This is a genomic window from Enterococcus sp. AZ078 (assembly GCF_051714985.1).
GTDB classification, from domain to species: domain Bacteria; phylum Bacillota; class Bacilli; order Lactobacillales; family Enterococcaceae; genus Enterococcus_B; species Enterococcus_B hirae.
Genome location: NZ_JBIOSW010000003.1, coordinates 1 through 57671 on the forward strand (window position 1 = coordinate 1; position 57671 = coordinate 57671).

Consider the following 57671-nt stretch of genomic DNA (forward strand, 5'->3'; position numbering starts at 1 on the left):
CGGTAATCAAAGTAAGGAGAATAATGATAATAAAAATATAAATACTACTGATACAAAAGGAGTTATAACTGATAGTGATAAAAAAGATAGCGTTAATCTAAAAATTACTCCAAATAAAGATATGGAAATTTCTAAAGGTCTTATTGTTAAAATAGACAAAGCAACAAAAAACAAACAAGAAGATAATGAATATATTACTATTCATTATAAAATTAAAAATAATACAAATAAATCTGTTGGCATAGGTGCAGGTGATTTTGAAGTTGTAAATCAAGGTAAAAAACAAGAAATGTTTGGTTTACTAGAAAATTTTGGTGGAGAAGTTAAACCAGGTGAAAGTTTAGAAGGAGACGGAAGTTATACATGGAAGTTTTCTTCTGATGATGGATCTATAAAATATGCTCCTAAAATTGATAAAGTTGAACAAAATATCTCTTGGAAAATTGAAAAATAATACTTCAAACTAGTATTTTTATAATTATATATCTTATTAATGTATTTGAAAGGATTTATATAAGATAATAATGAAAAAAATGGAACAATATCTAATTGATCTCATGAAAAAAGATAATTCAAACAAAATATATAATTGGGACTATTGCATAAAAGCTATGAATTTAAATCAGAAAGAATACATGCAATTTTTAGGTGAGTTAAAACATTTTACTATTTTAGAAAGAAAATATAAAAGCTTAAATGGTAAAATATATTCATATTTTGAATTTAAAGAAAAGAGCTGATGACTATATGATTGATTTTCATTGTCACATATTACCTAATTTAGATGACGGACCAAAAACTATAAATGAATCAATTTCAATGTGTAAGCATGCTTATAGTCAAGGCATTAGGGATATAATAGCTACACCTCATTTTTTGTTAAAGGATAATAAAAATAATAAAGAACTAGTTTTAAAATCAGTAAAAGAATTACAGAACAATTTAGATAAACATAATATTAATATACGAATATATCCAGCACAAGAAATACGATTATTACCTAGTATACTTGAAGAAATCGAAAAAAATAATATTATTTTTCTAAAAAGTTTAGGTAGAAAAGAGATTTTAATTGAGTTACCTAATATTTCTATTTCTTATTATATTTTTGAATTATTAGGTACTCTTATTAAATTAAATATTCGTCCTATTATAGCTCATCCTGAAAGAAATAGGAGTATTCAGAAAAACTTAGATATTTTAGAAAAACTAATTAACTTAGGCTGTAAAACACAAATTACAGCAGGTAGTTTTTTAGGATATTATGGAAATTTACCACAACAAATTTCAATAGAGATTTTAAAAAGAAAAATGATAGATTATATTGGCTCAGATGCTCATAATTTATCAAAAAGAAAATTTTATATGCTGCAAACTAAAAAATTTATTTCTAGTCTTGATGAAAGCATATGGATTCATTCACAAAATAATGTAAGAAGATTACTAAAATAGTATATAATAAAACAACAAACTATATAGAAAATTTACGTTTTCTATATAGTTGGGAATCTATAAATTAAAAAGCATATAATAACCCATACCTATCAGATAGGGCTTATTATATGCTTTTATTTGTGATAAATTTTGTTTACCAAAAAGAGTCCTATTTTTTTCCAAGTAACCAGTCAACAATATATATAATATGAATTCCATCGATTTGAGTAATATCATAATAACGTCCTGTGATAACTATTTTTTTGTAATTATCTTTTATATGAAGTAAATTATCAGTTTCATGGTTATTTTGGGGTAATTCATAAGTAACTTGAATGTAGATTGTTTCATCTAATTTTTTTGCAATAAAATCAATTTCTTTATTATCAAGTCTACCGACATCTATAGTATACCCTCGTTTAAGTAATTCAATATAAACAATATTCTCTAGTCTATTGCTATAGTTACCATCTTTTCTACCTATGGCATTTCTGCGTAGTCCCGAATCAACTATGAAATATTTACCATTTGTCCTCAGGTAATCTCTTCCTCTAATATCATATTGTTGTGCACGATAAAACAAGTAACCATTTTCTAACATATCTAAATATCGATTGACGGTATGCACACTTGTTTTTATTCCTTCACTTTTAAGTGTGTTAGCTATTTTAGAAGAATTGACTAGCTGACCAACATTATCGGCTAAAAAACGAATAATAGCTTTTAAAACAGCAGGATCTTTTATACCCGAGCGTAATGCGACATCGTTTAAAACAATTGTATCAAATATGCCAGATAGGATTGTATCTTTTATGTTTTCCTCAGCGAGAACAACACTTGGAAACCCACCATATTTTTCATATTCTTCATATGCTTGATCAATTAATCTTGAGTTCTTATCAATGTTCTTGAACATTAAAAACTCACTAAAGGATAATGGATAAATAGGAATTTCGATATATCTACCACTTAATAGTGTAGCTATTTCTCCAGAAAGCATATTTGCATTAGAGCCAGTAACTACTAAATCGCTGTTAAAGCTAACACGTAATCCATTTATTACGCGTTGCCACCCTTCAACAAGTTGTATTTCATCAAACAAAAAATAAATTTTGTTATCATCGTGAGGTATTAATTCAGTCAGAGCCTCTCTCAACATATTTTCATTGTTAATTGTCTGATAAGTAAAACTTTCAAAGTTTATATATATTATATGATCTTTATCAATCCCATTTTTAATCAAATATTCTTTATAAAGCATTAAGAGAACTGATTTTCCTGAACGTCTTACTCCAGTAATGATTTTGATAAAATCTGTATCTTTAAATTCGATTAGTTTTGATAAATAATACGGTCTTTGAAACATCAGTTCCATCCTTCCTAATGAAGTATTCAAATATATCTCTTATTATACATTATTTGAAGATAACTTCAAATAATTATCATTTTATATTTTATTTGAAATTTACTTCGAAAAATTAGGCTTATAGCAAGCTTATTCGTTAACTAACATAGAAACATAAAAGAAAACCATTGTCCTGCCGCTAGTAGTTTACGGTTATAATCATAAAAAACCTTCTTTGCAATTATATAGAAAGATTGTTCTTTTTATATAATTAATTAAGAAAATTCAAAAAATTTAGATTGTTCCCTTCTATTTCCTTTCCTATTTATATGCTTTTTTTGAAACAAATTAATAAATTTTAGAGCATACCAATTGACAAAACACTCTATAATTGGTATAGTCCAATTGCAGGGATACTCCTCTCCCCTACTTATTGAAAGGATGAACAGCATGAAAAATACAGAAATATATCAAAAAATAGATACAATCATACTTCATATGCCCGATTATATAAAAGATTTTGTTCAAGATCGTGAAGATAAAGATCAATCCCCTCGAACCACTTTAGAATATCTAAAAAATTATAAACTCTTTTATGAGTGGCTTCTGAGTGAATCTATCATTCCTGATACTTCTATCACCTCGATAAGACAGTTAACCGCCTATGACCTAAACTTGTATAAATCTCATTTGAAACGTCGCGCAAAAGAAAACGTCAAAAAAGACACAACAAAAGCTAAGCTCGAAGATAATAATAACTTAGGTCTGTCCACTTCTACTATCAATAGAAATATCACAGCATTAAAGGTTCTATTTAAATATCTTTCGAAAAGTTCAAATAATCCTCTAGGAAAACCATACTTAGACGATAATCCTATGGACCAAGTAGCAACTATCACAGATAAAACTACGTTAGCTGCCCGTGCAAACGCAATCGAAAAAAAATTATTTCTAGACGAAGATACACAAAATTATCTAGATTACATTGCCAATGAATATAAAAAAACTTTAAGCAAACGAGCTTTGATCTATTACCAACGAGATGTAGAAAGAGACCTGGCAATCAATGCACTGATTTTAGGATCTGGATTGAGACTCTCCGAGGTTGTAAATATTAATTTAGATGATCTATCTTTAGATAAGAATAATGTGGTAGTAACTAGAAAAGGAAATAAGAGAGATGCGGTCAATATAGCAGCATTTGCAATGGAATATTTAGCTAATTATCTAGTTATTCGGAAAGAACGATACAAAGTGACAGAAAACGAAAAAGCATTATTTCTATCAATTTATCAAGGAGAAGCCAAACGTATATCCGGTATTGCAATCGAACGGATGGTAGCAAAATATTCAAAAGGATTCAGAGTACAAGTTAGTCCGCATAAATTGCGTCATACATTGGCTACTAGACTCTATCAACAGACAAATTCATTGGTATTAACTGCCCAACAATTGGGACATTCAAGTACAAATACAACAACTTTATATACTCATATAGATAATGCAGCTACCATTGATGCACTCAATTCTTTATGAAAATAATAATATCTTATAAGAACCAATGGAGTTTAACATGAAATTAGAAAACCAGTGCCTAAAGGCACTGGTTTTTGAAAAAGCCTGTATATTATTTTTTAAAGTTAATTATAAAACATCGCTATCTTTTTCTGTTCTATTATGAGTTGACAAACCCTAATTTTTTGATAACATTGTTATTATTGAATTCTTTCATTGCATTTTTTGTATCTAAAATATAATTTGAGTTCTTTATTATTAGCTTTTTATCAAAAATTTCATGTACTGATAATAAAACTACTATATCATAGTGATTAAACAGATCATAGTTTAAACTTATTGATCTTATAGTATTGTTGTGACTATCATTAAATTCAGAAATTAATGGATCACAATAATCTACATTAGCATTGTATTTCTTTAACAATTCGTAAATATCTATAGAAGGAGATTCTCTAAGATCACTTATATTTTCTTTATAAGACATTCCTACTAATAGTATTTTAGATCCATTAATACTTTTTTTATTTATATTTAAAAATTTTATAATATTATCAACAACATATTCTGGCATTTTGCAATTTATTTGATGTGATAATTCAATAAACTTAGAAAAATTGTTATTAATTTTTCCTTTCCAATATAAATACATTGGGTCTAAAGGAATGCAGTGTCCTCCAATTCCTGGTCCTGGAAGAAACTTCATAAAACCAAAAGGTTTTGTACCAGATGCATCAACTGTTTCCCAAATATCAATATTTAAGCTTTCTGATAATTTCATCATTTCATTGACAAAAGCAATATTTACACTTCTAAAAGTATTTTCTAGTAATTTACTCATCTCTGCTACTTCAGGAGTAGAGACTGGTATAACATCTTCAATAATTGTATTATAAATCATTTCTACTATATAAGTACTTTTTTGTGATATTCCCCCTACAATTTTAGGAGTATTGTTTATTTGAAATTTTAAATTACCTGGATCAACACGTTCAGGCGAATAAGCAACAAGTAAATTTTTATCTAAAATATAATTTTGATTTAAACAATTGTGTAATAGAATTTCACGTGTTGTGCCTGGGTAAGTAGTACTTTCTAAAACAATAATAAGATTTTCCAATTTTAAACTAAGCAATGTGTCCATAGCTTCAGTTATATAAGAAATGTCTGGCTCAAATGAATTGGTTAAGGGAGTAGGTACACATATAATTGCTATATCTATTTCTCTTAGTATTTGTTTCTTAGAAGAAATTTTGAAGTTTTTTAATAGAGCTGTAGAAAGTTTATCATTGTCTACATCTGTGTAGTCTATTCGACCATGCTTTATATTATTTATTTTTTCTTCACTGATATCATAACCAAAGACTTTATAGTTTTTATCTAAAAATTCCATAGCCAAAGGAAGTCCTACATATCCAAGTCCGATTATGCCGATGTTTAAAGTTCTATTTTCTATTTTATTTTTTATATTTTCTAAATTCATTGAATTGTCTCCTAATAATATTATTGATTGATAGCTTCTTATCTAAATAAATAGCTAAAATGTAAAAAGTATAACATATAGCTGATAGTACTACAGAATAAAGTACATAATTCAAATAACTATTTCTAAAAAAAACAGATGTGTTTTTGATAATGTAATAAATTAAATAATTAAATAAAAAATATTTAAAAAAATATTTAAAAAAATGTTTTAGGTTAATAATGTTTTTTATCTCAATAACCCCGCAAATATTAGTTATAAACATTCCTATAAAATAAGAAATTGGTATTGTTATTGAAGTACAACCACTAAAAAATAAAAAAATACTAAGTAAAAAAGAACTTATAGTACCGATAAATAGTGAGCTAGTATATTTTTTATATTCATTCATTACTAAAAGCCCTTGTGTACCTATTACGTTATTAATAGAAATAAGTAGTAAAGTAGGAGCAAGTAAATTAATAATAAATATAGAATTATAATAGTTTCTCCCTAAAAGGATATTCACGATATCTTTAGAAAAGATAAGTATTAACGTTATTATAGGTAAAGTTAATATAGTCATAACTTCAAGAGATGTATTTAAAAATTTTTTGAAACTATAAAAATTTCCATTTAGGTAAATACGTGAGCTTCTAGGAAGTAATAAAGAATTGAAAATACCTAATAGTGAGAAAAATATAGTATAAATTTTAAAGGCTTGCGAAAAATCTCCTACTAATAAAACGCTAGAATAGGTATTTAACATAATTTTTTGGATTTGGAGCATTATAGAGCTAAGTATAGGAATAGCAGATATAAGAACAATTTTTTTAAAATATATTTTTATATCTGATATATTTACATCTATTCCATGAAGATCCTTGATAGCTGTATATATAGTAATGAATTGTGCTATACATAAAGTAATTCCGTTAATCAAAATATATAATTTATAGTCTGAAGAATTTCTAACTAGAATAAATATCAATAGCATCGTACTTATTCGTACTATACTATTTCTAATCACTACCTTCTTTAGATTTTCTATCCCAATAAAATACCAAGCTATGTCTAAACTACTTCCTATTAGATAAAATAAATATAAATAATAGTATTCGCCGTATTTATTTTCCTGTAAGGAACCGTAGCACAAAAATATTAGAGTAATAACACTAGTTAAGAATAATTGAATAGTAAACAAAGTAGAAAAGACTTGTTTCCTATCCTCAATTTTAGCTAGTTCTTTTTTAGCAAAGGTTGGAATATCTAGAATAACAAATGGAACAAATATTTGAATTATTGTTAGTATATACGAATCTATACTAATATATTCTTTTCCTAAAGTTCTTGATATATATGGAGTAGTTAAAACAGGAATAAGAAAAATTAATAATTGATATATTATTAGATATGAAAAATTTTTGATAAAACTGTTTTTCACTCATTAATAACCTCATTATAGAAATTTATCACTTTATCAGCGATATTTGGCCATAAAAAACTATTAAAAATAGTAGTTTTAGCATTAGTACGTAAGTAATCATTATTGTCTAGATTATTTAAAATATCTAATAAATTATTGTATAGCATTGTCTCATTTTTAGTTTCAACTAATACCCCATTATTATGATCTTTTATAACATCTCTGTTCCCACCAACATCAGTCACAACTGGGATTACACCAAAGCTCATAGCTTCAAGTAGACTTATGCTCATTCCTTCAGTTAGTGATGTATTTACAAAAACATCGCTAATAGATAAATATTTTCCAACCTTTTCAACTGGCAATCTACCTAAAAATTTTATTCTGTTATATTGATCTTCATTTGTAGATTCTTTTAGTTGTAATTTTAAATATGGCAATTCGCTTCCATCTCCAATAAATATCACAATTAGATTATCGATTTCACTCATAAGCTTAGGTAAAATATTAATGAGCATTTTTAAATTTTTTACAGGTTCAAATCTATTTGTAGAAATTAAAATAGGTTGTTGAGAATTAATATTTAATGTTTGTTTTAAAATATCTTTTTCTTTAATAGATAAATTACTAGGCATTAATACTCCATTTGCAATTTGTTTACACTTTAAATTCGGAAAAATTTTTGTAGTTATTTCCTTAGTTTCTTTGCTGGGACAAATTATACCATCTGTATGGCTAATTAAATTTTTTATTTTTTTTTGTTTGCCTTGATAATACAAGCTTCTAAACCAGGATAAATGATTTGTATAAACAATTGGATATTCTTTATTTAAATATTTAATTACACGAGAATCTTTATTTAGAGTATGCCAATGAAGGATATCTATTTTTTCAGTACGAGCCATATTATTAATGTACGTGGAAGCTCTTAAAGAATACAGAACATCATCAATTTTTCTCAATTTACCTATTGGAATTCTTATAATAGTTAAATTATCATATACTTCAGTAACATATTTTTTATAACTCTTGTTGTTCTTTGTAATTATTGTTACAGTATGCCCTCTTTTGACTAAATTTTGTGATAGGTAATAAACATGTGTGGCTACACCACCAATGTTGGGTAGATAATCCTCACTTAACATTACAATATGCATAGTATCACCTCCTTATATTAAATTCTTTAATAAATTTGCTTGTACGTTGATTTTGTCCCTTTTTATTTACGTGATAAACTGAATTATAAATATAATCTAACTGTGTCATATAATCATAAGGTGTTCCTATTACAAAAAAATTATTTTGTAAATAGTTGTTTAATTCTTTTAGATAGTTATTTTGTCTATAATTTTTAAAATATAGTGTTGATGGATAAGTAATGTATAATTTGATATTTCGATCTTCACATCTTTGTTTAAAATCATTTATATATTTTAAAGCAGGTGTTTCTTTAAAGGTATTTGGGAAAATTAATGGTTTATTTTTTTTTTTCATGTAAATTCGTGCCCATAATATTTAAATAACAACCAGTTTTTCCAATATCAAATCTTTTTTGTACATAAGAAAAATTTAGTTGCATATTTCTAAAGAAGTAATAGATTTGGCTTAATATGTTTATCTTTATTAATTTTTTCTTCTCATACATTCTGAAGTATTCATAAGAAAATACGTGGTATACAGGATTAAAATAATAACTATAAGCTAAACAAAGAATTATTGTATCACCTGTCTTCATGTTCCTATCTAATAAATCAATAGTATAACCAATTCCTAAACCAACATTTATTCCTAGATTAACACAAGATATATTTAATTCATTTTCTATTCTGTCTGTATTAAAAGCATAAAGTACGTCACTCCCTCCAGCGATTAATAGCCTGTCTTTATTAGTATTATTTAAATGTTGAAGTTTTTTTAGCTCTAAATCTTTAATTCTTTTTATACCTGGAGATTGATAAAAGAAAAAGTAAAATATTAGTAGAATTAATAATGTAAATAATAAGAAATAGTATATTTTATTCATAAATAGGTTTCTAACCTCCATCACTAAAATAGCTAATTATACCTAACAGAATCCAATTAAATCGTTGATCAATAGAAGAACTCATTGTTAAACATCCAATAAAAAAACTTATAAAAGGTAACCAACATAACAACATTAACTTCTGTTTGTTTTTATACTTTTTTAAAGATTGTATACTTTTGGTTATAATATTAAAAATGAAAATAATAAAAGATGAAGACATTAGACCAAGTGATGCCATTTGTTCGAGAAAGAAATTATGTGGCTTACTTACTAGGTCCATATTGATTGATTTAGAAAAATATCCTGTTTCCATATAAGAAAGTGCTTTTTCTAAGTTTCCTATTCCTACTCCTCTTATGATATGAGATTTAAATATAGACAGTGTATTCATATATATATCAATTCTTTGGTTAGTAGATTCACTTTTTTCAGTAAAGCTTTTGATAACCTTGTTTATCAACATATTATTTTCTAGTTTATTAGATATACTGGCTAATAATAAACCTCCAAAAACTAAAACTAATAAAAAAGGAGTATATTTTTTTAGATAGATTATATATATATATATCAAAGTAAATAACAATGCTAACATGCTTCCTCTTGAATAAGTTTCAATAACAACAAATATTGTTATTGAAGTTATGAAAAAAGATACGAACTTATTAAAAAACAAATTCGATTGATTTATACAATAAAAAATAATTGGAAAATATGAAGTAATATAAACAGCATAGTTATTAGTATTAAATAGAAAACCAGTTGGCTGATTATTACTTGTACTTGTTTGATAATACAAACTACCAGAGTTAGGTAGATGCCAACCTGTGATACTTTCTATACATCCTATAATTAAAGATATAATGAATAGAATAATAATAATAATAAAAATATCTTTAGCTCCTATTTTTTTTAAGTAAAAGGATGAAAAAATAATAAAATTCAATCCTTCAAACGTAAAATACAAATATTTTAATGAATCAATTAGATTGATTTGTTCATAAAAAATTGATGTAAAAGAACAAAAAAACCATAAAAAAAGCCATAAATAATTTCGATTATTTAATAAGAAATTTTTAAATGAATAAACTCTATCAGAACTATAGAAAAATAAAAATAAATGGACAAATAAAATAATTTTATATAGTGGGATACTCCCTAATTTAATATATGCTCCTAAAATGCTAGTTACTATTAATATTAACCAGATATAATAAGGCAAGTTATATTTCGTTTTAATAGTAGTTATAATCATTGATATCCCTACTATCGAAACTTGCAAAGTTGTTTATAACTCCAGCTATAGTAATATTATCTTTAGATAATATATTAGTGACTTTTTTTAAGTCTTTATATAGAGTTTTGTTTTCCCGAGAAATTAGAATAACTTTATCACTATATTTTGCTATGATTCTGGAATCGTTGAAAATCAATACGGGGGGAGTATCTATAAAAATGTAATCGTAGTTATCTTTTAATTGTCCAATTTTAGTAAAAAATTGATCTAATTTATTTCCATATTCCGATATTTTTATATTAAGTCTTGTAATACCATTCCCTGAAGATATATAGTCTAAATTTGTAGTTAAATTTTGAATATTTATTTTACTACCTGTTAAATAGTTAACTAAGCCATCTGTCTGTGATAAATTTAAAATAGAAGTTAAACCTTTTTTTCTAGTATCTGCATCTATAAGTAAAATTCTTTTATTAGTTGAAGCCATATATTTTGCTAATTCATACGATACATATGTTTTACCTTCAGCTTGGATTGTAGACGTAAAGATAATAGTCTCAGTACTTGTGCTTAATACTTCTAAATTCAAACAAATATTTTGAAGTTGCTCATCGAAATATTCCCTTTTTAGTGTTAATTGATTTACTTTTTTCATTTGTGTAGAAATCCCCTTTCGGATTTTAACGTTTAATTAAGTCACCTAAAAAATTTAATTCTAAACTTTCTATATCTAATTGGTTATTCACAGTCTTATTTCGTTTAGATAGATAGTAAATAACTAATATACTGATGCTTTCTCCAAATAAAACTGACAAAATATAAACAGCATTGTTCTTAACTTTAATTCCTATCTCAGGAGCTTTAATAACAACAAAATTGGTATTATTAAAATATTGGTTATAATTGTTTTTTATTTTATGATTTATTTTTTCTAAAATCTGTTTCGAAATTTTTTTATCTTTGCTTTGAGCTATTATAGAAATAATTAAAGAGTTCTCATTATAGTCAACTTTTAAACTAGGATCTGTTTTATCTAATTTGTTAGTTAATTCTTCTTCTGACATCTCATTTTGAATAAGAGCCGACACAGTATTAACTAATTGCATATTTAATCGAACAGTATCGAATGTTTGAGTTTCATTTTTATTAGTTGCTATTAATATATCTGTACGGCTTTGATAAGTAGGATTAACTATAAAATTATAAAAAAAGATAGTTATAGTAGCGAAAATTGTTGGAAAAAGAATTATAATACCTAAGTATTTTAAATGTATTTTTTTATAAGATATTTTTTTTAACATACTACTTTTAAGTTCCTCCCATTAATAAAAATTTTTGTAAAACATTAATAATTTATTCCCTTCAATTTGCCAATTGAATTCATTTTTTATCAAATAAGTTCCGTTGTTACTTAGTGTTTCTAATTTCTCTTGATTTAGTAATAAATCACCAATTTTTATAGAAGCCTCTTTTATATTTAAAGGATTTATTACTATTCCTGCTTGTTTTTCACCACATAATAAGTTTCTCCACAAAGGGAAATCTGAGGCAATTACTGGTAACCCAATCGCCATATATTCGTAGATTTTTGTAGCCATCGACTGTGTATAGTTAGGAATTGGTAGTAACATACATAATCCTAAATCAGCTTCTCTTAAATGAGACCAAATTTCTTCGTATGGGAAGCGTCCTAAAAATTGTATTTTTTCATTTAATTTATGTTCATTCACAAAATCATTAACTTGAGTTTGTATTTCTCTATTTAAATTATTTGGACCTATTATCTTTAGATTTACTTGTACCCCAAGATCTTCCAATTGCTTAACTAAATGAACCATACCTAAAGTATTGCGGTCTTCTGTCACATCTCCAACATATATTAAATTTTTTCTTTGATTATACTTTCTCTTTTTTTGATTATCTAAATTAATAATGTTTGTATCTAAAATAGGATAGTTTAATATATCAACACTTGCTAGTTTTAATTTTTGATAATATTTCTTATAACTTTTTTCGGCGAAAATTACACCATCACATTTTTTCATAAAATATTTTTCTATTTTTTCAGTAATCCAAGATAAAATATTTCTGAAATATTTCGGAATCCATTCTTTTGTTTTTAAATAAGCTGGAAACAGTTCATGCATATCATAAATAATTACTGCATCCTTTTTTTTTCTTTTTATTTTTGCTGCTACATATAATAATTCTGGATCATGAAAGTGATAATATTTAGCATTAGATTCAATAGCGGCTCTATATACAGTTTTCCATCTTTTGATTCTAGATATTTTTTTTTCTTCTTGTTTAAATAATTTTATACAACTATTATTTTTGCAGTATAAAGAAATATCATTAAATTTTTTATCTTCAACAGCAAATAGAGAAACCTCAAACCCTGCATTGACTAATGTAATATATTCTTTTTTTAGTATTCTAGTATCAAGCCAATTATGTACGGTACTAAACATAAAAACTTTATTATTATCTAACATTTTACTCCTAACCTCCAAAATTATTTAATGTAACAAAATCAATCATATGTGATTTTAATAAACAATCTTATTCTTTTTTTCTTACATATATATTTTTTTAATAAAAAAAATATATATAGCAAAAGTATTATTTTTTAGGAGGTGTAAACGTTTGAAAGAAAGATTAACATATTTAGACAATTTTAGAGGGTTACTAGCAATAAATATAGTCTTTGTGCATATATGTACATCTATAAAGGAAGATTTTTTGTTAAAAAATATTTCTGAATATTTTTATATCAGTAGATTAAGTGTGATTCTTTTTTTTAATCAGTGGATATGTATTGAGTATGTCAATACATAAAGATAATAATTTCATGTATTTCAAATTTATCAAGAAAAATATTTGTAGTTTATATATTCCTTTATTAGTAATAATATTTATCGCTTCTATTTTATTTTATTGTACTGATATAAATAAGAATTCTCTTAGTTTTACTAGTCAATGGTTTAATAATATTGGAAATTCTCCTTATTTTACTAGTACTTTAATAAATAATTTGTTTCTAACTGGAAATGATGTAAATAAAATTGTTCCTGTTATATGGTATATAGTTGTTCAAGTAAGAATAATAATATTTTTTCCTTTAATATATCTGATGGTTAATAGGATTGATTTTAAATTTTTATTGATTATTATTTCTCTATTATATGTATTGGGAGGAATTATGCTCTATTTAAATATAAGATGGCAACTAGGTCAAACATTCTTCCAAGTGCCTAGTTTTATTTTAGGATCTATCCTTTATACAAAAAGTACTAAACTATATGATAAAAATTTATTATTTATAGTATGCTCAATTATATTCTATATGGTTTTAGTCATACTAAAAAGTATCTATAGTATCTCAATTCCACAAACAATATCAGACATATTTTTATCATTCATAGCATTTACCATTATATATAACATGAACTATTTTAATAGATTACAACTTTTTTTTGATAATAGTGTTTTATATTCTATTGGGAAAATGTCTTATAGTCTTTATTTGACACATACAGTAACAATTGTTGCTTCATATCATTTTTAAGTAACTATTTTAACATTCCAATTATTTTGTTATTAACTATTATCAATATTTTTCTTGTTTCATGGTTATATCATATTTTAATAACAAATACTATAAAAAAATATTTCAGGAAGTGGAGATAAGATGAATAAGTATCTAATAACTGGTGGCGCTGGATTTATTGGCTCACATTTAGCTAATTATTTAGCAAAAGAAAATAACGTAGTAGTTATTGATAACTTATCTATGGGAAAAAAAGAAAATCTCGAAAATTGTGAAAATATAACTTTTATAAAAGGTGATGTATCTAACAAAAATTTCATGGAAAATATAATCAAAAAAGACCAATTTGATTATATTTTTCATTTAGCAGCAGTAGCTAATGTAGCTGAGTCATTAATTAAACCCATATACACTCATAGAATTAACTTTGATAGTGTAATACTTCTTTTGGAATTAGTTAGAAAATATCAGTCAAACCTGAAGCGAATCATTTTTAGTTCTTCAGCGGCTGTATATGGAAATAATCCAGTTCTACCAAAATATGAAGATTCTTTTATATGTCCATTAACACCTTATGGAATTGATAAATTTGCTGCTGAACAATATGTAATAAACTATTTTTACTTGCACGATGTTCCCACTACAGCAGTACGTTTTTTTAACGTATATGGGCCAAAACAAAATCCAACCTCTCCTTATAGTGGTGTAATTTCAATATTGCTTGATAAATATAAGAAAGAATTACTAGGAGAAAAATCAATTTTCACAATATATGGAGATGGTAGTCAATCTAGAGATTTTGTATATGTAGAAGATGTAGTTCGTGCTTTAACTTTGGTATCTGAGGATTTATCTGCATTAGGTAACGTATTTAACATAGGTACTGGTATAGAAACGAGACTATTAGATTTAATTCATATAATTAATGAGCAATTAAATACAGAATTAAATATCATTTATGAGGAAAAAAGAGATGGAGATATATATAAATCTTTAGCAAATATTGATAAAATTAAGAAAATTGGTTATCATCCGCAATATAACATTTTTGACGGAATGAATGAATATTTAAAGGCAGAAATTAAGCATATATAAATTTACTTTAGACAAATATCAATATAGAATTTCTTTGCATATTTCCTTAATTTATATATTAAAAAATAGTCTATGTACAAACACAATATAAACTTAAGTCAGATTCATCTTAATACTTTTATTTAGATTTTTGTCAATAATTTTCAGGGTAAAATTATTGAAACAATTAGAATTTTTTGATATAAATATTGTTGATAGATGATCTATCGTTTTTTCCAAAATCATTCTAAACACCTTATATACTTCTGTTCTTAGAGAACAGAAGTATTTTTTATCATACAAGAAAAAATTATTTTGATTACTTTATCTTAAAATAAGAACACGACCAATATTCTTGTGGAAAATTTAATTTTAATTATATACAAATTGACAATGACTCCGTAATTTATATTGTATTATCTATAAGCTATAACAAGATGTTTTTTCATTTTACTGTTAGGTTACTTTGTATCTAGAATCATTAGTTTTTTTATTTTCAATGATAAATTTATTTTCTATAAAGTCAAACATTTTTTATTTATTATAAAAATTTCAAATAAACAAAAGAATTAAAATTGGATATATTATTTATCTATTTCTTATATTTTATACTAGCTGTAGTTTGGCACAAATAAATTATCAAAAAAGCAACAATAAACTTTATTGAAATAAAGTTTATTGTTGCTTCAGATTTCATCAAGAAAAATCAAAAACATGTGGACAGTTTATCTCATGTAGTATTTGTATATTCTTTTTTGTAGGTATTGTATTGATAACATAATTGAGCACATAAAAAGACTCCTTGCTTTACTAAATTAAACACTATAAATATTTTTTATAGTTTGATTTTTAAATTAAACTCCTCTTAAGAATAACGATAGCTTAAGAGGAAAGGTAATGTTATCAACTAGAAAAAAAGGAAGAATAATGTGAGTGTTTATTGGCTATTCACTTAAATTGGGAAGAGAACAAACATTACCTATAACTAACATTAACAAATTTAATATAAATTTCTTCTTATTTATTTATGTATAAGAAAAATAAATAAGAAGAAATTTTTTTTGATATGAGTTATTCTACTATCAAAATTTAAGGTGTGAATCAAAATGTTGTTTATTGTCTGTATATTGGCAGTGTGGCTTAAATTACTTGATTATATAGACATTAGTTGGTAGCTGTTAGGAGTATCTATATTTATTACTCTTATATTAGGAATGATAGAAATATTGTTGATTTTTAAAGAGATAAAATATTCAGTAAAAGAGCGGAAACTAAATAAAAGAAAGTAAAAAATTTGAAAGGATGCTAGCATGTATCAAGAATTAAAGATTAGTAAATTATATAAATCAAAAATAGTCAGTAATGACGAAGAAGATAAAGAATACACAATAAAAATATTGAAAATATTAGAGCATACTGCAATAGTGGAAATAGTAGGTAGAATAAATGAATTGGGAGTTGTAAAGTTAAATGATATTAAAGAATTGGATGATTATTAATGCATCAGATACCTCAGTAAGTGGTCTTTTTATTTTTCATAAGAGAGAAAATAGAAAAAAATTCATTACTAAATACAAACAATTAGTAGTAAACTATGCAATTGAAAATTTGATAAAATAGATTAGCTGCAGATTACAATGGACGATATTTTTGTGGTTTGGTTCTGCAAAACAATAAATATTTATTAAGTACTATTATTTCATAGAGAATGTATTATGATTTAACATATAATGATGGCAAAATCAAAAATCTATTTTGATACCTACAAAAGAAAATGATAAATACAAACTTGTTTATTGTGATCATTGCTTCTTTGATAAATCAAACATTCATAATAATATACGAAAGCCGAAGTCTATAAATCCAACGGTAAGTATTGCTGTTAAATAAAAAATTAGAAAATAAATTATTAAGTTAACTTAACACTATCCAAAATAAAAGAAGCCGAGTACGTTAACATTCGGCTTCTTCAATAAGGAAAGTAAATTTTTGAAGATGTATAAAAGTCTCACACTTATTTTTCAACATTCTCAAAGAACATCTCTCAGGTAGATGTTCTTTTTACATTTTGTTTATATGCTTTTTCTATAATAGGAAAAAACAACTCTTTTTCCGCTTGTTTTCTTGCTGTTTTTGCATCTTCTAGCTTTTTATACGTGCCTAAATGATATCTTTTTCCAGCTAGATTAATATATGAAATCCACTTATTATTTAATTGACAAACTCCTTTTACTCCACTTTTATTATTTTTGGAACGCTTTGCTATTAAAGATTCTACAAATGTTCCATCGATTTTTTCTCTAAAATCTTGTTTTTTTAAACAACTACAACTTTTTGTATGTCCAGAAATTAAATTTCCATATCGAACAAGACACCATTGTCCACAATCACATTTACAAATCCACTTACAACGAGAAATACTATTTTTCTGAATAGGTCTTAATACAATTAATTTCCCAAATCGTTTATTTGTTATATCAACTTTATTTTTACGTTGACAACCGCAATGTGTTTTACCCCTATGTATTAAATATTTTCCAGAACAATAAAAAATAGTGCCACAATCACATAAACATTTCCAAATAATATAACGACTTTTATCCCGCCTATTAGTGGCTTCTATAACTTCTATACATCCGTACCTTTTTCCAGAAATATCATTGAATCTTCTTCTGTTTTTTTCTTCTAAACACCCACAACTTTTAGTTCTATTTCCCTTTAAATTTGTTAGATAAATTTCTTTTATATTACCACAATCACACCTACAAATAGCTGTTTTATATGCACCTTTTTTACTATATGACAAAACTGTTAACTTTCCGTATCTCAATAAATATCCCGTCGCCAATATCTCTGATAAATTATAGAAGTTATCATATTTATATTTCGTGTTCAGCTTTCACAGTCCACTTTTTTCTAATTTATAGATATTGCAGATTTTGACAAAGCGGTTTTCCTCCCTTTATCCATAGCATATTTTCAAAAGAGTTACAACCTAAACTCTTTCATTTTTCTTGTTATTGTTTAGTTAATATGTTCATAAAAATTTCTATATAATCCATTTGTAAATTTGATCTCAAAATAGTGTAAATCTATAGATCAACCTTCTTAATTATTTTTTAAATATAAATCTTCCCTTCTATTTTTATTTGTAAAATCATAAAAATTCTACTAAATAAACATTATTCTTACATATATTTTTCAAATTAAAAACAAAATAGAAAAAAGCATCAGTTTCCTCTTTACTCAGAGTATAAACTGATACTTTTTCTATTTTTGTGTAATAAAATGTAGTAAGAAATACAATAGCACAGATAAATAACCTTTATTGCGCAAAAAACAAGCATCATATGCATCTGTTGTTTCAATTTAATATCGAATCGATAAAAGGATATTTTTACTCCTCAAAACAGACGATTCTATAATAAACAGAATCGACTTTCTTTTGCTTTTTGGCTATCTCAATTATATCAAAAAATATATTCAATGATTTGAGTGATTTTAGCCATATCTTTTAAGGGTAAATTCTCAATTTTTTTTAGTTTTCTTTCTTTGAAATCTAGTGATTTCAATTGAGAAATAAGTACTTGACCTTTGGTATCCAAGTCTTCAGGTAGAGTATATCGAGTGGGTAATTTTTTTATAGTGGAAGTAATTGGACAAATGACTGCAAACATTGTTTTACGATTAAATTCATAACGAGAGACAACTAATCCTGGTCTTCTCTTTTGAATTTCTTTTCCTGTAGAAGGATCAAAATCAATCCAAACGATATCCCCTTTTTTAGGAATATAGTTTCTTTCTTCTGACATTATAAAATTTCTCTCCCTTCAGGAGCTACATCTCCCCATTCATCTTTTTCATAATACTCTGCCTCTTCTCCACCACTAAATGGATCTTCAATTTTAGGAACTAACGTGATTGTTCCATCTTCAGAATAAACAACAATATATTCTTGATTCTCTGAAGGTTTTTTACCATTATCAGACGGTAGTGTAATTACTACAGAACTTCCTTGTAATCTAGATTTTGTGATAAGCATATGAACACCTCTTTTCATTTATATTACTATACAACACTAAGTAACGCAAAATTAACTTTTTATAATCTCAATAACTGTTTTATGTATGTTTAAAGTGTACCCTAAATAGACACTGATAGAACATTGAAAATTCTAGTTTCCCAGTGTATGATTAGGGTGTATTTTAAATAATTCAGAAAAGTAGGGAAAAATTTGAAAATTGCGTATATTCGAGTGTCATCGATTGATCAAAATGAACAACGTCAAATTGAAGAAATGAAAAAATTTGGTGCTGAAAAAATTTTTATCGAAAAACAATCTGGAGCTACTATTTCTCATCGACCGATTTTCCAGGAAGCTTTAGATTTTGTCCGTGAACAAGATATTTTTATTGTGGAAGCCATTGATCGACTCGGACGAAATTATGACGAAATCATTGAATCAGTTAATTATCTAAAAAAGAAAAATGTACAGCTGATCATCACCAGTTTGCCAATTATGGCTGAAGCGATTGGAAATCCGCTCCTGGATAAATTCATTAAAGATTTAATCATTCAGATCCTGGCCATGATTGCTGAACAAGAGCGCACCGAATCTAAACGACGCCAGGCACAAGGCATTAAGATTGCTAAAGCGAAGGGTGTTTACAAAGGGCGTCCTAAATTGTACAGTTCAGACACAAAAGATCCTCAACGTCGCTTAGTATATAAAAACGTCGTTCAAGATCTTAAGAATGAAATTGCTATTTCAAAAATTGCAAAAGATTACAACATTACGAGACAAACAGTATATCGAATAAAAAAAGAGTTGAAAACGCTTGCAGAATAAAAATAAACAAAAGAGGACTGGAAGCATCCAGCCCTCCAAGCGCAAACCGTAGTAATACGCCCCAATTTGATTAGTCTAATATTATCATAATATAGTGTATATTTCAAATAAAATTATTTCGAAATGTATTTGTATATTTGAGAAACAATTTTATTGGAATTTACCCCCAGTAATTCTCCATACGTTTTTAAGGGGACGCTTGCATTCAGTTGCTCTTTTATTCTCACGAATTCTCGTACATATCCTTTTAATTCTCGCTTAGAATGACCTTGTACTTTTAAGATATAAATCAATAAAATCAAATAGTCTATAATCTTATCAAATTTTATTTTGTCATCTAACTCAAACTCTGCTTTGATAAATGTTTTCAATTGTTTTGGTACCCCATCTTTATTAAAATTTGCATCAAAAACTGGGGAGTTATGCATGGTGGCATTTCTCAAATCTGTTAAAGTCAAAACCATGTGCTCCAATAATCTTCCATCTACATTTATTGGATTATCTTTTATACCGTTCGCACAACAAATTGTGAATCGCCATTCTTGGCTAAGTCGACTAATAAAATGTCCAAATTGTCCAAATGAAATAACTTCAAAAAAACCCACACCGGAATAGGTTCACTTTTATGAAGATAATGAGTAAGTGCTGCATTCTTTCCATAATTATATCCGATTATTTGATCAATAACTTCTCTAAGCTTTAATCGCATTTTCAATTTATCTTTTGAAGATTCTTTCTGATTGTCTTTGTAATCAATGAGCTTTTTCTTATATATTCAATGTCGGGATTATCATCGGTCACTAAACAATCTATAACTCTATTTTTCAATCCAGTTTCTACTTCAATCAACATCGGATAGAATAGCTTTTTTAATTCCAAGTCAAATTTGTGCATCTCTTGTATTTCTGAAAAATATTTCAGTGATTGCTGATTCTCTTTATTTTTTATAAACTTAAATCTCTTATACCCATGATAATAGCCCATGTTTAGCAAGCTTTTTTTTGAGTAGAACCTTTAATTTCGACTCCATGACAATTTCTAATATGCCGCATCAAACCATTGATATTCTTGCCTTTAGTTACCATTAGAATTCTCCATTTTTTTAATTTAAAGATATTGTATCATACTTATTTTTCCTTCACTAAATTAAATCTAATTTCAAACGCCTCAATCAGTTGCTCTACTTTAAAGGTATCGATTTTTCCCAAAGATTTATTTTCTTTAGTCCTTTTCAGTTTATCTAAAAAATCAGCGACATCATTTTCCTCCGTATGATCAAGTTTGCCGGCCTTAATAAGCTCCCATAAGTTATCCGATAGGTTGTTTGGGACAACAATATATTTCTCAATCGAATTTAAGTCTAACATTAGACGCAATAATTCCTTCAATTGAATCGAGGGGTCATTCAATAATATATATACTTCATTGTAAGTCTTAGTAAATAATGTCGTTACGAATTTCTCTAACTTTTTCTTTCTGAGTTCGGAATCAAGAGCTTTCAAATTTTCATAAATGTTTTTATGATTCTTTTTTATTTTCACCTGATGAATAACTGATATCAGCGTATCAAAATCCATTTGCTCTTTCTGTATAATTTTAGGATATTCTTCCACCATCTGAGTTTCAATCACAGCCTCATAATCCTCATCTAAAAAGATTAAGCCCATATCTTTATATTGATCAAATTGACCTAACGCATATAATAAATTATCGAAATCGTAAACACCACTTTTTATATCACTTAAAATTTCCTCTTGGACTTCTTTTAATTGATCATCTGTATATCTCCTAAATTCATAAAGTTTAGATAAGCTTGATCTATAATCATTTTCATCTAAATTAAATATATCCAGCCACTTTTGAATACAATTCCTATTTTCTAGATATCCTCGTAAAATAAACAAACTGATATCAGTTGAATAAAATATATATTCGTCAAACATCGGAATATGCTTCTCATGATATGTTGAATAGATATTTTTTACTGCTTGTTCAGAACCTTCCATCAAAATTGCACCGCCTACAGAACGTGTGCTGATATTTTGTAAACTAGATATGTCTCTCTCACTCAATCCGTTTTTTTTATATTCGTTTGTAACTACATAAATATTTAGAAATATACTTTTTTTTATTTTATTATGTAGTTCATTAGGAACATATTTTTTAATATCAGGTAAAAGAAGAGTTTCTACTATGGAATAATTCTCCAAAACAGACTTAAAAATTCTGATATTTAGCGCTGTTCCTTGTTCAGAATGAAATTCTTTCAAAATACTCGCAACCCAATCATGGTTATTCTTGATAAACTCAATCCTTGAATTTTTTAACAGCTTTGCTTCAATTTCGTCAATGTCATACTTAAACTGTACTGTTCTATAAATTGTTTTTTCCTTTATTTTTTGAAATTTTTTAGTATTTTTCATTTCTACACTATTTGAGAGAAAAATTACTTTACAGCCAATTTTTTCTAATAATTCAGTTCCAACAAAACCAATAAAATCCTCTGCTTTTATTTTTGAGCTGATTCTTTCAAGATCGTCGATAAATATAATAAGATAACGTTCCGGATACATCCTTAAATTGTTGACTGAATTAGTTATCTCGTTTAAGATATCTAAGATAACACTCGTTATAGAACTAATTGTTTTCAGCTTGCTATCCCCCATCGCATCAACTATTTTTCCGATATGCTTATTAGCTTTAGATATTCCTGTTAAGATCTTCTTATCAGGATATAACTCAAGTAAAATATTATATAAGAGTTCTTTCTTAATCTGATTTAGTGAATCATAACCGTAAACAGAAAAATAGACAACATAATTCAAATCACCCCGCAATTTTTTTCAATATTATTTTTCACATAATACGTTTTTCCTACTCCCCAATCCCCGTCTATTTGAAGAGCGTATGGTTCTTCAGTTCTAAGATAATTTCGTATTATTTCTTCCAAATGCTCCATTGTCATCCCTCCAATGTTTTTACACATAGCCAAATCTTTTGACACAATTTTGTAGTACTGGCTTTCTTTAAAATATAAAGTTAAGTTTTTATTCAGCTGAGTACCAGTCAGTTAAAATATCTCAATTTTAATTATAGCATTCATATATTTACTCAATATATTAAACATCTAAAACAATACCACATAGTGATCTTTCCTTACTCATATTTAATAATTTTGATATTAACTTTGTGTATAATGGTTATAGTTTTTATTTTACTTATACATATATTGATAACTACATATCATAATTAATTACAAATATAAATATCAGCTAAACTTAAAAAATGAAATGTAGTAAAAACTTTTTTATACTTGGCCTTATCACAGATTTATTCTAATACTCACATATCTAATTTTAATTGAACAATGATTTAGTTACGAGTTTATGAACACAAAAATAGAGTGATACATATAAATTATAGTATCTAAAAAGAGTGTTCATAAAATAAGAGTTTTGGCTACGGGATTCTTCTATTAACTAGTTTTGGCATATTTGCTTTAAAAAAGAGGAAGTCACCAACCCAAACGATTGATGACTAAGATGAATGTTTTTGAAAAAAGTAGACTGAAATTATGTGATTTAATTTTACAAAAAAATAAACGAATCGATTCTTATTTTTGATCAAAAAAATATAAAAAATAAGAATGACTGAAAAAGTGTTTTGATATAATGTAACTAAGGTTGACACAAGGAGAATTCATATAATTACTCTAAACCACTAACTTAGTGAGTTAGTGGTTTTCTTTTATGTTTTTTATTCTAAAAAAAGAAGAAGTCATCAATCTAAATAATTGATGACTAAACCAAAAATATTCTAAAGGAGTTACTATATAGGAGATCAAATGATACAAGTTAATTATATGAAAAAAGCAATAAGTGTTTTCTTCTTTTTTTATGAAAAAAAGATATAATGGATAAAAAGAAATTTTTGTTTATTAGTAGTTAGTAAGCTAAGTTTGATTATGGTTTCTTGTTTGTAGTATAACTGATATCGTGATAAATTTAAAGTGATTACATATATTTTCTGTAAAAATTTTCTAGTGCTTCTTAATATATAGTAGTTTATTTTTGTATATTGGTTTAAAAAGAGAAATCATCAGCTTAAATGGTTGATGACTAGATGAGAAGTACAATAGAAAAGAGATTAAACTCCATGGATATATTATATATGAAAAAAACAATAAATATATTTTTGATTCAGAAAATTCAAAAGATAAGAATGCTTGAAAAACAAGATTTTTTTGATAAAATAGTATAAACGTCCATATTATAGTCTTTATAGGTACTGCCCGTTAGTGAAGTTTCAGGCAGTACCTATCTTTTTAATGAAGCACCGAGTATTCTCCCTGTGCGAAAAGGAGAAGAAGTACCTAAAATACGATTCATAAAAGAAATACAATTTTTGAAGGGAATTAAAAGATAAGACTTTATACAAAACTAAACAAAAAGTTTATTTTAAAGCACCGCCAACTGTTTATAAGAAAATTGGCATAGGAGATATTGCGATCTTTTCTGTTAAAGGTAAAAAGTACCATGTATTAATTATCCAAGTTTACAAACCAACAGAATTTGATAAAAAAGTATCTATATTTGAACCAAAATTTAAACCATTTTTTTTGAAAAAAGTTGCGAAAGGCTTCAAAAAGACAGACTATATCCCTATACCAGAGGAAGAAAGTATTGTAACTTCTGAGAAAAATCAACAAATAAATCGTAAACGTCATTTTAGGATAAGAAAAACAAGTAAATAAGATTTTATACAATAGAAGTACAAAGATACGCCTATTGCGGATAGACTTGTTTTTTTCATTCGTTGCGACTCCAAGCGTATGGGTTAGGACAACTTGCATAGCTATCGTCTAATCATCTAACCAATGATCAACTAGAGTAATTACTAGTCCCACGAATAATGGTGCGATAACAAATGAGAATAAATCTTGCATGACAGCCCCCCCTTTAGGGGCAAGTTGCCAAAAAAATTATAATATTAAATGCGACTATTACAAAAATTTCAGAGAAATATTTTAAGACAGGTCTTTTTTAAGGACATTAGGGTATAGCCTATTGGACGCAAATTAAAACCATCGCCAAACGTTGGCATGTTTCAAGAACAACTATTTATAGATACCTGGACAATATAGAAAAAAATAAAGCTGATAAACTTAGCTGAGAACTTAAAAATGATCGTGATTTATAATCAAAAAAGTAAAAAGTGTGAAATGTGATTACTCTCTTATTTGTTATATTTGTGATTGTAAAGGAGAGTGACAATAATGTATTACTACTACTTCGAGAAATTTACCAATCAACATTTTAGACATGCCATTCACACGAATGAGTGCCCGTTTTTAGCCTGTTGTCAAGATAGAGTACTAATAGGCTTTGAACTTTCCTACTATTCCGCTATGGTTACTGCCCAAAAGAAATATCCGTTAAACAATTTTTATGGCTGTCCCTACTGTTGTCGTGCAAGCTATGTCAAATGACTTTTTTACATGCTCCTTCTATAAAAAAAGTTACACATATCAGAATATAGAAAAAATAAAGGGTCAGAAACTTTTAAGTTTCTGACCCTTTAACAAAATTATATCGACATGTCTATTACTTATATATTTCGCTTCTATGACCAATTGATAAGATAAGAATCGTCACTTCTTGCTCACTAATATCAGCTATTATACGATATGCACCTACTCTATATCTCCAATATCCTGATTTATTAGCTGTTAGTCCTTTCCCATGTCTTCCTGGATCGTCTGTGCCAACAAGATTTTTCTCAATCCAGTTCAGGATAACTTTTGCTTGAAATTTATCCATTTTTTTTAATGCTTTTTGCGCTTCTCGTTCATATCGTACTTGATAGGTCATCTTATAATCCTAACTCTTTTAGCATTTCTTCATGAGAAATGCTTTGATCATTTTTCTCATGATCTTTCATTAGTTTTTTATAGGTTTCAAAGTCTACTAATGACTCAGCTGATTGTAAAGAATTACTGCGCATAAATTCAGAAATATTGTCTCCATTAAAGTTAGCAACTTTTTCAAGAAAATCTTTTTCTTCGTTAGATACTCGAATACTGATTACTGGCATAGTTATCAACTTCCTTTCAAACCCATTGTAATACAATTGTATTACAATTTCAAATTGAAAGTACGATTGAACCTCTCGTAGTCATGAGAGGTTCACAATATCTTATTGACTTGTTTTTCTTATCGTAAACGGACGTTTACGATTTGTTTGTTGATTTTGATTAGAAGTTACAATATTCTCTTCCTTTGGTATAGTAATATAGTCTGTTTTTTTGAAGCCTTTCGCAGCTTTTTTTAAAAAGAATGGTTTGAATTTCGGTTTGATTAAAGATACTTCTTTATCCAATTCTGTTGGTTTGTAGACTTGGATAATTAATACATGGTACTTTTTACCTTTAATAGAAAAGATCACAATATCTCCTATGCCAATTTTCTTATAGATAGTTGGTGGTACTTTGAAATAAACCTTTTGCTTGGTTTTGTGTAAGGTCTTATCTTTCAATTCTAAAAATAGCCCTTCAAAAATTGTCTTTTTGTTTATGAATCGTATTTTAGGTAACTTTTCTCCTTTTTTTACAGGGAGAATACTCGGTTCTTTATTAAAAATTTTACTAATAATCGCAGTATACTTATTTTCTTCTTCTTCAGATCTACCAGTAATTATGTTTTTTACATAAACCAATTGACCATCTTTAGAATACACAAGCATTCCCTTTTGAATCTTTTTTTCTAATTTTTCAGCTACACGAAAAGTAAATTGCTTATTTTTTAAGTAGACGGAATCATTTATCCTTCTATGTGCTGGTTGAACATGAACAGCTTCTACTAGCAACTAATTCACTTCCCCTTCATCAAATATATTGGCAACTTACCAAAGAATATGCTATGAATGAAAAAAAAGCTATGCGCAAACATAGCTCCTAAAATTGTTTCAGAAACAGATAAAAAAATGCTACCTTACTGCATCTTGAGTATAGCCTCTATGAATTAATTAAAAAGATAGGTACTACCTGAAACTTTACTAACAAACAGTACCTAAAAAGTCTATAGTATGGATACTTACTAATACTAGTTTATCAAAAATGTTGTTCATTTCAAGTTATCTATTTTATTAAAAGAGTTATTCACTTTTCGGAATAAAGAAAGTATTCTACAATTATTTAAAATGGTTCTCCTCGCTTCATTCGTGTTAGTTTATATCCAAAACAAGCATAAGCTGACTGTTTAGTTTTATATCCGTATCCTCTACAATCATCGACAATTTCTCCTGTTTCTAAATTAACCATAACATAACGTTCGTCTTTTCTTTTAGACAATGTGGGAGATAATTTTGCCCGATATTTCTTTTCCACCTCTTTACTCATTCCTTTCTAGTAATCTTTAACTTTGAAAACTTATGTTTTGAGATTCCTTCTGCTTAACATATATGTTTTTTGGTGTAACCTAACTCAAGTAAATCATGAATATGTTGAGTAGTTAATACCTGAATTGACCCTGATTTTAACGGATGACATTCATCCATTTTATTCTTACTCAATAACGTTCCAATACGCTCTACTTTTTTTCTAATATCTTGTCTTTCGTACCATTCTGGATAAAGTCATTTAATAAATCCAGTAAATGTCGACGATATTCTAATTTTATCTGCTTATTCTCCATATCGCAAACTACCTTCTTCCACTTATTTTATCTGAAGATTTTCCAATGACTTTTTACAAATTCTCGGTAGTTCTTCTACAATATATTCATCCCACGAACAAAACAAGTAAGTCATTGTTCCTCCAGACAAAATAACTTTCCATTCGATGGATAAAAAGCTAATCCAAATACCTACTGTTAATATAAGCATTACTAAATTACTATTTATTTTTTTCATCTTGATTTCTCTCCATTCTCTTGTTAGAATGGGCGTGGTTTAAATATATTATGTAGAGGTTACTTTTTTCGGAAGTAACCTCTATTTTTACGCCCTTAATTAATTTTGAACTCTAGAATTTCCCGTCTGATAATCAATAACATAGCCTTCCTGCGTGTTATGAATATAAACATTGAAATAAATTCCATTATCTTCTATACTTTGAGCTTCCATTTGGATTCCTCTGGCAACTAGTTCATTCCCTCGAAAATCTGGTCTTACTCGATAGCGAACATGATTTCCTGTTCTTCGTAAATATTCTGCCACTTTGTTTTCATACTCTACCATTGCAGGAGTGTTAAACGAGCGTGTACCTGTCATTAGATTTCTTGGATTATTATTTTCTCCAGTCAACTGGTACCCAATCAAATGACAACGATTATATAGATAATCACCATTTTTCATCTTCTTTTGTTTCCAGCCTGTAGGCTTGATATATAACCGTTCTCTCTCTTCAGTCGGCATCATACTCTTGTGCAACATCGCATTCGCTTCACCTACTCTGTTTAGTGAATCCAAGTCAGAAAATACTTGCCAATTCCCCTTATCTAAAGACAAGTCTTTAGAAGAAAAAGTTGGCTTATTATGATTTTTTACTTCTACTTGATCTGAAATCTGTTCAACTTCTTGGTCAGATAACTTATTAAATATTTGATCAGCAATTGAAGTGATTTGCTTCACTTCTTGCGGTTGAAATACGCCAATTCCTATACCGATAACACCAATAAATACGACAATACCTGAAATAAATTTTTTCAATATTATTCTCCTCTATAAGATATTTTTATGCTAATTCATTCTCGTACTTTTCTTCTAACAGCTGCTACCACAATAAGCCCTTTCCACATTGATTTTCATTCCAACATAAAAACCGGCACAATCTACTTCAAATCGTCTTGTTAATACTTTTAAGCAATATTCTTGCCTTTTTTTCGATTGACGAATATTTAGTTCTTGATAGCCATATGCACTAGGACAATTTTGTTGAAACATTTTGCGTGCTAAATATTTTTCACGTTGTAAAATGAACTGATAATCTTCTTCTGTAAAATCTGTTGCTTTTAGTAACATACTATTTTTTACATGATTCAAATAATAATTAACAAAATCATCTTCCGAGATAATTCGTTCATTTTCCGAAAACCAATCAGATCTAGCCACCCCCCAACATTCAAAATGATCCATTAGAGCACAATGATCTGGATTACGTCTATGAAGGGACACAAAATTTTCAAACTCCTGAATGGCTACTAGATACTCGTTGTGTAAAAGTTCTCTCGAACGTTTGCTAGTCAGGTCACACTCAGGATATAAACGTTTGACAGCTATTTTGATCATATCAATGTAGCGATCAACATACTCTTGTAACTTCATCAAAATACTCCTCTCCTAAAGGCTCTTTTCTTCAGAAAATCGCTCAAAATTTTTTGTTCCTCGTATCAATCGATATTCTTTTTGGCAGCTTGGGCATTTCCAAATATACGTATCATAAAAATGACCATTTTTCATATAAGTTTTATGTTTCGCTAATTCAGAACAATCACATCTGATATAAGTAGGTGGCCAGCAGTACTGCTGGTTAAATTGGTCGACAGGGATTTGGTATCTTCCCCAAAAACATTCGCGATTTGAAAATTGATACATGTCCATCACTCCACTTCCATTTATTAAAGACTTATTCATAGCGATTGTAGATTGGTACTTCTTCGATTGGGACCTTTCCCGTCTGTTTTTCAATCAAACGAGATAAATTTTTTCGTAACCATTCTTGATCTGGAACATAGTCTAAGAAATTGCCAATCGTAGTAAGTAGTGTGTCGTCTGTTGCATAATCAACGAGTAAAATATTTTTATACGGTGGAATACTCGCAACATAATTGATAATATTCTCATCTGTTTTTTCAAAAGAACCAATATAAGTAAATTCGTGGTAAATGTCGATTAACTCCATATTTATTTTCTCCGTTCCTTTTTTATTTTTGAAAGGGGGGAAATCCCCCTTAATAGTAACTACTTTCGTATACTGGCTGACCATTATAGCGATAAAAGCTATTCCAACCATCCATACCGTAGAACTCATTCGGATGTTCTAAGTTGATTCGCTTTCTTACGATACTATCTTTTGTTTTTGCTAATGGATAATCCGTAAATTCATTGGGGATTGGGATAGTTTTGCCACTCATTGAAGTGTATGATTCTACGCTTTGTTTCTTTATCGGGCGAAACCACGCTGTTTTTTCTGTTAATTTGACAATTTGCCAAAAGGTCACATTGGTTTGTTCGTAGCCCCAACTACTGTAAAAGATATCTCCAATTTGATAAGGTTGTTTTTTTGTCATTTTGCTCAACTCCTGTTAAGAATAATTTTTTTCGGATTGGGTTTGTCCCCCCAACCTTTTCTGATAGTGCGTCGGTGGCGCGGGGGTTTGGGGGCGGCAGCCCCTAAGGTCTTAAAAATGAATGGTTTTTACACAACTCCTTTCCTTTTTTGAGAAATTGATTCAGTTTTCAAGGATCATTGAGAAATGCTGTTTACATTTCCTTTTCGTCAAGCGGTCGTTCGGCATAACCGTCTCGAAAACATGTTCTGACGGTTGCCAAGGGCGCGCAGCGTGCATTTTACCCTTGGCAATTGGCAGGTTATGTTTTAGGTTATACTTGCCGAATGACTGATTAGCGATTAGGAAATGTTTGGATTTCTTGTTCCTTGAAAACAGATTTCTCATGAAAGGAGTTGTGTGCGTGAAAAACCATTTTTTGGACGCTTAGGCGTCCAAAACCCTCGTCGTCCTCGACGACGAAACCAATCAGAATAAATGACACATTTATTCTTTTCCTTTTTTGAGTGAGCTTTAGCGAACGTCTTTCAATCCCTCGTTTGGCTTTTTGTGCAACGCACAAAAATGGGGCAGTGTCCATGTGCCGACTTTGCAGAGGAACGGCGCAAACAAAGGCAAATTCGACTGACGGAGGAACGGAGTCACCAAAAATTTAATGGACAATGAACCAACAAACGAAAAAGAGGTATGTTCTGAACCAAGGGCAACTGCACCGCCGGCGAAATACCTCTTTTGTTCCTTCTATCTATTTCAAATAAAAAAAGGACAAGCAAATACTTGTCCTACCTTATATTTCAGTTTTGTTGTAAATTCTTGATAAAATCAATCAATTTTTGACTATCTTCGTTTGTCAACATGCCTACTTTAGTATATTTTATTTCAGTATTATCTTTAGGTATCGCTCTAAGAATACCTACATCTATCCATGATGGTTTATTCAACCCTGATTGTTTCCAATTTTTTATTGGAAAATAAACTTGTTGCATCTTTTTAGACTTATTTTTATATTTACTGGTAATGCTAAAAAAGTCAATACGATCATTTCTATCTTGTACGACCAATATGGGTCTTCTTTTTCCGCCTTCTTTATCGGCAAATGCAACATAAACTGTTACTATTTCATTCGTCTTCATTGAACCACTCATTTAACTTTTCGTGTGTATCAAGTAATTGTACAGGCATATTTTGAGCTAACTGACGTAACTTGATTGCTTGCTTTTCTTCTTCACTTAATTTGATTTCCATTGGAAATTCCCCTCTTGATACCACTTGCTTATATAGAATTGTAATAGCTGTAGTAGCATTTAAACCAAGTTCTTCTAAAATTTGTTCTGCATTTTCTTTTAACTCTTTATCGATTCCTACTTGTATTCTTCCTTTTTCTTTGGTTTTCATTTTATTCTCTCCTTAGGAGTATATTACACTCAAAAAAATATAAAATACACATTATTTGATTATATTATACTCATAAAAATGAACGAATGCAAAATATTCTTTTTAGCTGATTACCCATAATAAGAAAAAATGGCTACTCATACTCCAGTATCGTGTTCCTCTTTTGCTTCTCGAAGCATTCGATCAAAATAGCTATCTAGGTCTTCTTCGTTTTTTAAATTAGTTTGTTTTAACAATTTTTTTGTTTCTCTAAACGCCATTTTTGTTTCTTCATTAGGTTCATAGTCTAGCATCTCGATTTCAGTTACCACTTTGGTCACACCTTTCTACTTTTTCTTCTCTTTATTCTAACAAACAAATCGTATACTCATGTATACGATTCCTTCTCTATATTGGAAAACTCCTTAACTAATTTTTTTTACCCACTTGTTTGCTACTTCTCGCACCTTTTCTGGTATAACTTCTTTATTCTTGTAACCTTGAATTTGTACAATATGTTTGCGTTTTGTTGCGGAGCTTTTACCATTTCCTCAAAAAAGGACAAGGGGCGCGGAGCGACTTGTCTTGCCCTTGTCCTTTTTTGAAGCTTCTTACGAGAAACAGATTGAACAGCGCTTGCGCTGAAGCTTCGACCTGCTTTCGCAGTTAGAAAGCGTAGGAAATGGTAAAAATGGAGCGCAAACAAAGGTAAATTCGACTGACGGAGGAACGGAGTCACCAAGAATTTAATGGACAATGAACCAACAAACGAAAAAGAGGTATGTTTTGAGCCAAGGGCGACTGTATCGCTGGCGAAATACCTCTTTTGTTCCATGTTTTTATACAAAAAAAACTCCAAAGATTTCTCTTTAGAGGTCATACTTCTGTGTTATAATTTTTTAAAGACAGTAAAGTTTAATGACGGTGGCTATCCAATCGAAAGTGAGGTGGTGCGTATGTGCGTACTTCCAAAATCTTATAGAAAGGAGACGCCTTTTGCATCTTGCGGAAATCACTGCTTTGATTTTAGTTCTCGCGCCTTGTGGCAAAGCTCTATTTGAGTTTTTAACTGCAGTCGTGAAACTAATTCAAGCATTGATCGAAGCTAAAAAAAGCAAAAAGAAATAGCCGTCACTTTAGCGAGAAGACAAGCTATTTCTTTTTATAAATAGTTAACCTCGCCACCGTCTTTAGCGGTGCTGTCTAAAGGGGAGTTGTTGACGCAACTCCTCTTTTCATTTTTATTATAGCATGCCTATCTAACAAAAAACAATAAATCTCCATCAAAATGCCTCTGGATTGAATTTCATTTTTGATTTGCTCGATTTATTTTCTTCTTTTTCAGTTTCCTCTTTCTCTTCTCCTTTTTTCTCTTCCACAAATAATTCTAATGTCTCCTGAACCGATCCATCCTGATAAAGATTATTTTCTTTTTCTGGTAACCAATTGATTCCAGGATCTGTTTCAAGCAAATATTTTAATTCAGTCTCAAAGTTTTTATCAGACAAAATATGGAAACGATCGAACAGTTCTCCTAAACGAGCATCTTTTTTCGTTTCTGCTTGATAAAACACTCGTTTGAATGCTTCTAACTCTTCACGAATTGCCCCACTCGGTGTCACGTAAATGACATGAGCATTTTTATTTTTTTCAAGTTCTTTGATATATTTAGGAAAAATCGAACTTCGATAACGTCTTCGTGTTTTCATCGTTAGCTCAATTTCAAAAGACCAGTTGATTTCTAATCGATTTTTATCTCGAAATCGCACGCGAAAATCTGGTACAAAAAATTTTCGACCTTTCGCATGACTATTTAAATCTTTGGCTTCATAAACAATTCTTCGTTCGGAAATAATTCGCTTTAGATGTTCATGATCTTTTACCAAACGAATCGTTTTTATTAAATAATTATTGATTTGAAGATGATGATTTAAATTATATTCTGGAACTTTTGGAAAAGTATAAAAACCACCGATACTAAGATGACCTTCTTTTGTCAAAAAATAATATACTTCTTTCCCATTTTAATTTTTATCAACTAAATTATTTTTAACTAATCCTCGAAGTGTAGCTTTCAATCCATTCATGCTTAAATAAAATTCTAAATTGATTAATTCTAACAATTGTCTTCGAGAAATCACTCGTAATTCATGCAATAAACAAAGGACACACAATTTAGATTTATTATTAGAATGATAATCAATATAGTAACCATGCAATAAATATTTCATTTGAACTTCTCTCCGTTTTTAATACAATATTTTTTATCTTTTTACAATTTTATATTTAAACAAATTGCTAGTTTTTCTCTATGTTTGTTTTTCTTTTACTATCTTGCAAATTTTTTTCATTTTGGACAGCCCCAAGAACATTGGGGCGTTGTCCCAGGGGGGGATTCTCCCCTCTTTCAAAAGAGGATGAAAGAGGGGTTAGGGGGAGTTAGTTTTGAGACCCCAAAGATTGGGGTAGGGGTTGATCTTTTCCCATGTATTTTATTCTATCTTTTACTATTTCTTTTTACTTTTCTTGTTGTTGCTCTATCTTGTTTGGCTTGCGGCGCTTGGTATGTTTTCTTCGCCGACCGTTTAGGTTCCTGACCATTTTCTCTCATAAGTGGGATTTTTACCACGTTGAGAGAAAATGGTCAGGAACCTGGGAGGCGGAGAATGCCTTTAATACCAAGCGCCGCAAGCCCCTCCGCTCATTTGTCATGGGGGGGGTACATGGGTACTACGTGGATAGGTACATGGGTAGTACGTGGGTAAAATTTCTCAAAAAAAAATAAACGAAATTTCAAACGATTTTTTTGAAATTTCGTTAAAATTACGTTTGTTTTTTTATAATTTTTTCAACAAAATCGGTTAGAATTTATTTTGATTTTCCATCAAAAATCGAGTAAGATTTCAACCTATTTTAAGCAGTAAGTCCCCCTATAGTTTGAGTATTTACAACTGTAATCATTAATTGTTTACAATTGTAAATTATTTTTTATTTCTCATAAAAATTTGATTGATCCACCCATCAGGTAGTACAACTTTCTCCTCTACTATCCGAACTTTTCCTCTTTTGATTTCTAAAAAAGTCGGCACTGTCTTGATTTGATAGTTAGATAAAAATTGTCTTAAAAGGTCTTGTTGTGTCTCTTCTTTCGTGTCTACATAGTAAACATCCATGGGCAATGATTGAGATTTTTTCTCGATTTTTTTGGTGACTCGTTGACATTCTTTACAGTCTTTTCTTCCAAGATAAAGATAAAAGGATTGATTTTCCTCTTTCTTTTTTATCACTTCTTGAAAAGAATTCTCTGGATAAAAATGCCCATTTCCTTTAAAAGAAATGGACACTATCCAAACAAAAACAGCGGAGATAAATACAATCCCCCAAAGAAAAAAGCTCTTTTTCATCCTTTGTTTACTCCTTTACTTTTGGCTTACGAATATAAACGACACGAGGAATTTCTCGTACATTTAAAGCAGTTCGATAGACAACAAACTCTCCTTGTCGCAAATCTCGTATTCGATTGGGATTGATTTTGAAACGATCGACTTGGCGTTTTGTTCCCTTATCTCCTTCCCAAGAAAGCTTACTTGCATCCGAAAATCCAGCTTCTTGTGTGACCACATCTGTTACATCAATATCACTGTAAGTTCCCATAACATTTCCCCAAAATTCGATTTCATTCGGCGCATTCGTCTTTCCGATAAAGAAAGTATTTACGTTTCCCACCAATTGATTTTTTAGATGGATATTGATTCTGTCGATATCTGCCATCGTTTGTGGTGAAAAAATAGCATGAATGCCTGCCCCTCTTCCTTTGTTCACAAGACTGATGAAATCGTCGTTTAAATAAGAAGAAGGTTCATCAAAAATGACTAATACATCCTTGATTTCTTGTTGCTCTTTGGCTTTTTTATAGACTTCTGAACAAAAGAAATTAATGTCTCCAACGATCATTTGTGCTAAAACACTAATGTATTCGCTATACAACAAACCATCTAAAGAGATATAAAGAATTTCATTTTGATTCACCACTTCTTTGATATCTAATTCATCGGTTGCGCCCATTGTTTGGAACAGTTCTCCTAATTCACTATCCAATAACATGTTGATATTATTTTGTAAGTTTTCCGATGTAACATACAAATAAAATGGATCTTTCTTGTGTTCATAACGCACAAACAACCGATTAAAAATATCTTGTTCTTTTTTACTCATATATCTCCTATTTTGTTTGATCAAGTAGTAAAAATCCAATAAATGAAGCGTATCTGGATTTAAAGTAATGACCTCTACTTCTAAAGAATCCTCTTGTTCTTCCATCATCAAGTCAAATTCATTATGATTTTCTTCGTTGTTTTTTTCGTCTTTTCCTTTCGTTTTCTTCTCAGCTTTTACTTCTACTTCCATCTCAAATAGCTTAGGGTTCTTTTCTAAAATTCGATCCGCAAAAAGCTTTAAGACGTTTCTAGGTAAGAAATATTCTTGAATAAAAGGCAGACTTCGTTCAATTGGATGTGTCTTTTTGAACTCGTCGAGCAGCTGGATGGTGACCATTAATAATGATTTAGCGGCCGTCGAATAATAAACACTTTCTGTTTCTGCTAGTCCAATCAATTTGTCTCGAACGGCAACATCATTCCCATTTTTCACTGGGTTATAACGCATGTCTCCATGGTCGACAAATGCCCGAAATGGACGATCATAGGCTTCCGCAATCTCTCGAACAGCTTTTAAAGTATCGAATGCCCCCTTCCCATCGATCACAATAACTGGTATTGAAAACTTCGCCGCATGTTCTATAAAAACTTGAATCAACGTCGTTTTTCCTGAACCGGTTGTCGCAGGTAAGATGGCATGTTGGTTCAACTCTTTAAACGCCATAACATAAGACAAACCGTATTCGTCTGTTCCCAATAACAAGACTTTAGACAGTTCTTCTAGTCGTTTATTTCGAAGGGCAACGTCTTTGATGACGATGGCTAGGGCATATTCTCGCTGATATTCTTCCGTATATTTTTGTGACTCTTCATGTTTATTTTTTAATCGTTCTTTATATTCTTTCGAGTTTAAAATCTCCTGTTGTCGTTCTTCTTTCGAGATTACTTTTCGTTTCTCGACAAAAGAAGCAGAATAGATCAACCAACATCCCATACCTAAGCCACCAACAATCAACGCACCAATCGTTGAAAACCCAAATCTTAATGTCGTATGAAGAAGATTTAATGGAAAGAGTAGATAACAGGATAAATAACCTCTAGGGATCACTGAGACAAATAAAAAAAGGTTTAGAACAGTCAATAACAGAGCTGACAATAAAAAAAGAGAGCTTCTTCGTTGTAAAAAGCTCTCATAATCAAAATCGTATACATGATCCTGCTTATCTTTTTTATCGATGAAAAACACAACTGCTAATGGAACAATTCCTGCAATTAAAAAGGGGTACAACAGTACCCCAAAAAGAACCCCTATTAACATCAATTGTTGATAGCGAGACATTTTTTTCTCTTCTACTTTTTTGGTTGAAAGCGTTCGTTCAAAAATATTATTAGAATTGGGTTGTTTCATCATTGAATGTTCATCCTTTCTTTCTTGGTTTTATTTCTCGCCGTATTTTTGTACGGTTTAAATCGTTTGATTCGGATTTAGGATATTTGGTTGGTCGTTTCATTTGGCGTCGTTCTGTGCGTGATACAGGCTCTTTAGGCATATTAGGTACTTTTACCTGTTTGGTTGAATTTTTCGGTACAGAAATAGGAGTCATTTGTTTCGTGACACGATCCACACGTGCCATTTGATTACGAACACTTGCGGGACGACGAATACCTCCCCCTTGATTACCTACACGTTGCCTTGTTTGGCTTTCTCGATGAATCGAGGTTGGCACAGTCAATCGTTGTTTTTGACCTGGAATCTGTCTCGTTGCTTGTTTTGGTTGTTGCTGATTATGATTTCCTTGTTTTCGGCGAGCTTTTACACTGTTTTTATCTACGACATAACTATATTGTTGTTTCCGCTTATGGCTGGATTGTCCATTTCTTCGTTTCCGCTCATTTACATCCGTTCGTGGCGTATGTTTAACTTTTTCGCCTTGTCTTCTCACTCTTGAGACAAGAGGAATAACGGTCATGCCTGAAGGGCGATAACGATGAGGGCTACCTGTTTCTTCTACTTTAGAGCGTGCGTTTAAATCATCTGAGCCTTGGTTTTCCTTCCGCAATAAACGACGGACTTCCTCTGCCCCCTTATCAAATGGTCGACGTATACGCTGTTCTTGAGCTTTCGCTTGTTCCTGTCGTTCTGCTTCCCTCGCTCGTTCATGTAAGTCATTCGCACGTTGAGCCATTTTATCCATTGTTCCTGGTGCTTTATGCCGAGGTTGATTTGACGTGGAAGAGGCTTCTCGTCGATACACACTTCGTTTTTGACCTTGTGCATTCTTCGGCTGCTTGATATTCTCTCCAGTTTTCCCTTTGTTTCTTCGCTCTTGTTGGGTTCGTTTCTGTTTCTCTTTTTCTTCTTGGCGACGTTTTTTCGCCTGTTCTCTTCGTTCTTTTTGTTGTTCTTTTGCGGCACGTCGCATACGGCGTTCCGTACTGAATGGGGTCGTCGCAAAAGCTAACGCATTTCTGGCAGTTACTCGACCAGTAAAGAGACTCCCTAAGAAGGTTCGGAAAAAGTAAATCCCCAAAGGCGCAAGTAAATAGACCAGGATAATCATGATTTTCTTCCATGGATCATGTTCTTTTACACTAAGTTGGAACCCAAAGCTTAAAAATGAGGTAAATAGAATACAAGTAAATCCTGCCATACTCTTTAAAGCAGTCAATATTCCAAAAGCTTTGGCATAGTTATAAAACGCATTTAACTCTGTTTTAAATAGGCTAATGAACAAAAGAATTGGAAATAACGGAATGAGAAAAACTTGCATGACTCCTATGACGATTCGGAACATAGCTAAAACGAAATACACCACTGCTTGTATTAAATTGACTACTAAATAAAAGAAGGCATACCCCACATTCGACCAGTTATTATAATATTGAATATGCTTATTTTTTAGCTTATCTGCCTCATACTCTGTAGCTTTCTCATGGATTTTCTCCCCATTACTCGTATCTACATCATTATCTAATAGGAGATTGATTCGATCGTAATCTTTACTGTTGTAAAAAATTTTATGCTTCCTTATGGTATTTATATCCGTTGTACCATAGTTTAACAACAAGTAAGGCTCATAAACATTACTATAAAACACTCTTGCGGCAATCGTTTCCCCTGCAGTTGTTAACTTCTTATCTGCAGTTTCTCCTTCATTTTCGGAAGCTTGATTATATTTTTCCTCTTCTTCTGTCGTTAAAACAGGCGTTGTTTTTAAAAAAGCCGTTTCAACAGTAGAATCTAAAGAAAACGCCAGATTGAATAATTGATTATTGGCTTTTGGGTCTTTGAGAATCACAAGACCTGTAAACACTAAAATGGTCATTAAAAACACAAAGAACGACTTTTTGAGTTGTCCTTCGCCAGCGAATTTTACAAACATAACGATCGCAGTAAAACTAATTCCGATCGTTCCTGCAATGCCTAACATGTTTGTCGCAATATTTGACGTGAATTTTTGAACAGGCTCTCTAATATTGGACACTACGTCCATATCAAATAAAAATTCAACCATGGAAGTATTAAAGCTCCCAAGCATTTTTACCCCACTCCAGACAAAACTTTTAATTACTCCAGATACATTCGAGATTGCGGCAGGAATTTTTCCTAAAAAACTTCCTTCTTTCTCTTTTGTCATTAATTCAAAAGAGTTATCCTTATAAGTATCATAAATTTTATCTACATCCGTCGTAACCGGATTTTGTTTCACCTCGTCCTTCTTTTCCGTTTCATTCGTTTCTGTCACATCCACCCCATCATTGTATTGATCGGCATAACTAGTTAGGGGCATTTTCCATAAAAAAAAGCACCCCATAATCAGGAGTACTCCTATCAATGACCGTTTTTTCAAGTGATCACCTCAAAACTTATTTAATTTTATTGCTAATGCTGTTCGATTGCTAAGGCTGCTTGTGTTTCTTTGTCTTGGTTATTGGTTGAGGAAATAGCTAACAGCCAACTATCAAATAAAACATCGATGGCAATTGGTTGATTGCGTCCTTTATGATCTTGAAACAGACAAGTTCCCGCTTTCAATTGATTGATCATTTCCAAATTGGCTTCATTTGCTTCCATGTCAAAGAAACCTAATACCTTTTTACGTGCCTCTTTTTGTTTTGGACGAAATGCAAACTTATAAGAAATCAATTCTTTCTTATCTTCACGATCATAATCCATAAACGCCTGTGTAACGGCAATAATATCCGTTCCGTTTGCTCGTCCCTTTCGTAAACTATCGTCAATGAGGAATTGTCCCTGCGCAGTATCTTCGAATCCCTTGGCTTCGTCAAATATGATTGCTGCGTCTTCTTCTTTGTTCGTTGAAAACACATACGTAAACTTCATAATGACTTCCATAATCGCCATACCAGCAATCTGTTCTGGTTTTAATCGACCTGCATCAATTTCTTTTTGTGTAGGTATTTGTAGCCCTTGTGTACCAAGAACATTGATTTGAGAAGAAAGATCAATTGGCTGACTTTGATCATTTCCTAGAAGAATCTTCCCTAATCCTACTTGATGTCCATCTAACAAATCTGCCAATTCAACGTCTGTTTTCCGTATTTCCTCAATCACATTCGTCAAATGATTTCGTCTCATGCTATCTAAAACTGTCACAATCGCATTTTGTATGGTTCGTTTCTTTTGTCCGGATGTTGCGGGATTTTTGTCTACCTCTCCTAATAATTCTAAAATACTTTTTGCCGTCTGAATCGCTTGTTCTCTTGGTAAGAATAGGAGTGGATCAAGCATACCTCGACAAGAGTCATCTTCAGACAGAGAAATAAAATTGATTCGACGATATAACTCTAAAAATTCAGGAATATACCCATATTTTTCTAATGCTTTTGAGAAAAATAATTCTGTTTCATTTTTAGGATCGATATAGAGAATCTTTTGTCCTAAAAAGGTCAACCACAAAAAGATATATTTAACTAAAACCGATTTCCCTTGACCTGGTGGACCAATAATCAACGTATTTCCGTTGGTATGGATCGCCCCTTCAATGTATTTTTTTGTTAAATTAGGGTAATACCAAATAATTTTACTAGACAGTGCCAACGCTTCTTTGACAGAATGATATTTTTTAGAAGTAATGATTCGTCCTAAAGGAATCCCAATAATATTTCCAATTTCTTTTTTCAAATCAAACCCTAAGTCTGCGACTAATCCTGTTGTCACGATTTGGTCATAACTCCGAAAAGTACGATTACTACCAATCAGACACTGATTAAAAAGAGTCAGTTGATCCGCAACCGAACGATAAACCTTATAATCTGTCCCATCTAAAGCAAATTCGAGATCTTTCATTCGTTGTTCTACGACTTCTTTTGAAGTCGCTGATAAAACAAAGGTCAACGATAGCTGGCAAAGTCGAGTATCTTTGTCTTTTAACTTTCTTTTCAAATCTTGAAGACGTTCCGTACCAAATGCCAATACATCGTCTTCATCTAAAATGCCGTCAATTTGACCTTGTTCCTTATCTTGTTCGTAAATGCGATTCGCCATTTTTCCAATCCTTCTCAAATCTGCTTTTTCATGGTTAAAGGAAAGACGAGCATGTGTTTCAATTGGAAAAGAAAGACTATCTTGTAAATTCTGCACAAAACCACTGCCAAACATCGCCATTGGTAACTCGATCAAACTAACAAAAATGGAATAATGTTTTTTATCAATTTGTTCCACTACTAAATAGCCATTCTCATTTGAAATGACCCCTTCCGTCATTTCAATAGGCGATAACTCTCGCTCTGGAATCCGACTATCTGCCCGATGAAAAAGATAATAAAAAATACGCCCCATCATTTGTGGCGTTAAACGTTCAATTTCTTTATAGTTCGATAAATCATGAAATAATTGTTTTTCCATACGATCATAAGCAATAGGTACACTGGTAACTGGCACATGTTGTGCCGTCATTTTATACATGAGACGTTTTCCAATGTCTTTTAACAAATTCAGATATTCTAAAGGATCGGCGACTTGAACAACCGTCGTAAATCGTACAAATAAATACGTTTCATATTCATTCATTTGTACTTCATCTTTTAAAATTTTTCCTGCTTGGCGGAAATAGATTTCACCTAAATCTGAAAAATCTCCTTTGACTGTTTCTTTGATTGTTCTCTCAATATGTTCTTCGATATCAAAGTAATTAGGAATATTGACTAGATGATACTCATATTGATCGTGTTCAAACATTCCTTTGCCATCTTCAATATATTTTTCAAAAAATTCCAGATCGTTTAAAGGAAATCCTTGAGGAACAAGCTTATATCCCACCCATACATCTTGTGACGTCGTAAAAAGAAAATTACGAATAATCGTCTCTACTGGAAATTGTAGCTGTGGTTCTCGCTTCTTTATCAACGTATTTATCACTCCTTTTTATTTTCTGATATACTCAAATAAAAATAATTTTCATTGAGGTGATATGATGATTTTTACTAATGTCATGAAGAATTTAGATTATCTTTCACAATATATCAACACTCCTTATAGATATGATTATGATTATAATAATAAAAAAAATTTAACAGATGGAAAAAAGGGGAAAATATCCGTTCTAATAAATTTAGTTAATAGGCAATGGAATATCCTTGTTATTATTACAAATCCCCTAGGTGCGCAATCAGTTAAACAATTATCTATTTTCAGAAGAAATGATAATGAATTAGTTTTTAATGGCTATTGGGAATCATTGTCTTTTCAAGATGTTAAAAAAATTATTTGCGAAGATCCAAACTGGTCTATGTCAACTTTTTGGAAAGATTTTATCCATCGCTTAGAAACTTTAACTTCAAATATGATTATTCAAATTAATCAGCAACAATTTGAAGATACTTTATTTGAAGCTCATAATAATCAAATCAATCGTCATCGCAGACGTAATGGTACACGTGATGAAGAAAATATTTTTCCTTGGTATTTAAGAACAGCTAGAAATATGAAAAAAGAACATCGTGACAAAATCAAAAGAAAATATGGATATGAAGTAGTTGACTGGTTATACTCTAATAAATTGACTTTAGTTTTCACATCTGATTTATCTAAGAGCAAAGGTATTTATATTAATGATTTAGAAATTCATTTGAATTAACGAATTTTACTTTTTCAATTTCCATACATGTTTCAACTTCTTTTAGAATCTGATCTACTTCATCTAGTTTATTAAAAATATCTCCTTGATTTTTAAACATAACTATCGAAGATAATTCTGATAATCTTCCAGTAGATATTTCTAATAATCCTTTTGCATGAGAAATCGATTCTGCTACTTTAGAAATCGACCAAAGTGCGCCTCTTTCATATTCTTCTGGTGGTTCATAATCACTAATACGTTCGATGATTTCACAGACTCTCATTTCTTCTTTAGTAGCAGGAATGAGAGTGTTTTTCTTTACATCCAAGCATTCGATAGACATAATCTTGTATCTATCTGATTCAGATAAATCAAACACTAAAAAGCAATAATGATTTTTGTAAGATTCCTCTTCTTTTTTATCTACATATTTTTCCGTAACAGATACACTATCTAGTGACCTATAAATAAGATTTTGATCCTTATCTTTCACTTTGTAGTAATTACCTTTTATAATATTCATGTATTATTCTCCTTACTCATACCAGATTTTGGATTAGTCAAACAAAAACAAATGAAAATGTACTAAGATTTCAAAATCATGAAAAAAAACTGATCCCTTTTGTCTATTTTACTAGAAGAAATTAATGTATGTTGAAATTGAGGAGCATCAGACAATTTATATAAAGGAATCCATGTCCATTCATTATTTAATTTGATGAATAAAATATGTCGTTTAACTTCATCAATTAATTCAAAAGCATTTGTTCCTATGATTTCCGCAATTTCAATTGCTTTCTCTTCTGCGTCTTGTATACAAAGAATCTCTAATTCGTTTGTAAAAATCAAATATGTCTGCTGTTCCAAAGAACGATTTAAATGATAAACGTCTCTTTCTTCTTCATTACCAGCTTCATACTCAACAAAATAAAGTTTTGAGTGATTAATAAACTCTCGTTGGTATTTTTTGATTCTATGTTCTAATTCCTCCTCTTTAACTAATTTAAAATCAGTTAAACTTGTTTCTAACAAAGTCAATAATTCAAAGTAAGGTAAATAAAAAGTGATCTTATTCATAATTTTTTCTTCCTTACATTTGAATAAGTTACTTTTTTACGAAAAAGAGGAACATATAACCCATGTTCATAACGATTGTTTCGTTTGCTGAAGTATGTTCCTCTACCAATGAGATAATCAATAAAATTTTTATTGTCCCACTTTAATGAAAAGAGTGTCCAAACGATGACACCCACTCCTGCAATCATCAAAATCCAGGACTTAGTGACTAGGGTATGCAAAAATCCATTTCCACTAAGTAACCCAAAAAGAAAAAAGATACCTAAAATTACCAAAAAAACACCAAATACAACAATTTGTTCCAATCGTACACCATTACTAAGAAATGGAATTTTACGATCACCAATTCCATATATTTTGTGAGGTTGTTTAAATTCCTTTGTATAGTTATATTCCATCATCAACACTTCCCAATCTAAAAATGAACTATCAGAAGCATCAAGCTCCTGATAGTTCTCTTTTCACTACATCAATCGAATGAATGGCAAGATGGTTTGAACTGTACCATCACTTACATCACCACCAATCCAAATCTGATCTTTCAACCATTGCCCAATTTCTGTTGCATTAGATAACAAAAGAATTAACATGATTAAAAGAAACACGCCGATAATGGTAAATGCAGATCTCGCAAAACCTTGTGTGGCATATGCACAAACAGCCATTACAATTGCGACAAGTGCTAACAACCAAATTACTTGTGTAGACACTCCGTCAAATAATGATTTTATATCAAAAATTTTCATTTTCTAGTCCCCTATTCATTAAATTTAGTTATAAAATAGCTATCACTACTTGGTTTGATATTTGCTGTGAATTGAGAAGTGAACGAACTATCTTTTTGGAAGCTAAACGTATAGTTTCCTTGAGCCACATAGTTTCCTTCTTTCGTTTGAACAATATGTTCCAATTGCATATGATTAAACGTTCCACCTTCTAAACCATTCACGTTGGCAATCAATGCCAATTTCTCGTCATTTTTGACATATAATTCAAAGAATTTTTTTAAGAATTCTTCAATTTTTAGCTTTTCATTATCTGAAACATTTGTCCCTTTCGCTAGAAATCTTTCTGAACGATAAGTGACGTGATTTTTACTTTCTGTTACTTGTAAACTGAGAAATTCAATGGCATCAAGTAGTTTTAATTCTTGTTCTTTAAAACTTACTGGAAAAGATATTTGACAGTCTTTCCATTGATTTCCTTCTGTAAACGTCACATCATAAAATAAACGATACATAGACTCTGCTTCATTCAATGTTTCTGATTTGATAAAGGAAATTTGTTTGGCTTCCCTTGAATAAGTGGTAGAGGAAAAACCTAAATCTGAAGCATTTAGTCCTTGAGATAAATAGGGAGACAGATTATTTTCCCATTCCTCCATTTTTTCTTTATTCAAATCAAAAAGTTTTTCAACAAATTTTGTTCCTTCATATTTCATTTGTTCCGTACTGGATAAGCCTTGATTGACTTGCTTTAACAACACTGTCGGATTGACTTGCTTTTTAGCTGCTATACGAGTCAATGTATCAATTCGTCCAAAATTTAGGAGGAGCACGAATCCCATGACAAAAAACCAAAAGAAAAAAACGCCTGAGAAAATACTCAGCGCGCTTTTTCTTGAAAATTGAATCGTTCGGCTGGATTGTTCTGGCTTTTTTTTAGAAAATACCGCTCCAAACGAAATCTTTTTTCTTGTTTTTTTCGATTTTTTCGTTGCTTTACTTTGGACAAATTCTGGATTGAATTTTATTTTACTCATGTCCGATTTTGTACCGCTGAATCAAAGAACTCGGTACTTTTTCAATAATTACTACTTCATTAACTACTGCACCTGCTCCCTCCAAAAAAGCCAGTGCTTCTTTATAAGCAGTCAAACTATAGGTACGGTTGTTGCTACTGAGTGCTTCCTTCACTTCTTCATAAAAGATTCGTGAGCCAACTTGATACTGCTTTTGATGAATACGCCATAATACAAACAATGCTAATTGTATCGATGGGCGATAATGTTCAAATCCTGATATTTGAGAATTGATTGTCTTCTTTTTCTCAACTGTTTCTTCAGTCTGGTAATTGTTTGAAGAAGTTTCCATATTTTCCCTGCTTTCTAAATTATTCTAAGAGTGATCCATTAAAGCTACTGCCTAAATTTTGAATCGCCATTAGTTTCTTTGACGAAAGATCATACGTCACTTGAAAAACATTCATTGCCTTGTTCCACGAGCTGTTCCCGATTTTATTCTGATATTCTACGACAACTAACCCCTTTAACTCATTGTTTTGTACACTTTTAGTATAAAGTGTACATGCTTCTAATTCTGAGGAAACGCCATTAGAATCACCATAAGAACTGCTTTCTTTGAAATATTGAGCCATCAAATTTGTCGATAGATAAGGTTCACATGCCTTTTTTCTTTCTGAAAAAGTATCTGGATCATAGTCAAATAAGGCATGAAATGCCTTTTCTACCGTTTTAGTGAATTGTTGAAGATTTCCTTTTTCGGAAGCATCATTATTTTTTAGTACCTCATTCTCTTCTTGTAATACCGATTTTTCTTTTTCTAACTTTTGCATCGACGAACGTAATTCACTAATGACCTGTTTCTGATCATTTTGTTGTTCATTGAATGCTTGTTTTTGTTGTTTTAACGACGTTTGTTCTTGAGAAAGAGCTTTTTGTTCATGAACAAACCAATAGCCACCTAAACCGACTAAAACAAGTACGATACTTGAAAAAACAAGCCATTTTTGTGTTTTCATATAAAACTCCTTTCATTTTTTTACTGGACGAGCCAAACAAATGTCTCCCCCATTTAACAAATAGCTAAAAGATAGATCCACTTGTCCTTCGCCTACGCCGTTGTGATTCATACCGCCTTGTTCAACGATTTTGGTCGTTAATCCATGCCAATCTTCTGCTAGAATAGCTGTATGTCCATCATTTCCGACACCTGAACCAAGATTCACGATCACTACGTCTCCTGCTTTGGCTTCGGATGGAGATACTTCTTGTAAATATTGCTTTGCTCCTCTTGCGTCACTAGTCATACTTCCAGTAAACCATCCAACATTTGCAGGTGTTTTGTATCCTGCTTTTGTTAACACTAACCACACAAAACTTGAACAATCCGCATACCCATTTTTATCTGGAGACTCTACGCTACCAAATTGTGTACGTAATGGTTGCGAATAATGAAAATAGCCAATCAAACTCTTAGCTACCTTTAACACGTTGCCGTCTGCATTAGATGTTGCAATTTCGTCTATACATGCTTCCATTTCATCTTGTTGTCCTGCTGTGGCACCATTACTTAGAGTAACTTGTGCAATTGGATCGTTTGAACTCAACTTGGCATACCATTGATTGGCATAATTTAAGCGATTACCCATCATTGGATCTCCAGCACGTTCAAATAATTTTTGCCATTGTGCGGTTCCTTCCTCGACAGTTGAAGCTTTTAAAGCAGCTTGTGCCACTTTTTCTGTTGTCTCCAATTCATGAATCAAAAACTCGATTTGCAAACCCAAATCTGACCAGTCTTTCCCTTTTGATTTGGCAAAATTCATCAAATTTGTTGTTCTTCCTGCCGTCCATTGGGCAATCCCATGTCCTGACAAAGGATCATTCGGGCGTTCGATTGCCGTAGGCATATTTCTGGATTCCTGTTCAAAATTTCCAAGCATTCCTGCAAGACCTTGTGGGGTGGTTGGAAATTTCTTTTTGATTTCCATCGCAATTTGTAGCCCATTTTTTTCTGAACCTTGATTTGTAGCAACAATATTAGCTGCAGGTGTTTCAACGAATGCCGAACAGTCTACCGATTCATCTTCAGATAGAGTCGTAAGACTAACCAATAAAATGAAAAAAAAGCCAATAAAAAGAAGTACGGGCAAAAAATTTAGCCCGCACAAAATCAATATTTTTTTCTTTTTCATCGATTCGTTCACACTCGACGTTTTTTCCAGAAGAACCAACCACTAACAGAAGTTAAAATACCTCCTATTAACGTAACTATAGCAGACGTTGTTTCTTCACCAGTTTTTGGCAAAACTTTCATTTGTCCGTCTGATCCTTTGACTGCAATATTTCCACTTGGCAATTTTGTAATATTTGCCGTAACAGGTGTTAATCCTTGTTCCGTTTGCTTATAAGGTACGCCATCGATCACAGAAACGATTTTTTCTCCTGTATCTGTTTCAACTGGTGTAGAAGCCGTAGGAATGTGTGTTAACTCATGAACATTGTTTGTTTGAATAGGTGTTGTTTGTACCGCATTTCCAGATTGATTGATCGTTCCATCTGAATTGATTCCTACGTTCGTTGTTGGAGGTGTCGTTGGTTGTTCACCGCTATTCCCATTCGTTGGGGGAGTCGTTGTTCCAGTATTTTCTCCTGTACCATCATTTTCTGTATTTGGCGGAGTCGTTGTACCGGTATTTCCTCCTGTACCACTATTCCCTGTATCTGGTGGTGTTGTTGTGTTGGTGTCCCCTCCATCTGTACCGCTATCTCCTGTATTTGGCGGTGTTGTTGTGCCAGTATCTCCTCCTGTGCCACTATCTCCTGTATTTGGCGGTGTTGTTGTGCCAGTATCTCCTCCTGTACCATCATTTCCTGTATTTGGTGGCGTCGTTGTGCCAGTGTCTCCTCCACCTGTACCACTATCTCCTGTATCTGGTGGTGTCGTTGTGCCAGTATCTCCTCCTGTGCCACTGTCTCCTGTATCTGGTGGAAGAACTGGGTCATTTGGCTGATCTCCTCCATCCGTTGGTGGAGTCACTTCTCCACTAGGAGGTGTTGTTGGTTCTTCTGGAGTGATCGTATCCGCAAAAGTTCCTGCCGTTCCCATTAATAAAGTCGCACTAAATAATGTACTTAAAATCATTTTTTTCATGTTCATTTCCTCTTTTCTATGAATTGATTTCAAAATTTTCCAACTCAGGCAACTGAGTAACCTGATATTTTTTATTATTTTCTTTCAACATGAAAGTCACTTTTTTAGTGACTTGTTTTCCTTCACTTTCTTCTAAGGAAATCACGTAAGAAACGATCCACTGTTGTTTCTTTGGTTGTATACTCCACGATAAAATGGATTTTACTGGTGTTTCGGTTGGTGAAAGCTGATCAATCAGCCGATTTGATAAAAAGACTTTATTTTTTTCTTGATAGACTTCTTTATCAGACTCTTTCGAATAAAAATTTGTTAAAAAATACCGACAAAAAGTATCTAATTGTCCTTGAGAATTCACTTTTTCTTTCATTGTTTCCAATTGATCATGAAGTTGGACAATTTCTTGTGTCGACTGATTCATTTTTATTGAGAAATAGGTCGTTTGAGCAAATAAAAAACCACTTATTAAAATAGTAAAAACAAAAAACCATTTTTTGTGATCCTTTCTAGGTACTTCTTGAATGGCTCTTTCCATTTTTTGGGGTAACTCTCTTGATTCTTTTGTAAAAACTTTTCTGACCTTTTTCTCTTTCACTTGTTTCACATCTTTTTCTGGTTTTAAACGATAGTATTTCGGCAAACTATGATTCAAAACCTCTAAAAATGCTTGTACTTGACTGTCGATCTCATTTTCTTTTTTAAAATTCTCTTCAATCATTCGAACTAAATGAAATTCTTGAACGGGTAAATCAAATTCCCCTTCATAGGCAGGTATTTCTTGACCTTCTGCATAGATGGCAAAACTACACCAGCCAATTTCTGATCGGGCAATCAATTCCTCATTCTGACGTTTCAATTGGACAAACCCTTTGTCTAAATCCATCTTTTGATTTAATTGAAGTTCCAACCCATTTGTTTCTAAAAATTCAATGATCATTTTTATTCCACCATTTCGTCACTACTCATTTCTAATTCCACTGCATAAACTACCTTGATTGGATTGTTCAGTGAGAATTTAATTCGATATTCTCGATTTTCCACACTTAAAATGTAGGAATCTTCCACTCCCTCATAAAAGTACGTATAATCATTGGATTTTAGATTGAAATAAGCTTGTATTGCACGCCTTTGTTGCAATTCTTTAAACTTCGGGAAATAAGCAACTTGATAACCTAAACATGCACCAATAATCAATAAAATAATCCCTGAAATAATAATCATTTACTACACTCCTCTTTTTATTTTTGTCCAGTTTATTCTTTCACTGGCTTCACCCCCTTCTTGGTGTATTGACAAATTAACGGATCAGACCAAAAACTTTTTTTTAGTTGTTTATATCCAAGCCGTTGCATATATGGATTTCTTGAAATACAAAAGAACTCATATCCTTCCACATATTGATTTCGTTCAAAAAAATAATCTCTTGCTTTTTTCTTCGCATAGCGTTCGATAAAATGTAGATCTTTGGGATCAAAAAAAAGAGAAGAAAGCCATTTTTCTTCTCTTAACCGCAAAATATAACAATAAACAAAATTATCAACGCTAATAAAACCTTTCTCTTCCTCTTGTGTGACTTGTTCAAAAAAAGATAACCGAAAAAAACCAAAATTAATCAGCTCATTTTGTAAAAAATGATAGTCTGGTGCGCGAAAATTTGTTTCATAATACGTATACCATACTGTTTCTGCACGAATCTCTTCCATTCTCAACATCTTTTGAATCGATGAATCTGTTAACTTTACAAATGTTGTTTTTTCTAAGATGTATTTAATATGATAGACATATTCATTCACATAATCTGTTAATCGAATGGGATCACCAAGTTTATTGAATTGAGATACTTCCATATTTCTTCATTTCTTCCGTAAAAGTCTGACGATCAATTCCAAAATTTAATGCCCCACTTCTTGACTGAAGAACCCTCAATATAGGAATTTCTTGAACAATCCTTCTCTCATTATTTAAAATACATAATTTCTTAATGTATCGAGCATTTGGCAATTGGTTTTGATAAAATCGTTTTTTTTTGATTATTTTTTCTGGCAAGCAATAACAATATTCAGTTTCGATTATACCGCTCTTTCCTTTTCTCATTTTTCTTGAAACACGAGATTTAATAATATCTTTCCCATAGACAGTAAAAATTAAGTCCTTTTCTTTTAATACAAGATCCCTAACAGGATATAAATTCGATTCTTGGTTGTTCAAATTAAAACTTCCTCCTAAAAATTAAATAAATCTGTTTTTTATTCTCTTCCAAATTGTTGATCTTCTTGCTTTCCTGCAACTAATAGTGCCATGATTCCTATTCCAAACATAGCACCCACAAACAGACCTAGACAAAATAACATATTAATCTCTCCTTCTTTTATTCATGAAAATAAAAAAACTATTCATCAGAATAAGACTGTTTCTGAATCCAACATCTCACTTCATTAAATAAAAGTTTTATTTTTTATAGTAAGAGGACAGGATCTATAAAACAATTCTTGTGCCAAAAATTGATATTCTGGCTTAATATTTTTTCTAAATTCATCAAAAAGTTCTGAAATACTTTTATGAGGATCAAAAAAAATTTTTCCTATATCTTCAAAAAACGGATCAACATCGATTCCTCTATAAGTAAAGAAACTAGATTGATTAATCTCTCTTAAATACTGAATCATCATGTCTTCGTCATAAAAGATAATATGATCTTCAAGATATTCATTATCAAAAAATTTTTGAACAATATATAATCGCATGTTATTCCTCCTAAAAAAACAGCCTTATTCCTTAGAATAAGACTGTTTTTGGATCAACCAATTGTGATTGATTTAAGCTATGATCTAAACAAAGTTCAAAATGCAAATGGCTACCTGTACTGTTCCCAGTAGAGCCAACATAACCAATAATTTGTCCCTGTTTAACTTTATCGCCCACTTTGACTTGATATTCTTGCTGGTGCGCATATAAAGCCGTTGTACCGTCTTCATGCTTAATAGCTACATAATTCCCCCATGAAGGGTGAAACTCTGCTTTAACGACTGTTCCTGCTTTGCTAGCATAGATTGGTTCGCCTTGTGCAGCGGCTAAATCAATTCCTCGATGAAATTCTCCTCCACGATTACCAAATGGACTAGAAATCGTGTAATTCTTTAATGGAACGGCATATCCTTTTTTATTTAATTTTGGACCCGCTACTTCTTTATCATACTTAGTTAAATCATAGGTTTCGATTAAACCATTCAATTTTTTATCGTAGCTAGTATCTGTCGCATAACGTCCTGTCAAAAATTTCGTTGCTTCTTGATAAGTTTTCGCATTCGTTTTCCAAACACCATCGTAAAAATATCTATTTCCTGTTAAGCCCTCTTTCAATAGTTGAGCATAGTCATTTAAGCTATCCTCGTAGTTTTTATACTGTCTAAAAGTTGCCTGAGTAGTATAAAGTGTCCCATTACCTAAATCTTCTTGTGTCGCAAAAGAGACACCTTTTCCGTTATGTGTACCCTTGATACCAAATAAATTGTAATTCGGCGCTTGGGCTAATTGACTTTGACCACTCGCCGATTCTAAAATCGCTTGAGCAACCATGACTGAAGCATACAAATCATTTTCTTGTCCAATTTTACGAGCAGATTCGCCAATTTTACGAATAAAACTTTCGACAGACTCGTCTTTTTCAAAATGAATGTTTCCTTTATTATCCTGTTTGCTAGAAGGTACTAATTCTTGAATGGGCGCAGTTGGTGCTTGACGGTAAGCTTTTGACTCTTCTTGCACAGTTTGAGCTTGTACCTTTGTTTCTGCTTTTGGTTGCACATTTTGTCCAGTTGTTGAAGGCTGTGTCGCAACCGATTGTGAATGAGTGATTTCCGCAGGCTTCGTTGATTGTGTTGCTCCATGATTGCCCGATTCACTCGGTTTTGTAGTTGGCTGTTCCACAGGAATCGTTTCTGAAGGCTCAGTAGTATCTTGCGTATTATTTTCTGGTTGACTAGAGTCAATCGTACCAGAAGTAGTTGTTTCTGGTTTTGACTCTGTTGTTTGTGAGCTATCTGCCGTAGAGTTAGTCGTCTGATCGTTTGATTCACTTGGTTTTTGTTCAGGTTGTTCAATGGAAGAATCTGTTGTGGTTTCTTCCTTAGTTGTATCTGTACTATCAGTTGTAGAACGATCTGTATTCACTGTCGTTGATTGTTCTGTCGCTACAGTTGATTGTTCTTCGTCTGCTAAGACAGATGGAGTATAACCAATAACTTGACCTAATAACAATAAAGCAGACAATAGTTTACTTGTTTTCTTCATCTACAAATTTTCTTCCTTTCCTTCTTTCGATATAGTTTCTGCAGGAATCTTTTGTCGGATTTGAACCCACCAAGAATCTGGTAGTCGGGGAACATCCCCTTCTTTTTCTGCAATAAACAAACAATTTAAAAAAACGGATATACTTAAAGAAAATTCATGGTAGTTATCCTTCATTTTGAAAAATAGTTCTTCCGAACATTCTTCACACAACGTATGATCTTCTACTTGCCAAGTTCCTTCTTTTAAGTTAGGAGAAACTTGGTTATCACAGTTGTTATTCACTATTTTATTACCCTCCTTCATTTTAACCAAAATATTTCAATAATAAATATAGTTCATATTTTTTTCAAAAATCTTTATTTTTTTCTTCTTCTCTCAAATTTTCTATAAATTTAATTCATGATAAAATTAAATAAAAAAAGAGAGGTAATGATATGAGTCGTTTAATTACTAAAGCAATTCCTACAGATAAAGAAGCAATTGAACACTTGAAAAATAACTCTTATCTACATGAGGATTTTGCTATATCACCATTTACTGCAAGAAGTTTATTTGATCACTATGTCTTAGATAAACGGAATTTTATTTGTCCTACTAAAAATTGCTCAGCCCCTATTACTTGTCGTTCTATTAGTAAAGATAGTAAAAATAGCCCTACCTTTGTTAATCAGTCTATTTCAGAAAATAAGCATATTGTGTCTTGCGATTATCATCCTAGTAACTATAATCATGTTTCTTCAAAAAATGATTCAAATGAAGAAAAATTCAAATACTCTAAATCTGAAGAAATAGTTTCTGATTTATCAAGTATAAATGGTTTTTCTCCCAGAAAAACTTCTAAAACTGAAAAGGAACCTACTAGAACCGATGAAATAGAAGTCAATGATATAACCAATTGCTATACGAAAAAACAAAATAAAAGTTGTACAATACCAACAAAATCGTCAAAAGAACATTTAAAAACACTGCAAGATCATGTTGAAATGTACAAAATCAATCCTGAATTTAAGATAATCCGTCAAACATCAGGTGCTATTATCCCTATCAAATTTTTATTTAAACCCATATATAAAAACTATTTATTTGAAAACCTCAAAAACAGAAAATATCCTAGTATTTATTATGGACTGGCTAATTTAAAAAAAACAAACAATGATAAAGTTTTAAGAATAGTTTTTAAAATGTATAAAACACACTCTAATGGACAAACATACAATCCCTCATTGCTTATTTCAAAAGAATATATTCAAAATGAATATACCGATATCTATGATAGCTTTATCAACAAAAATAAAACATCTTTTGAAGTATATACTACACTTCCTTTATTTTGGAAATACGATTTAAAAGAAACAATTTATTTAAATGTTTGCTCGTTTCAAGAAGAAATAGCTGTTAATCCTTTTAGTGATGAATTATTTTATAATATTTATATTTCTTGATTTTGAAGTATGAGTTCTATTGCTTTATAGAACTCCACTTCCTTTTTTGTAGCAGGAACTAAATCTAATTTTTTAGTGTCTACATAATCAAGAAACATCAGCTTTTTTAAATCAGTTTCTTTTGGATCAACCACAAAAAAATAGTAATAATCTTTATAAAATTCCTCACTTTCCTTATCCCTGTATTCATCAGGCAATGATTGGTTGCCAATTGCTTTGTATAGATGATTTGATGACTGCTCTCTATAATATTCACATTGTACTATTTCCATGAGAAACCTCCTTTTTTAAGCTATTTTTGGCAAAAATCCTCAATTGTTTTCACAATAATCGTGTATTATTCCACATTTAGGATTTCTTGATTCAGGTATAACAAGAAAGTTTGAAGCGTCTTCTTGTATAAAACAATCACTTTTTTTCATTTTCTTTGATTGATCAACATGATTTATAGAATTCTTCTTCATTTTGTTAATGTCCAAGTAACAATTTTCATGGATATTTTTGAATCGATTTCTAACTTGTTTTTTCTTATTATAATTGTTCAGAAATTTAGAAAACATTTTTCTCACTCTCCTTGAATAAAAATAGAGATAGTCATTTCAACTATCTCTACTTTATTAATTATTTTTGTGCTTTGCGACGTATACTAACTACAGTTCCAACAGAAACCAGAAGGATCAAGCCTAATAGTACAAGCTTGTTATTCATGATTTCTCCAGTTTTAGGTAAGCTTTGTTTTGGTGCAATAGTTGATTTTGAAACAACTGGTTTAGTAGGTGTTTTAGCAGTCAATGTTTGCTTAGAGTTATTTAAATCAAAGTGTTTTGCATATTCATTTTTGTGTTCTTTATCAGTATAAGCAATATGCGTAGCAACTAATTTTTCGCCATCTTTCAACGTGTTTGCTTTGTAATTGTAAACAGCTTTGAACTCATATGACATTTCGTCTGCTTTGTGTTCTGATTCGTCCGTACCTACTACTGTAACCTTTCCGTCCTTATCAATTTTATGGAATTGAGTGATATAATAGAATGTTTTACCAATATCTTCTTTAGGTACAGTGGCTTTTACTTCATCGATTAATTCATTATCAATCGTTGGATCGAATGTTTTACCACCATCTTTTGTTACAAATAGTGTTTCGATTGTTGGCATACCAGGTGTTACTGCTTCTAATGTTTGTTTTTCATTGCTCAAATCAAAATGACGAGCATATTCATCGGTATGTTCCTTGTCAGAATAAACAAGGTGTGTCGCAACTATTTTTTCACCATGTTTCAATGTATTTGCTTTGTAGTCAAACTCTACATCAAAACTGAACTCTTCTTTCTCTACTTTACGTTCAGACTCTACCGTACCTACAACAGTATCTTTTCCATCTTTATCGATCTTATGGAATTGTGTCACATAATAGAATGTTTTACCCACATCTAATTTATCAAATTTATTATCTACCTTATCAATCAATTTTTGATCCACAGTCGGATTAAATGTTTTCTCGCCTTCTGTTGTCACAAATAAAGTAGAAATTTCTGGTTGTTCAGGAACACGAGCATGTTCATCTACTAAGAACAATTTACTTAAATGAATAACATTTGATCCTTCATTAATTTCTTGTTCTGTTTTTGTCACAACTTTTAAAGGTTCTTTAGAGCCTTTTTCCGTAATAGTAAATGTATACTCATGCTTTTCTTCATCGAAAGAAGAACGGATAGTTAATGGTGTAATTAGTTCATACCCTTCTGGTGCTTTTACTTCTTCTAAGTCATAGTCACCATATGGTACTCCTTCAAATTTCCAATAACCATCATAACCATTAGCGTCTGTTTCTGTTTTAACAGTACGTGCTTCTCCTTTTGTTGGTTCAATTGGTGTTAGTTTTAACTCAATCCCGTTGTACCCACTTTGAGTTGAACCACTCTGAGATTTTACATATTTGAATCCATCAAGAGTAAATTTAATCACATTCTCTTTAGAAATAGATTCTGTTGCAATCACTTGTGTATCTTGATCTTTATATGTGATTTCAAATTCGCGTTTTGTATTATCAATTTGATAACCTTCTGGTGCTTTTGTTTCTTGCCAATAATATTTACCTAATGCTAAGTGTTCAACGCTTGCTTGTTGTTCTTCATCAGATAATTCAAATTTAACCTCGTCCCCTTCTAATTTATTACCTTTAGAAGTAGTTGGTTTAAAATTATCAGACCATTTCACAGGAGTACCGTCTTCATGGAATAAGCCATATTGCGCACCATCAAACGTTGCACGTCCTTGTGTTTCTTTGCCTGTTTCAACGTCTTCTTTCGTTAGCAATGTTGAACCAACGACTTCTTGGTTTGTTCCTTCAGCGCCTTTTACAATTACTGCAGTTGTTTGGTTTGCATACTCGATTTTCACTTCTACTGGTTTGAATGTGTTCACAAACCCGTTAAAAGCTGTTTTTTCAATCACTACATAAGTTCCTAATGGCAATTCTTTATTTGTTTCTGCATGTCCATTTACATCCGTTGTAACTGTTGCAACAACCTTTCCGCTTGCGTCGTTTTCATGAATTTCAAAGACATTCCCTGCTAAAGAATAGTTACCATTCCACATATCTTTGCCAGACTCAACACCTGATTTTTCGACAATGATTTGTCCTTTTGCCTTTTTATTACGTTGTGTCAGAGTAATTGTCTGTCCTGCGACAATATCGCCTTCTACGACGTCAGAATCGCCAATCGCAGATCCTAATACATAAGGAGCTGGAACGAAAGTTTCTGTTGCTTTGACGTGTATACCATTCAATGCTTTGATTTTTGGTGATAAGCCATTTTGATCTGTCACCACTTCTGTTTGTGTAGGAATAGCAGGGCCTGCAACACCGTTTGGAAGATTACTGTATTCTAATTTGAAACGTGTTCCTGGTACTGGATTTCCTGTTTCTTTATCAATTTTTTTAATTTTAAATTCTCCAAATGTTTTGATATTAAATTTAACTGAATATGAAGCTGGATCATCTGTAGAAGGAATGAAAACACGTTGTGATCCTTTTTTTTCTAACGCAATTGGCGTTCCTTCCATAAACGATCTTTTATAGGCAATAATACCACTTTGAACATTTAGATCTGTAGGTGTAACTGTCACTGATTTTCCATCTGGAGCAATAGACCA

General features: G+C 30.7%; 67 protein-coding genes and 1 pseudogene (1 of these 68 running past the window's edge). 13 read left to right on the plus strand and 55 right to left on the minus strand.

Translation table 11 applies throughout. From position 1 onward, the window contains the following. From IGJ18_RS14215 to IGJ18_RS14225, 3 genes are all read left to right on the plus strand, one after another. The coding region (locus IGJ18_RS14215) for a hypothetical protein (protein WP_438843493.1) at positions 1-454 on the plus strand (454 nt) is incomplete at its 5' end. A 70-nt stretch (positions 455-524) separates the two neighbouring features. Beyond that, entirely contained in the window at positions 525-740 is a 216-nt protein-coding gene (locus IGJ18_RS14220; RefSeq protein ID WP_081123791.1) for a hypothetical protein, read from the plus strand. After that, positions 697-1452, plus strand: a complete 756-nt coding sequence (locus tag IGJ18_RS14225) for a tyrosine-protein phosphatase (protein ID WP_143351433.1) — start codon at positions 697-699, stop codon at positions 1450-1452. Before IGJ18_RS14220 ends, IGJ18_RS14225 begins: the two co-directional genes overlap by 44 nt. A 151-nt stretch (positions 1453-1603) precedes the next feature. Here IGJ18_RS14225 and IGJ18_RS14230 read toward each other — a convergent pair whose 3' ends face one another. After that, positions 1604-2800, minus strand: a complete 1197-nt coding sequence (locus tag IGJ18_RS14230; RefSeq protein ID WP_325822066.1) for an ATP-binding protein — start codon at positions 2798-2800, stop codon at positions 1604-1606. A 429-nt stretch (positions 2801-3229) separates the two neighbouring features. Here IGJ18_RS14230 and xerS point away from each other — a divergent pair, with 429 nt between their 5' ends. Next, entirely contained in the window at positions 3230-4315 is a 1086-nt protein-coding gene (xerS, locus tag IGJ18_RS14235; protein WP_438843494.1) for a tyrosine recombinase XerS, read from the plus strand. A gap of 139 nt (positions 4316-4454) precedes the next feature. Here the strand turns inward: xerS and IGJ18_RS14240 are convergent, their stop codons facing one another. From IGJ18_RS14240 to IGJ18_RS14280, 9 genes are read right to left on the minus strand one after another with little or no spacing between them, the layout of a single operon-like run. Continuing rightward, on the minus strand, positions 4455-5777 hold the full coding sequence (locus IGJ18_RS14240; protein ID WP_325822068.1) for a nucleotide sugar dehydrogenase: 1323 nt from the start codon (positions 5775-5777) through the stop codon (positions 4455-4457). Further along, entirely contained in the window at positions 5752-7200 is a 1449-nt protein-coding gene (locus IGJ18_RS14245; RefSeq protein ID WP_325822069.1) for an oligosaccharide flippase family protein, read from the minus strand. Before IGJ18_RS14245 ends, IGJ18_RS14240 begins: the two co-directional genes overlap by 26 nt. After that, a complete protein-coding gene (locus IGJ18_RS14250; protein WP_325822070.1) occupies positions 7197-8339 on the minus strand; it encodes a glycosyltransferase family 4 protein in 1143 nt (380 codons plus the stop codon). The genes IGJ18_RS14245 and IGJ18_RS14250 overlap by 4 nt, the downstream gene beginning before the upstream one ends. A 4-nt stretch (positions 8340-8343) precedes the next feature. Next, positions 8344-8676, minus strand: a complete 333-nt coding sequence (locus IGJ18_RS14255) for a hypothetical protein (protein WP_438843495.1) — start codon at positions 8674-8676, stop codon at positions 8344-8346. Next, entirely contained in the window at positions 8660-9205 is a 546-nt protein-coding gene (locus IGJ18_RS14260) for a hypothetical protein (RefSeq protein ID WP_438843496.1), read from the minus strand. The genes IGJ18_RS14255 and IGJ18_RS14260 overlap by 17 nt, the downstream gene beginning before the upstream one ends. A 10-nt stretch (positions 9206-9215) precedes the next feature. Continuing rightward, entirely contained in the window at positions 9216-10460 is a 1245-nt protein-coding gene (locus IGJ18_RS14265; RefSeq protein WP_325822071.1) for an O-antigen ligase family protein, read from the minus strand. Continuing rightward, the gene (locus IGJ18_RS14270) at positions 10441-11097 is read right to left on the minus strand and encodes a tyrosine-protein kinase family protein (protein ID WP_438843497.1); all 657 of its coding nucleotides are present in this window, start codon (positions 11095-11097) and stop codon (positions 10441-10443) included. Before IGJ18_RS14270 ends, IGJ18_RS14265 begins: the two co-directional genes overlap by 20 nt. A 25-nt stretch (positions 11098-11122) precedes the next feature. Further along, positions 11123-11743, minus strand: coding sequence for a Wzz/FepE/Etk N-terminal domain-containing protein (locus tag IGJ18_RS14275; protein ID WP_325822073.1), 621 nt, complete (start codon positions 11741-11743; stop codon positions 11123-11125). Positions 11744-11764: 21 nt separating this feature from the next. After that, positions 11765-12937 carry a glycosyltransferase gene (locus IGJ18_RS14280; protein ID WP_438843498.1) on the minus strand — a complete coding sequence of 391 codons (1173 nt, stop codon included), beginning with the start codon at positions 12935-12937 and terminating at the stop codon, positions 11765-11767. A 308-nt stretch (positions 12938-13245) separates the two neighbouring features. Here IGJ18_RS14280 and IGJ18_RS14285 point away from each other — a divergent pair, with 308 nt between their 5' ends. From IGJ18_RS14285 to IGJ18_RS14295, 3 genes are all read left to right on the plus strand, one after another. Further along, a complete protein-coding gene (locus tag IGJ18_RS14285; protein ID WP_438843534.1) occupies positions 13246-14010 on the plus strand; it encodes an acyltransferase family protein in 765 nt (254 codons plus the stop codon). Positions 14011-14133: 123 nt separating this feature from the next. Next, positions 14134-15087, plus strand: coding sequence for an NAD-dependent epimerase/dehydratase family protein (locus tag IGJ18_RS14290; RefSeq protein WP_325822076.1), 954 nt, complete (start codon positions 14134-14136; stop codon positions 15085-15087). Positions 15088-16376: 1289 nt separating this feature from the next. Then, positions 16377-16565 (plus strand): hypothetical protein, encoded by a 189-nt coding sequence (locus IGJ18_RS14295; protein ID WP_325822077.1) that lies wholly within the window; start codon positions 16377-16379, stop codon positions 16563-16565. 545 nt (positions 16566-17110) lie between these two features. On the opposite strand, the gene IGJ18_RS14300 is transcribed toward IGJ18_RS14295, so the two are convergent. The 3 genes from IGJ18_RS14300 to mazE form a co-directional block, all read right to left on the minus strand. Next, a complete protein-coding gene (locus IGJ18_RS14300; protein ID WP_438843499.1) occupies positions 17111-17872 on the minus strand; it encodes an AP2 domain-containing protein in 762 nt (253 codons plus the stop codon). Between the two features lie 664 nt (positions 17873-18536). Then, on the minus strand, positions 18537-18878 hold the full coding sequence (locus tag IGJ18_RS14305; protein ID WP_325822079.1) for a type II toxin-antitoxin system PemK/MazF family toxin: 342 nt from the start codon (positions 18876-18878) through the stop codon (positions 18537-18539). After that, a complete protein-coding gene (gene mazE / locus IGJ18_RS14310; RefSeq protein WP_086325157.1) occupies positions 18878-19108 on the minus strand; it encodes a type II toxin-antitoxin system PemI/MazE family antitoxin in 231 nt (76 codons plus the stop codon). Before mazE ends, IGJ18_RS14305 begins: the two co-directional genes overlap by 1 nt. Positions 19109-19300: 192 nt before the next feature. Between mazE and IGJ18_RS14315 the strand changes: the two genes are divergently transcribed. Next, positions 19301-19915, plus strand: a complete 615-nt coding sequence (locus tag IGJ18_RS14315) for a recombinase family protein (protein ID WP_248255397.1) — start codon at positions 19301-19303, stop codon at positions 19913-19915. 113 nt (positions 19916-20028) lie between these two features. On the opposite strand, the gene IGJ18_RS14320 is transcribed toward IGJ18_RS14315, so the two are convergent. The 4 genes from IGJ18_RS14320 to IGJ18_RS14335 form a co-directional block, all read right to left on the minus strand. Beyond that, positions 20029-20520: a hypothetical protein gene (locus IGJ18_RS14320; protein ID WP_438843500.1), complete on the minus strand. Its 492-nt coding sequence runs from the start codon at positions 20518-20520 to the stop codon at positions 20029-20031. A 106-nt stretch (positions 20521-20626) separates the two neighbouring features. After that, the gene (locus tag IGJ18_RS14325; RefSeq protein WP_438843501.1) at positions 20627-20899 is read right to left on the minus strand and encodes an Abi family protein; all 273 of its coding nucleotides are present in this window, start codon (positions 20897-20899) and stop codon (positions 20627-20629) included. Between the two features lie 143 nt (positions 20900-21042). After that, a complete protein-coding gene (locus IGJ18_RS14330; RefSeq protein WP_438843502.1) occupies positions 21043-22740 on the minus strand; it encodes a hypothetical protein in 1698 nt (565 codons plus the stop codon). Next, positions 22737-22874: a P-loop NTPase fold protein gene (locus IGJ18_RS14335; protein WP_325822083.1), complete on the minus strand. Its 138-nt coding sequence runs from the start codon at positions 22872-22874 to the stop codon at positions 22737-22739. Before IGJ18_RS14335 ends, IGJ18_RS14330 begins: the two co-directional genes overlap by 4 nt. A gap of 1659 nt (positions 22875-24533) precedes the next feature. On the opposite strand from IGJ18_RS14335, the gene IGJ18_RS14340 reads away from it, so the two are divergent. After that, positions 24534-24668 carry a hypothetical protein gene (locus IGJ18_RS14340; RefSeq protein WP_325822084.1) on the plus strand — a complete coding sequence of 45 codons (135 nt, stop codon included), beginning with the start codon at positions 24534-24536 and terminating at the stop codon, positions 24666-24668. Positions 24669-24776: 108 nt separating this feature from the next. On the opposite strand, the gene IGJ18_RS14345 is transcribed toward IGJ18_RS14340, so the two are convergent. Then, the gene (locus IGJ18_RS14345; RefSeq protein WP_081129253.1) at positions 24777-24860 is read right to left on the minus strand and encodes a type I toxin-antitoxin system Fst family toxin; all 84 of its coding nucleotides are present in this window, start codon (positions 24858-24860) and stop codon (positions 24777-24779) included. Between the two features lie 125 nt (positions 24861-24985). Here IGJ18_RS14345 and IGJ18_RS14350 point away from each other — a divergent pair. Continuing rightward, positions 24986-25087: pseudogene (locus IGJ18_RS14350) on the plus strand (helix-turn-helix domain-containing protein); the annotation flags it as partial. Between the two features lie 431 nt (positions 25088-25518). On the opposite strand, the gene IGJ18_RS14355 reads toward IGJ18_RS14350, so the two are convergent. The 12 genes from IGJ18_RS14355 to IGJ18_RS14410 all read right to left on the minus strand — a co-directional run bounded on the left by IGJ18_RS14355 (position 25519) and on the right by IGJ18_RS14410 (position 31907). Continuing rightward, positions 25519-25785 carry a type II toxin-antitoxin system RelE family toxin gene (locus IGJ18_RS14355; protein ID WP_325822085.1) on the minus strand — a complete coding sequence of 89 codons (267 nt, stop codon included), beginning with the start codon at positions 25783-25785 and terminating at the stop codon, positions 25519-25521. A 1-nt stretch (position 25786) separates the two neighbouring features. Next, a complete protein-coding gene (gene relB / locus IGJ18_RS14360; protein WP_096708555.1) occupies positions 25787-26008 on the minus strand; it encodes a type II toxin-antitoxin system RelB family antitoxin in 222 nt (73 codons plus the stop codon). Between the two features lie 102 nt (positions 26009-26110). Next, a complete protein-coding gene (locus IGJ18_RS14365; RefSeq protein ID WP_325822086.1) occupies positions 26111-26779 on the minus strand; it encodes a hypothetical protein in 669 nt (222 codons plus the stop codon). Between the two features lie 328 nt (positions 26780-27107). After that, complete coding sequence (locus tag IGJ18_RS14370) at positions 27108-27311, minus strand: hypothetical protein (RefSeq protein WP_033607344.1); 204 nt, start codon at positions 27309-27311, stop codon at positions 27108-27110. Between the two features lie 317 nt (positions 27312-27628). Continuing rightward, positions 27629-27823: a hypothetical protein gene (locus IGJ18_RS14375; RefSeq protein ID WP_002326669.1), complete on the minus strand. Its 195-nt coding sequence runs from the start codon at positions 27821-27823 to the stop codon at positions 27629-27631. Positions 27824-27922: 99 nt separating this feature from the next. Further along, positions 27923-28621, minus strand: a complete 699-nt coding sequence (locus tag IGJ18_RS14380; protein ID WP_438843503.1) for a DNA/RNA non-specific endonuclease — start codon at positions 28619-28621, stop codon at positions 27923-27925. Positions 28622-28675: 54 nt separating this feature from the next. Continuing rightward, positions 28676-29236, minus strand: a complete 561-nt coding sequence (locus IGJ18_RS14385; protein WP_325822088.1) for a hypothetical protein — start codon at positions 29234-29236, stop codon at positions 28676-28678. Between the two features lie 301 nt (positions 29237-29537). Further along, positions 29538-29813, minus strand: coding sequence for a hypothetical protein (locus IGJ18_RS14390; protein ID WP_053765666.1), 276 nt, complete (start codon positions 29811-29813; stop codon positions 29538-29540). Positions 29814-29862: 49 nt separating this feature from the next. Then, positions 29863-30201: a hypothetical protein gene (locus IGJ18_RS14395; protein WP_325822089.1), complete on the minus strand. Its 339-nt coding sequence runs from the start codon at positions 30199-30201 to the stop codon at positions 29863-29865. 794 nt (positions 30202-30995) lie between these two features. Further along, on the minus strand, positions 30996-31334 hold the full coding sequence (locus IGJ18_RS14400) for a type II toxin-antitoxin system PemK/MazF family toxin (protein WP_325822090.1): 339 nt from the start codon (positions 31332-31334) through the stop codon (positions 30996-30998). After that, complete coding sequence (locus tag IGJ18_RS14405; protein ID WP_002326659.1) at positions 31321-31596, minus strand: type II toxin-antitoxin system RelB/DinJ family antitoxin; 276 nt, start codon at positions 31594-31596, stop codon at positions 31321-31323. The genes IGJ18_RS14400 and IGJ18_RS14405 overlap by 14 nt, the downstream gene beginning before the upstream one ends. Positions 31597-31733: 137 nt before the next feature. Beyond that, the gene (locus tag IGJ18_RS14410) at positions 31734-31907 is read right to left on the minus strand and encodes a hypothetical protein (RefSeq protein WP_161638187.1); all 174 of its coding nucleotides are present in this window, start codon (positions 31905-31907) and stop codon (positions 31734-31736) included. A gap of 664 nt (positions 31908-32571) precedes the next feature. On the opposite strand from IGJ18_RS14410, the gene IGJ18_RS14415 reads away from it, so the two are divergent. Further along, a complete protein-coding gene (locus IGJ18_RS14415) occupies positions 32572-32703 on the plus strand; it encodes a hypothetical protein (protein WP_257007406.1) in 132 nt (43 codons plus the stop codon). A 155-nt stretch (positions 32704-32858) separates the two neighbouring features. Here IGJ18_RS14415 and IGJ18_RS14420 read toward each other — a convergent pair whose 3' ends face one another. From IGJ18_RS14420 to IGJ18_RS14445, 6 genes are all read right to left on the minus strand, one after another. Next, complete coding sequence (locus IGJ18_RS14420; protein WP_438843504.1) at positions 32859-33575, minus strand: replication-relaxation family protein; 717 nt, start codon at positions 33573-33575, stop codon at positions 32859-32861. A gap of 24 nt (positions 33576-33599) precedes the next feature. After that, positions 33600-33731: a hypothetical protein gene (locus IGJ18_RS14425; protein ID WP_438843505.1), complete on the minus strand. Its 132-nt coding sequence runs from the start codon at positions 33729-33731 to the stop codon at positions 33600-33602. Between the two features lie 825 nt (positions 33732-34556). Next, positions 34557-34979, minus strand: coding sequence for a thioredoxin family protein (locus tag IGJ18_RS14430; protein WP_438843506.1), 423 nt, complete (start codon positions 34977-34979; stop codon positions 34557-34559). Positions 34980-34986: 7 nt separating this feature from the next. After that, a complete protein-coding gene (locus IGJ18_RS14435) occupies positions 34987-37143 on the minus strand; it encodes a TraM recognition domain-containing protein (protein ID WP_161638181.1) in 2157 nt (718 codons plus the stop codon). Between the two features lie 7 nt (positions 37144-37150). Next, on the minus strand, positions 37151-39547 hold the full coding sequence (locus IGJ18_RS14440; RefSeq protein WP_438843507.1) for a hypothetical protein: 2397 nt from the start codon (positions 39545-39547) through the stop codon (positions 37151-37153). Positions 39548-39615: 68 nt separating this feature from the next. Next, on the minus strand, positions 39616-42102 hold the full coding sequence (locus IGJ18_RS14445) for an ATP-binding protein (RefSeq protein WP_438843508.1): 2487 nt from the start codon (positions 42100-42102) through the stop codon (positions 39616-39618). 85 nt (positions 42103-42187) lie between these two features. Here IGJ18_RS14445 and IGJ18_RS14450 point away from each other — a divergent pair, with 85 nt between their 5' ends. Then, positions 42188-42832 carry a hypothetical protein gene (locus IGJ18_RS14450; RefSeq protein WP_438843509.1) on the plus strand — a complete coding sequence of 215 codons (645 nt, stop codon included), beginning with the start codon at positions 42188-42190 and terminating at the stop codon, positions 42830-42832. Here IGJ18_RS14450 and IGJ18_RS14455 read toward each other — a convergent pair. From IGJ18_RS14455 to IGJ18_RS14535, 17 genes are all read right to left on the minus strand, one after another. Next, positions 42804-43337 (minus strand): hypothetical protein, encoded by a 534-nt coding sequence (locus tag IGJ18_RS14455; protein ID WP_161638178.1) that lies wholly within the window; start codon positions 43335-43337, stop codon positions 42804-42806. The two genes, IGJ18_RS14450 and IGJ18_RS14455, sit on opposite strands and share 29 nt — an antisense overlap. 62 nt (positions 43338-43399) lie before the next feature. Beyond that, positions 43400-43891 carry a hypothetical protein gene (locus IGJ18_RS14460; RefSeq protein WP_161638177.1) on the minus strand — a complete coding sequence of 164 codons (492 nt, stop codon included), beginning with the start codon at positions 43889-43891 and terminating at the stop codon, positions 43400-43402. Continuing rightward, positions 43888-44289 (minus strand): TcpE family conjugal transfer membrane protein, encoded by a 402-nt coding sequence (locus IGJ18_RS14465; protein WP_325822098.1) that lies wholly within the window; start codon positions 44287-44289, stop codon positions 43888-43890. Before IGJ18_RS14465 ends, IGJ18_RS14460 begins: the two co-directional genes overlap by 4 nt. Before the next feature lie 66 nt (positions 44290-44355). Continuing rightward, on the minus strand, positions 44356-44601 hold the full coding sequence (locus IGJ18_RS14470; RefSeq protein ID WP_241547375.1) for a hypothetical protein: 246 nt from the start codon (positions 44599-44601) through the stop codon (positions 44356-44358). Positions 44602-44648: 47 nt separating this feature from the next. Continuing rightward, entirely contained in the window at positions 44649-45653 is a 1005-nt protein-coding gene (locus IGJ18_RS14475; RefSeq protein WP_325822100.1) for a conjugal transfer protein, read from the minus strand. Continuing rightward, complete coding sequence (locus IGJ18_RS14480) at positions 45646-45984, minus strand: hypothetical protein (protein ID WP_081123545.1); 339 nt, start codon at positions 45982-45984, stop codon at positions 45646-45648. Before IGJ18_RS14480 ends, IGJ18_RS14475 begins: the two co-directional genes overlap by 8 nt. 19 nt (positions 45985-46003) lie before the next feature. Further along, a complete protein-coding gene (locus IGJ18_RS14485) occupies positions 46004-46651 on the minus strand; it encodes a hypothetical protein (protein ID WP_438843510.1) in 648 nt (215 codons plus the stop codon). Positions 46652-46663: 12 nt separating this feature from the next. Beyond that, positions 46664-47746, minus strand: a complete 1083-nt coding sequence (locus IGJ18_RS14490; protein ID WP_438843512.1) for a phage tail tip lysozyme — start codon at positions 47744-47746, stop codon at positions 46664-46666. An 89-nt stretch (positions 47747-47835) separates the two neighbouring features. Beyond that, a complete protein-coding gene (locus IGJ18_RS14495) occupies positions 47836-48786 on the minus strand; it encodes an LPXTG cell wall anchor domain-containing protein (protein WP_438843513.1) in 951 nt (316 codons plus the stop codon). A gap of 16 nt (positions 48787-48802) precedes the next feature. Continuing rightward, a complete protein-coding gene (locus IGJ18_RS14500; RefSeq protein WP_438843514.1) occupies positions 48803-49720 on the minus strand; it encodes a hypothetical protein in 918 nt (305 codons plus the stop codon). A gap of 2 nt (positions 49721-49722) precedes the next feature. After that, a complete protein-coding gene (locus IGJ18_RS14505) occupies positions 49723-50004 on the minus strand; it encodes a hypothetical protein (protein ID WP_181915214.1) in 282 nt (93 codons plus the stop codon). A 32-nt stretch (positions 50005-50036) separates the two neighbouring features. Next, a complete protein-coding gene (locus IGJ18_RS14510; protein ID WP_438843515.1) occupies positions 50037-50630 on the minus strand; it encodes a hypothetical protein in 594 nt (197 codons plus the stop codon). Further along, positions 50608-50991 carry a hypothetical protein gene (locus IGJ18_RS14515; protein ID WP_181915216.1) on the minus strand — a complete coding sequence of 128 codons (384 nt, stop codon included), beginning with the start codon at positions 50989-50991 and terminating at the stop codon, positions 50608-50610. Before IGJ18_RS14515 ends, IGJ18_RS14510 begins: the two co-directional genes overlap by 23 nt. 38 nt (positions 50992-51029) lie before the next feature. Further along, the gene (locus IGJ18_RS14520) at positions 51030-51134 is read right to left on the minus strand and encodes a DUF3789 domain-containing protein (RefSeq protein WP_438843516.1); all 105 of its coding nucleotides are present in this window, start codon (positions 51132-51134) and stop codon (positions 51030-51032) included. A gap of 84 nt (positions 51135-51218) precedes the next feature. Further along, positions 51219-51527, minus strand: a complete 309-nt coding sequence (locus IGJ18_RS14525; protein WP_438843517.1) for a hypothetical protein — start codon at positions 51525-51527, stop codon at positions 51219-51221. Positions 51528-51558: 31 nt separating this feature from the next. Then, entirely contained in the window at positions 51559-53073 is a 1515-nt protein-coding gene (locus IGJ18_RS14530) for a peptidoglycan DD-metalloendopeptidase family protein (protein ID WP_438843518.1), read from the minus strand. Beyond that, positions 53074-53355 carry a hypothetical protein gene (locus IGJ18_RS14535; protein WP_438843519.1) on the minus strand — a complete coding sequence of 94 codons (282 nt, stop codon included), beginning with the start codon at positions 53353-53355 and terminating at the stop codon, positions 53074-53076. A gap of 152 nt (positions 53356-53507) precedes the next feature. On the opposite strand from IGJ18_RS14535, the gene IGJ18_RS14540 reads away from it, so the two are divergent. Continuing rightward, positions 53508-54515: a hypothetical protein gene (locus IGJ18_RS14540; RefSeq protein WP_185185139.1), complete on the plus strand. Its 1008-nt coding sequence runs from the start codon at positions 53508-53510 to the stop codon at positions 54513-54515. On the opposite strand, the gene IGJ18_RS14545 is transcribed toward IGJ18_RS14540, so the two are convergent. Both IGJ18_RS14545 and IGJ18_RS14550 read right to left on the minus strand, forming a co-directional pair. Then, positions 54503-54787 (minus strand): hypothetical protein, encoded by a 285-nt coding sequence (locus tag IGJ18_RS14545; protein ID WP_438843520.1) that lies wholly within the window; start codon positions 54785-54787, stop codon positions 54503-54505. The two genes, IGJ18_RS14540 and IGJ18_RS14545, sit on opposite strands and share 13 nt — an antisense overlap. Before the next feature lie 349 nt (positions 54788-55136). After that, positions 55137-57671, minus strand: the 3' portion of a protein-coding gene (locus tag IGJ18_RS14550) for a SpaA isopeptide-forming pilin-related protein (RefSeq protein ID WP_438843521.1). It continues 681 nt past the right edge of the window; only the last 2535 of its 3216 coding nucleotides appear in the window; the start codon falls outside the window, past its right edge — the gene reads right to left on this strand; the stop codon is at positions 55137-55139.

Bases quoted from the DNA above. Each gene is read 5' to 3' on its own strand.
- IGJ18_RS14220 (WP_081123791.1), top strand. From the start codon at position 525: ATGAAAAAAATGGAACAATATCTAATTGATCTCATGAAAAAAGATAAT.
- IGJ18_RS14225 (WP_143351433.1), top strand. From the start codon at position 697: ATGGTAAAATATATTCATATTTTGAATTTAAAGAAAAGAGCTGATGAC.
- IGJ18_RS14230 (WP_325822066.1), bottom strand. From the start codon at position 2,800: ATGTTTCAAAGACCGTATTATTTATCAAAACTAATCGAATTTAAAGAT.
- xerS (WP_438843494.1), top strand. From the start codon at position 3,230: ATGAAAAATACAGAAATATATCAAAAAATAGATACAATCATACTTCAT.
- IGJ18_RS14240 (WP_325822068.1), bottom strand. From the start codon at position 5,777: ATGAATTTAGAAAATATAAAAAATAAAATAGAAAATAGAACTTTAAAC.
- IGJ18_RS14250 (WP_325822070.1), bottom strand. From the start codon at position 8,339: ATGCATATTGTAATGTTAAGTGAGGATTATCTACCCAACATTGGTGGT.
- IGJ18_RS14255 (WP_438843495.1), bottom strand. From the start codon at position 8,676: ATGAAAAAAAAAAATAAACCATTAATTTTCCCAAATACCTTTAAAGAA.
- IGJ18_RS14260 (WP_438843496.1), bottom strand. From the start codon at position 9,205: ATGAATAAAATATACTATTTCTTATTATTTACATTATTAATTCTACTA.
- IGJ18_RS14265 (WP_325822071.1), bottom strand. From the start codon at position 10,460: ATGATTATAACTACTATTAAAACGAAATATAACTTGCCTTATTATATC.
- IGJ18_RS14270 (WP_438843497.1), bottom strand. From the start codon at position 11,097: ATGAAAAAAGTAAATCAATTAACACTAAAAAGGGAATATTTCGATGAG.
- IGJ18_RS14275 (WP_325822073.1), bottom strand. From the start codon at position 11,743: ATGTTAAAAAAAATATCTTATAAAAAAATACATTTAAAATACTTAGGT.
- IGJ18_RS14280 (WP_438843498.1), bottom strand. From the start codon at position 12,937: ATGTTAGATAATAATAAAGTTTTTATGTTTAGTACCGTACATAATTGG.
- IGJ18_RS14290 (WP_325822076.1), top strand. From the start codon at position 14,134: ATGAATAAGTATCTAATAACTGGTGGCGCTGGATTTATTGGCTCACAT.
- IGJ18_RS14295 (WP_325822077.1), top strand. From the start codon at position 16,377: ATGTATCAAGAATTAAAGATTAGTAAATTATATAAATCAAAAATAGTC.
- IGJ18_RS14305 (WP_325822079.1), bottom strand. From the start codon at position 18,878: ATGTCAGAAGAAAGAAACTATATTCCTAAAAAAGGGGATATCGTTTGG.
- mazE (WP_086325157.1), bottom strand. From the start codon at position 19,108: ATGCTTATCACAAAATCTAGATTACAAGGAAGTTCTGTAGTAATTACA.
- IGJ18_RS14325 (WP_438843501.1), bottom strand. From the start codon at position 20,899: ATGGGCTATTATCATGGGTATAAGAGATTTAAGTTTATAAAAAATAAA.
- IGJ18_RS14335 (WP_325822083.1), bottom strand. From the start codon at position 22,874: ATGGAGCATTTGGAAGAAATAATACGAAATTATCTTAGAACTGAAGAA.
- IGJ18_RS14345 (WP_081129253.1), bottom strand. From the start codon at position 24,860: ATGCAAGATTTATTCTCATTTGTTATCGCACCATTATTCGTGGGACTA.
- IGJ18_RS14355 (WP_325822085.1), bottom strand. From the start codon at position 25,785: ATGACCTATCAAGTACGATATGAACGAGAAGCGCAAAAAGCATTAAAA.
- relB (WP_096708555.1), bottom strand. From the start codon at position 26,008: ATGCCAGTAATCAGTATTCGAGTATCTAACGAAGAAAAAGATTTTCTT.
- IGJ18_RS14370 (WP_033607344.1), bottom strand. From the start codon at position 27,311: ATGAGTAAAGAGGTGGAAAAGAAATATCGGGCAAAATTATCTCCCACA.
- IGJ18_RS14375 (WP_002326669.1), bottom strand. From the start codon at position 27,823: ATGAAAAAAATAAATAGTAATTTAGTAATGCTTATATTAACAGTAGGT.
- IGJ18_RS14385 (WP_325822088.1), bottom strand. From the start codon at position 29,236: ATGAAGTTACAAGAGTATGTTGATCGCTACATTGATATGATCAAAATA.
- IGJ18_RS14390 (WP_053765666.1), bottom strand. From the start codon at position 29,813: ATGGAGTTAATCGACATTTACCACGAATTTACTTATATTGGTTCTTTT.
- IGJ18_RS14395 (WP_325822089.1), bottom strand. From the start codon at position 30,201: ATGACAAAAAAACAACCTTATCAAATTGGAGATATCTTTTACAGTAGT.
- IGJ18_RS14400 (WP_325822090.1), bottom strand. From the start codon at position 31,334: ATGAAGACGAATGAAATAGTAACAGTTTATGTTGCATTTGCCGATAAA.
- IGJ18_RS14405 (WP_002326659.1), bottom strand. From the start codon at position 31,596: ATGAAAACCAAAGAAAAAGGAAGAATACAAGTAGGAATCGATAAAGAG.
- IGJ18_RS14430 (WP_438843506.1), bottom strand. From the start codon at position 34,979: ATGAAAAAGAGCTTTTTTCTTTGGGGGATTGTATTTATCTCCGCTGTT.
- IGJ18_RS14435 (WP_161638181.1), bottom strand. From the start codon at position 37,143: ATGATGAAACAACCCAATTCTAATAATATTTTTGAACGAACGCTTTCA.
- IGJ18_RS14440 (WP_438843507.1), bottom strand. From the start codon at position 39,547: ATGGGGTGCTTTTTTTTATGGAAAATGCCCCTAACTAGTTATGCCGAT.
- IGJ18_RS14450 (WP_438843509.1), top strand. From the start codon at position 42,188: ATGAAGAATTTAGATTATCTTTCACAATATATCAACACTCCTTATAGA.
- IGJ18_RS14455 (WP_161638178.1), bottom strand. From the start codon at position 43,337: ATGAATATTATAAAAGGTAATTACTACAAAGTGAAAGATAAGGATCAA.
- IGJ18_RS14460 (WP_161638177.1), bottom strand. From the start codon at position 43,891: ATGAATAAGATCACTTTTTATTTACCTTACTTTGAATTATTGACTTTG.
- IGJ18_RS14465 (WP_325822098.1), bottom strand. From the start codon at position 44,289: ATGGAATATAACTATACAAAGGAATTTAAACAACCTCACAAAATATAT.
- IGJ18_RS14475 (WP_325822100.1), bottom strand. From the start codon at position 45,653: ATGAGTAAAATAAAATTCAATCCAGAATTTGTCCAAAGTAAAGCAACG.
- IGJ18_RS14480 (WP_081123545.1), bottom strand. From the start codon at position 45,984: ATGGAAACTTCTTCAAACAATTACCAGACTGAAGAAACAGTTGAGAAA.
- IGJ18_RS14485 (WP_438843510.1), bottom strand. From the start codon at position 46,651: ATGAAAACACAAAAATGGCTTGTTTTTTCAAGTATCGTACTTGTTTTA.
- IGJ18_RS14495 (WP_438843513.1), bottom strand. From the start codon at position 48,786: ATGAAAAAAATGATTTTAAGTACATTATTTAGTGCGACTTTATTAATG.
- IGJ18_RS14500 (WP_438843514.1), bottom strand. From the start codon at position 49,720: ATGATCATTGAATTTTTAGAAACAAATGGGTTGGAACTTCAATTAAAT.
- IGJ18_RS14505 (WP_181915214.1), bottom strand. From the start codon at position 50,004: ATGATTATTATTTCAGGGATTATTTTATTGATTATTGGTGCATGTTTA.
- IGJ18_RS14510 (WP_438843515.1), bottom strand. From the start codon at position 50,630: ATGGAAGTATCTCAATTCAATAAACTTGGTGATCCCATTCGATTAACA.
- IGJ18_RS14520 (WP_438843516.1), bottom strand. From the start codon at position 51,134: ATGTTATTTTGTCTAGGTCTGTTTGTGGGTGCTATGTTTGGAATAGGA.
- IGJ18_RS14525 (WP_438843517.1), bottom strand. From the start codon at position 51,527: ATGCGATTATATATTGTTCAAAAATTTTTTGATAATGAATATCTTGAA.
- IGJ18_RS14530 (WP_438843518.1), bottom strand. From the start codon at position 53,073: ATGAAGAAAACAAGTAAACTATTGTCTGCTTTATTGTTATTAGGTCAA.
- IGJ18_RS14540 (WP_185185139.1), top strand. From the start codon at position 53,508: ATGAGTCGTTTAATTACTAAAGCAATTCCTACAGATAAAGAAGCAATT.
- IGJ18_RS14545 (WP_438843520.1), bottom strand. From the start codon at position 54,787: ATGGAAATAGTACAATGTGAATATTATAGAGAGCAGTCATCAAATCAT.